This window comes from Serinicoccus chungangensis, from assembly GCF_001483745.1.
Taxonomy (GTDB): domain Bacteria; phylum Actinomycetota; class Actinomycetes; order Actinomycetales; family Dermatophilaceae; genus Ornithinicoccus; species Ornithinicoccus chungangensis_A.
Genome location: NZ_LQBL01000028.1, coordinates 226,417 through 283,491, shown reverse-complemented (window position 1 = coordinate 283,491; position 57,075 = coordinate 226,417). Strand labels below are relative to the sequence as shown.

The following is a 57,075-nucleotide window of genomic DNA, read 5'->3' as shown; positions in this document are numbered from 1 at the left end:
TCGGCATCATGCACGTCGACTCGGTCGCCACCAACGCCGCCCGCAACGTCATCCAGCCGCTGGACGACGTGGCCGCCGCACTGGAGCTGGCCGAGTCCGACTTCGCGGCGGTCCCCTGGCAGGCCGGGATCTACGACGGCCAGCGCTTCGCCATCCCGCTCGACGTGCACCCCCTGGGCTTCTACTACAACAAGGACGTCATGGAGCAGGCCGGTCTCGACCCGGAGGCCCCGCCGACCGACCGCGACAGCTACATGGCGGCCCTGGAGGACCTCAAGGCGGCCGGCATCGAGGGGCACTGGGCCAGCCCGTTCCCGTTCACCGGCGGGCTGACGCTGCAGGCGCTCATCTACCAGTTCGGCGGGAGCCTCTTCAACGAGGACGGCACCCAGGTCACCTGGGGCGAGGCACCGGCGGTCGAGGCCCTCACCTGGTGGGTCGACCTGGCCAAGAACGGCCACTCGCCAGCCAACGTGGACCAAGACTCCGACTACGTCGCGCTGAAGAACGGCACCACGGCGTTCAACTGGAACGGCATCTGGCAGATCAACGACCTCAAGCAGACCGACATCAGCTGGGGTGTCGCGCCGCTGCCCGACATCGGGGGTTCCGGCGGGGTCTGGGCGGGCTCGCACCAGTTCGTGCTGCCCCGCCAGCGCAACGCCGACGCCGACAAGGCGCAGGCCTCGCGGGTCTTCGTCAGCTGGATCTCCGAGCAGTCGCAGGCCTGGGCGGAGGCCGGTCAGGTGCCGGCCCGCAACTCGGCCCGCGAGACCCCCGAGTTCGAGGCGCTGACCGAGCAGGCGACCCTGGCCGAGCAGCTCGACGACCTCCGCTTCATCCCCACGGTCCCGGGCATCAGCGACTGCATGGCCGAGTTCGACCGCGCGCTCAACGAGGCCGTCCTCAGCGGCGCCGAGCCGGAGGCCATCCTCGCCGACACCGCGTCCCGGGCCCAGGCGATCCTCGACGAGAACGCCTCGCGCTACAGCGGCTGATGGCCACGCCCCGCACCCCGGTCAGGGGTGGGCGCACCGGCTCGCCCCTCACGCCCTACCTCTTCCTGGCGCCCTACCTGGCCCTGTTCGTCGCGTTCGTGGCCTTCCCGGCCGTCTACGGGCTGTGGATCAGCCTGCACGACTGGGACTACATGATGAGCTCGCAGCGCTTCCTCGGGCTGCAGAACTACACCGACCTCGTGGACCCCGCCTCGGTGGTCTTCCGGGACTTCTGGAACGGCATGGGCAACACCCTGCTCTTCACGGTGGTCAGCGTGCCCTTCCTGCTGGTCCTGCCGCTGCTGCTGGCCCTGCTGCTGCAGCAGAAGTTCCCGGGCCGGACCTTCTTCCGGGCCATGTTCTTCGCCCCCTACGTGCTGGGGGTCGCGGTGATCGGCCTCATGTGGCGCTACCTGCTGGACGGCAACTTCGGGCTGGTCAACGCCTACCTCGGCACCGACATCTCGTGGACCACCTCCCAGCCCTGGGCCTGGGTCAGCCTCGTCGGGGTCACGGTCTGGTGGACCCTGGGCTTCAACGCCGTCATCTTCCTGGCCGGGCTGGGCGACATCCCCGCCGAGCACTACGAGGCGGCCGCGCGGACCTGGCCCGGGCGTCCCGACGCCTACCACGCCTACCAGGCGTCGCTGGGCGCCGACGTCCCCGGGGCGGCCTCGTTCGTCGCCGGGGTGGCGGGGTGGGCGCGGTGACCGGTCCCTCCACGGGCCGACGGGTGCTGACCGAGGAGCGCTTCGCGGCCGTCCTGCTCGACAGCGACAGCACCCTCGTGGACTCGGCGGCGGCCGTGCGGCGCAGCTGGGCGGCCTGGGCCGACCGCTTCGGCGTCCCCGCCGAGCGGCTCGGGCAGACGCACGGGATGCCGAGGCGGCAGACGATCGCCCGCCTGGACCGGGAGCTCGACCTGGGGCTCGACCTCGAGAGGGCCGGTGCGGTCTTCGACGAGATCGAGCTCGACGACCTGCACGACGTGGTGGCGCTGCCGGGTGCCCTCGACGCGCTGGCCGCGCTCGGGGACCGGGCCGCGGTGGTGACCTCGGCCGACCGGACCCTCGCGTCGGCGCGGCTGCGGGCCGCCGGGCTGCTCGAGCCTGCGGTGCTGGTGTGCGCCGACGACGTCGAGCGCGGCAAGCCCGACCCGGCCCCCTACCGGGAGGCGGCCGCCAGGATGGGAGCGGACCCGGCCGCCTGCCTCGTGGTGGAGGACTCGCCGGCCGGCGTGCGCTCCGGCCGGGCGGCCGGCGCCTCGACCCTGGCGCTGCTCACCACCACCCCGCGGGAGCAGCTCGGGGAGGCGGACCTCGTTGTGCCCGACCTCTCCTGGGTGCGCTTCGGCGTCGACGCGCGCGGGGTGTGGGTGTCCGCCCGCGACTGAGCCGAGCCGCGGGTCGCGCGCGGACGGCCCTCACGGGCCGACAAGGGCGGCGCCCACCGCCTGGCCCACCGAGAGCGCGAGGAACAACCACGCGGTGGCCTGCCCGGCGTCCTGCGGTCGCAGCACACGGCCCCAGAGGATGAGGGTCCCGGTCAGCGCCATGTAGGCGGCGCCGAAGAGGGCCAGACCCAGCACCGCCACCCACGGCTGCGTGGCCGTCGAGACGAGGCCGGTGGCCAGCAGGACCCCCGCCGCGCAGGCGAGGAAGGCCCGGGACGGGCTGGTGAGGTCCACCAGCCGACCCGCGAGGACCCCCACCAGCCCCCCGGCGCCGACAGCCACCCAGAGCCAGCCGACCTGGTCGGTACCGAGGCCGGTGTCCCGCACCACCGCGGAGGGGCCGTAGGTCCAGACGTAGGCCGAGACGCCCCCCGCCGCGGCGGCCAGCAGTCAGGGGAGGGAGAGCCTGCGGACGGCGGCGGCCGTCCCCGAGACCCCGCCCGTCGGGGCGAGCCCGGGCCCGACGTCGGGCACGTCGGGGACGTCCGGCACGTCCGGCACGTCCGGCGCGAGTCGGCGCACGGCCCACCCGGCCCCCACGCACACGACGGCGACCATGAGCCACGGGGTGAGGACGGCGCTGGTCACGAGGACCACGGTGCCGACGACGACGAGACCCACGGCGGTCCCGGAGTTCACCGCGGCCTGCGTCAGCCCGGAGTGCTCGGCGGGCACCGCGCGGTCCAGGAGCGGGACCAGGGCCGGGGAGGCCAGGCCGGCCCCGGCCCCGGCGACGAAGGCGGCGGCGGTGAAGGCGACGACGTCCGGGGCGAGCATGAGGCCCACGGCGCCGGCACCGGAGACCAGGCCGGCGTCGAGCGCGAGCTGCCGCGCCCGCCTCCTGGCCAGCCGGCCACCCACGAGGACGGCCAGGCAGTAGGAGGTGAACTGAGCCGTGCCCGCCGGGCGCAGGGCCCCCTCCAGGTCCGGACGGGCGGCGACCATCTGGGGGTGCAGGAGGCCGACCCCGAACCGGGCCATGCCGTAGGTGCCGGCGATGAGCACCACCCCGGCGAGCACCAGGGCCAGCGGGGCGCGGACGGCGGGCGGGGACGGAGGGTGTAACGATCGTTTCAGCATGAAACGCACGTTACACTAGGGCGATGACGAAGGAGCAGACCCGCACCCGGATCCTCGACGCGGCCGAGTCGCTCTTCTTCACCGAGGGCATCGCCGCCACCGGTGTCGACCGGGTGGCGTCCGTCGCCGGGGTCTCGGTCGTCACGCTGTACGCCCACGCCGGCAGCAAGGACGGTCTGCTGGCCGACGTCCTGCAGCGTCGGCTCGACGGCTGGCGTGCCGTGTGGGACGAGCAGGTCGCGGCCGCCCCGGTGCCGCAGGAGCGCGTGCTCGCCGTCTTCGACGCGCTCGTGGCCTTCCGGGCCCGCTCGTCGTCGGCCCAGTGGTGCTCCTTCCTCGCGACGGCCTCCGAGCGCCCCGCGTCCTCGGGTGGGGCGGAGGGTGAGGACCGCGCCGGGGAGCTGGTCGACGCGGACACCGCCGGTCTCGTCGGTCGGCTGCGCGAGCTGGCCGCGGAGGTGGACCCGGAGCAGGCCGAGGTGATCGCCGACACCGTCCTGCTCCTCTACAACGGCGCCCTGGCCAGCCTCCTGCGGGGTGTCCCGCAGGACCCGGCCGAGCGGGCCGCGCAGGCGGCGCGGGCCGCGCTGGGCTGGCAGCGGCCGGGCTGACCGCAGGACGGGCGGGACGAGCGAGACGGGCGGCACGGGCGGCACGGGCGGCACGGGCGGACGGGTGACGGTGGGCGACCATGGTGGACATGGCACGCGACCTCGACATCGCCCTCTTCGGCGCCACCGGTTTCGTCGGCCGGCTGGTCGCCGAGCACCTCGCGCGGACCGCACCCGACGGGGTGGTCGTCGGGCTGGCCGGACGCTCGCGGGAGCGGCTCGCGCAGGTGCGGTCGGGTCTGGAGGCCCGCGCCGCGGACTGGCCGCTGCTCGTCGCCGACTCCGGCGACGCCGCCACCCTCCGGGCGCTGGCCGCGCGGTCCCGTGTCGTCGTCAGCACGGTCGGGCCCTACCAGCGGCACGGCATACCCCTGGTCGAGGCCTGTGCCGACGCCGGCACGGACTACGCCGACCTGACCGGCGAGGTGCTCTTCGTCCGCGAGGTGGTCGACCGCTTCCACGAGAGGGCCCGGGAGAGCGGCGCGCGGGTCGTCGTCTCCTGCGGCTTCGACTCGGTGCCCTCCGACCTGGGGGTGCACCTGCTCCACCACGCCGCGCGGACCGACGGTGCGGGCGGCCTCACCGACACCACCCTGTGGGTGCAGGAGGGCAGGGGCGGGGTCAGCGGCGGCACCGTCGACTCGCTGCGGGTCCAGCTGCAGCGGACCCGCGAGGACCCCGCGCTGCGCCGGGTCGTCCAGGACCCCTTCGCCCTCAGCGGCGGCCACCGCGGCGCACCCGGACAGCGCGAGCACTGGCGCCCGTTCGTGGAGGAGCGCACCGGCCGGTGGGCGGTGCCCTTCGTCATGGCGCCCTACAACACCCGGGTCGTGCGGCGCTCCGACGCGCTGCTCGGCGGCGCCTACGGACCCCGCTTCCGCTACCGCGAGCTGGTGGGCACCGGGCGGGGGGTGCGCGGTGCCCTGCAGGCCCGGGCCCTGCTCGCCGCGATGGGCGTGGTCCTGGGGGCGACGGCGGTGCCGGGGCTGCGCGCGGTGGTGGACCGCCTCCTCCCGTCCCCGGGGGAGGGCCCCGGCCCGGAGCGGCGCGCGGCCGGGTCCTTCCGCACCGAGACGACGACCACGACCGAGGACGGCTCGCGGTATGCCGCGACCGTCGGCGCCCAGGGCGACCCCGGGTATGCCGCCACGTCCGTGATGCTGGGCCGGTCGGCGCTCGTGCTGCTCGCGACCCGCGACGAGCCCGGGCGCGGGGGCGGGGTGCTGACCCCCGCCGTGGCGCTGGGGGACGACCTCGTGCAGGGGCTGCGCAGCGAGGGCTTCACGCTGGACGTGCGGCGCCTGGACGGCCCCACGACGTCCGGGGCCCGGGGTGGGCGCGGCGGTCTCCGGTAGTCTCCCACTCGTGCGCCGCGCGGCGCGGGACGTGGGACGTGGAGGCACGATGAGGATCTCTGGGGTGGTCGCGGTGGCGCTCGCCGGGGCGCTGCTGCTGGCCGGGTGCGAGGGGAGCGCCGGACCGCAGGAGAGCGACCCGGCGCAGGCCGAGGCGGGCGAGGTCACGAGCCCGCCCCCCGGCCCGGACGACGCGGTCGCCAGCACCGCGCCGTCCACCTCCTCGGGGGTGCCCGAGCTGGTGCCGGTCGCCTGGCCGGACGCCCCGCGCGAGCTGACCGAGGTCGAGCAGGAGTTCATGTACGCCCCCGGGCCCTACGCCGGCGAGGCCTACGACGAGGACGCGGCCTACCAGGCGGTGCTGGCGATGGAGCCGGGCAGCGCCGCGGAGTGGCAGCGGGCCATCCAGTCCCAGGTGCAGGGTGACTACGCCGAGGACGTCCAGGCCGCGATCCTCTTCGACCCGAGCCTGTCGGAGGTCTCGGCCGGACCGACGGAGGGGGACGCGCCGGAGGTCGAGGCCGTCGGCAGCAACCACTTCGCCGTCGTGCTGGACGCCAGCGGCTCGATGTCGGCGCAGGCCCGGGGTGGGACGCGGATGGCGGAGGCCACGTCCGCGATCGCCGACTTCGCCGACAGCCTGCCCGAGGGGTCGACCCTGAGCCTGCGGATCTTCGGCCACGAGGGCGACAACACCGACGCCGGCAAGGCCGACTCCTGCGCCTCCAGCGAGGTCGTGTTCGAGGGCGAGGCCGCCGGCCAGGGCCTCCAGCAGGCGCTGGGGCAGGTGCAGCCGGTCGGGTGGACCCCGCTCGCCCGCGCCGTCACCGACGCGGCCGAGGACATCCCCGAGGACGCCAGCGACGGGATCGTGTATGTCGTGACGGACGGTCTGGAGTCGTGCGGCGGCGACCCGGTCGAGGCGGCCGAGGACCTGGCCGACTCCGGCATCGAGCCGGTCGTCAACGTCATCGGCTTCGAGGTCGGCGACGCCGACCAGGAGGCGCTGCGGGCGATGGCCCGGGCGGGGGGCGGTGAGTTCACCGACGTCGGCTCGGGTGCCGACCTCGAGGAGTACTGGGCGCAGGAGTACTCCCGGATGATGGACGCCTGGAGCGAGTGGCGGCAGGCCGAGCTCGAGCGGGTCCAGGACGAGGGGCGGGCGTCGATGGCGGAGGCCAGCGAGGTCGGGCAGCGGCTCATGGACGGCGCGCAGGACGAGGGGGAGCGGGCGATGGACCTCGCCTCCCGTCTGCAGGACGAGGAGGCGGTCGACCGCGCCACGGGCAACGAGGTCTGGCGCTGGGCGCTGGACCGCAAGAACGAGATGTGGCGCTGGGCGCTGGACCGCAAGAACTCCAACTGGCGGGCGGCCTACCGCGAGCAGACCAGCAGCTGGCGGGAGGTCTACGACGAGGGCAGCGCCCGGTGGTCGGAGTACTACCGGCAGCAGCGCGGCGGCTGAGCGCGGACCGGTGGCGGACGGATGACGGAGGGCGGCGCGCCGGTCGACGACGAGCGCTGGCTCGTCGTGCGCGGCCGACGGTGGCGACGTCAGGATCCCGCGCTGCCCGAGGACGTGGCGCAGCGTCTGCTCTCGCACCTGGGTCGTGGCCGGTCGGGCGTGCGCGCGCTCCGGGGCGCCGGCGAGGACCCGGCCCCCGCGCGGCGGCGGGTCGACCTGGCCAAGCACGGGCTGGGGGAGCGCGGCGAGCCGTGGTGGGACCAGGGCGAGCAGGAGCGCCGCGAACGCTGGGAGACCGCGCTGCGCGAGCTGGACGCGCTGGACGAGGCCGGCTCCGGTGGCCGCGGGGAGGACCCCGCCTGAGGCCCGACGCGCCCGTCAGTGCCGGCCGCAGAGCCAGGCGAGGAAGCCGGGCCGTGGAGGCGCGGCCGACGCGACCGAGCCGTGCTGGGCGACCGCCATCGCGGCCTGCTCGGCCTCGCGCGCCGAGGTCGCGGCATGCTCCGCCTGGGCCCCGGCGACGTAGCCCTCCGGCGTCGCGAAGGGGATCTCGGCGGCGCTGACGTCCCCGCTGCGCAGGTCGACCTGCTCGCTGAGGTAGCGCAGGCCCACGACGAAGGTCGCCGCGAAGGGCACCGCCAGGAAGGCGCCGATGATGCCGAAGAGCGTGCTGCCGCCGGCGACGGCGAGCAGGACGATCCCGGGGTGCATCTGCATGCTGCGGCCCTGGAGCATCGGCTGCAGCACGTTGCCCTCGATCTGCTGCACGCCGATGACGATGGCGAGGACGATGAGGGCGCTCGTGAACCCCTGGGTGACGAGCGCGACGAGCACCGCGATGCCGCCGGCGACCACGGCCCCCACGATGGGGATGAACCCGCCGAGGAAGGTCAGGACCGCGAGGGTGAGGGCGAGGGGCACCTGCAGGATGAGCAGCCCGGCACCGATGAGGACCGCGTCGACCGCGCTGACGATGGCCTGGGTGCGGATGAACCCGCCCAGCGTCGTCCACATCCGCGTCAGCGCCTCGGTGAGGTGGCGGCCCACCGTGCGCCCGGTGACCCGTCGGACCCACGGGAGGAACTTGGGTCCGTCCTTGAGGAAGAAGAAGAGCAGCACGACCATGAGGCCCAGCGTCACGAGGGCCGACCCGACGGCACCGAGCCCCGAGGCGACGGCCCCCGCGGCCTCGCTGCTGCGCTCCTGGATCCAGCTGATGGCGCTGGTGAGGTACTCGTCGATCTGCGCGTCGTCGAGGTTGAGCGGAGGTCCGCTGATCCAGCGGCGGACCTGGTCGACCCCCTCACCGGCCTGGCCGAAGATCTCCCGGGACTGCGTGACGATGGAGGGGACGAGCCCGGCGAGGACGCCGACGAGCAGCGCGAACGACAGCACCAGCGTGAGGATGGTGGCGAGGCTGGCGGGCAGCCCGATGCGACGGCCCAGGGCCACGACCGGCGCCAGCAGCGTCGCGACGATGAGGGCGAGCAGGATGGGCAGGACCCCGAACCAGACCCTGCTGAGGACCCACCACACGAGCCAGAGCGCCGCCGCGATGATGACGGCCCGCAGGCACCAGGCCGTGACGAACCGGAGTCCGTCGCCGACCACCCGCATCCGGTCGATGCCCACGTTGGTGGTCGGGGCCGGTGGCCCCTCCGGCCGGGGCCTGCTCCCGGGCACGGGGGGCGGCCGGTGACCCGGCTCGTCGGCCGGCTCCTCGGCCCTGACGTCGAGCGAGGCGGCGGCGCGGGCCTCGTGGGGCAGGTCGTGGGTCGGCATGGCACGCAGCATAGGCGCCCCGCGCACCCCGGTCTCAGCGACGGGGCGCCAGCATGTTCGCGTCGAAGTAGGCGCCCAGCTCCTGCGTCGCGGTCAGCGGGAGGATCGCCGAGACGTACTGGTCCGGCCGCACGACGACGACCACCCCGTCCCGGGACAGCCCGCGCTCGACGAAGATGTCCGTGTCCGTCCAGGCGTTGGGCGCGGCGGCGAAGACCTTCTCCCAGTCGGTGAGGCCCAGCGGCCCGCTCCGGGGGAGGAACACCTCTGGGACCTGACCGAGGTCGACGTCCTCGTAGGCCTGCTGGTAGACGACCTTGACGTCGAAGACGGCGTCCGGGTCGGCCCCCTCCGGCGTGAACCGGGAGACCGGGGACTCCGGCGACGCCACCCATGCGGCCCAGTCGGAGAGCGCCGAGGCCTCGCCGGCGACGGGCGCGTCCGCGAAGGCGTAGATGCGCCACCGTCCGTCCGCCCGTGCGTGGTGCCCCAGGTGCACGGCGTTGCCGTCACAGACCCGGACCACCTCGGCGGACTTGAGGCGCTTGCCCAGCGGGAACCCCTCGGCCAGGTCCTGGTGGCCGGTGTCGGCCACGAGGGTGGAGGGGGCGTACTGGGTCATGAAGCCGGAGGGGAACTCGGCGGTGCCCAGGTAGAAGGTCGCCAGCTCGGAGGGGTCGGAGATGTCCTGCGGCTTGCGCGCCATGAGGGATGACCACTCACGGTCGAAGTCGATGAGCTCCTGGGCGACCGGCTGACGCTCGGCCGAGTAGGTCGAGAGCAACGAGGCGGGGCTGAGCCCGGTGAGCACGTGACCGAGCTTCCACCCGAGGTTGAAGCCGTCCTGCATCGAGACGTTCATGCCCTGGCCCGCCTTGGCGCTGTGCGTGTGGCAGGCGTCGCCGGTGAGGAAGACCCGCGGTGCCCGGTCCGAGCCCTCCGGGACGTCGTCGAACTTGTCGGTCACCCGGTGACCGACCTCGTAGACGCTGTGCCAGGCGACCTCCTTCACGTCGATGGAGTAGGGGTGCAGGATCTCGTTGGCCCGCCGGATGATGTCCGCGATGGGGGTGCGCCGGATCGCGTGGTCAGGGTCCTCCGGCGACTCGCCCAGGTCGATGTACATTCGGCTGAGGTAGCCCCCCTCGCGGGGGATGTGCAGGATGTTGCCGGCCGCGGCGTTGATCGCGCACTTCGTGCGCCAGTCGGGGAAGTCGGTGTTGACGAGCACGTCCATGACGCCCCAGGCGTGCGCGGCGGACTGCCCCGTGTGCCGCCGCCCGATGGCCTGGCGCACCCCGCTGCGCGCGCCGTCGCACCCCACGACATACCTCGCCCGGACCGTGCGCTCCTCGCCCTCCTGGTCGCCGGCGACGTGGCGGAGGCGGACCTCGACGGGGTGGTCGCCCTCCTCGTGGACGGTGAGCCCGACGAACTCCACGCCGTAGTCCGGGACGATCCGGCCGGGTCCGTGGCGCGCGGCCTCGGCGAAGTAGTCGAGCACCCGCGCCTGGTTGACGATGAGGTGGGGGAACTCGCTGATCTTCAGCCCGTAGTCCTCGGTCCGGGCGGTGCGGACGATGTTCTCCGGGTGCTCGGGGTCGGGGCCCCAGAAGTTCATGTAGGCGATGTTGTAGGCCTCCGCGACGATGCGCTCGGCGAACCCGAAGGCCTGGAACGTCTCGACGCTGCGCGGCTGGATGCCGTCCGCCTGACCCAGCGGCAGCCGGCCCTCCCGCCGCTCGATGATCCGGGTGGACACCTGGGGGAACTGCGACAGCTGCGCCGCCAGCAGCATGCCCGCCGGGCCCGACCCGACGAGCAGCACGTCGGTGGTGTCCGGGAGCTCGGTGGGGCGGTCCACCCCCGTGCCGGCGGCCTCCTGCACGCGCGGGTCGCCCGACACGTAGCCGTGGTGGTGGAACTGCATGGGTGGTGACTCCTTCGTCGACCGGGGACGGCGGGCTGCGCTGCACGGACCGGCTCAGCATCGCACGGCGGGCGGGGACGGGTCCGGACCCGTCGGACGAGCGGGCTGTGGTCCCCTTCGGCGCGACCACGGACTCCGGCTACGGTCTAGCCATGACGATGAGCGAGGGAGCTCCGATGCCGACCGGCCGCACCACCGACGGCGCCGCCGACACCGCACCGGAGGAGGAGGGCCCGGACCCGCGGTTCGCCGCGCTGCCGGGCCGGCCCGGCAAGATCATCGCCGTGCACCTCAGCTACCGCTCGCGGGCCGACCAGCGCGGGCGGCGGCCGGAGGCGCCGTCCTACTTCCTCAAGCCGTCGAGCTCGGTGGCGGCGTCCCCGAGCACGGTCGAGCGCCCCCCCGGGACCGAGCTGCTGGCCTTCGAGGGAGAGGTGGCCCTGGTCATCGGCAGACCGGCACGCCACGTCACCGAGCAGGACGCGTGGTCGCACGTCGGGTGGGTGACGGCTGCCGACGACCTCGGGCTCTACGACCTGCGCGCCAACGACAAGGGGTCCAACACCCGGTCCAAGGGGCGCGACGGGTACACCCCGGTCGGACCGGGGCTCGTGGACGCGAGCACCGTCGACCCGGCCGGGCTGCGGGTCCGCACCTGGGTGAACGGCGACCTCGTGCAGGAGGACACCACCGCGGACCTGCTCTTCACGCTCCCGCAGATCGTCGCCGACCTCGCGCAGCACCTCACCCTGGAGACCGGGGACGTCATCCTCACCGGCACCCCCGCCGGCTCCTCGGTCGTCGTCCCCGGTGACGTCGTCGAGGTCGAGGTGGACGCCCCCACGGCCGCGGGCACGCCCAGCAGCGGTCGGCTCGTCACCACCGTGGTCGAGGGGGAGGGCGGCTTCGACCCCGGCCTGGGGTCGCTGCCCTCGGTCGACGACACGCAACGGGCCGAGGCGTGGGGCTCCCGGGAGGCGGCCGGTCTGCCGGCCGAGGACCCCGGTGCCGAGGAGGCCCAGGGGGAGACCGCGGCTGGACCCGGCCTCGACCCGGACCTGCGGGAGCTGCTCCTGCAGGTGCCCGTCGCCGGGCTGTCGCAGCAGCTGCGCCAGCGCGGGCTCGACAACGTCACCATCGACGGGGTGCGCCCGCTGCACCCCGGGGCCAAGCTCGTGGGCGTGGCCCGCACCCTGCGCTTCGTGCCCAACCGCGAGGACCTCTTCCGCAGCCACGGCGGGGGCTACAACGCCCAGAAGCGGGTCTTCGACGCCGTGCGCGAGGGCGAGGTCGTCGTCATCGAGGCGCGCGGCGAGGCCGGCTCGGGGACCCTCGGCGACATCCTCGCGATCCGCGCCCACGCCAACGGCGCCGCCGGCATCGTCACCGACGGCGGGGTGCGGGACCACGACGCGGTCGCCGCCGTCGGCATCCCCGTCTACAGCGCGGGCGCCCACCCCGCGGTCCTGGGGCGCCGACACGTGCCGTGGGACCACGACCTCACCATCGCCTGCGGCGGCACGACGGTCCAGCCCGGCGACATCCTCGTCGGCGACGCGGACGGGGTCGTCGTCATCCCGCCCGGCCTGGCCCGCGAGGTCGCCGACGCCGCCCTCGCCAAGGAGTCCGAGGACGCCTGGATCGCCGAGCGGGTCGCCGAGGGCCACCCCGTCGACGGGCTCTTCCCCATGGACGCCGGGTGGCGGGCGAGGTACGACTCCTGGCGCCACGAGCAGGCCTGAGCCGATGACGCCGATCCCGACCACCCCAGGAGGAGCACGATGACCGACCCCACCGGACCCACGGGCGCGGGGCACCGCCCCGCGGACCTGCCCGAGCGCATCCAGCACTACATCGACGGCGAGCTCGTCGACTCCCTCGACGGGGCGACCTTCGAGGTGCTCGACCCCGTCTCGAACGAGACCTACCTGCACGCGGCGGCCGGCACGCAGGCCGACGTCGACCGAGCCGTCGCCGCCGCCCGTCGCGCCTTCACCGAGGGGCCCTGGCCGGGGATGCTGCCGCGCGAGCGCAGCCGCATCCTGCACCGGGTCGCCGACATCGTGGAGTCCCGGGACGCCCGGCTGGCCGAGCTGGAGTCCTTCGACTCCGGGCTGCCGATCACCCAGGCCCTCGGCCAGGCCCGCCGGGCCGCGGAGAACTTCCGGTTCTTCGCCGACCTGGTGGTGGCGCAGGCGGACGACACCTACAAGGTGCCCGGGCGCCAGGTGAACTACGTCAACCGCAAGCCCATCGGGGTGGCGGGGCTCATCACCCCCTGGAACACGCCGTTCATGCTGGAGTCCTGGAAGCTGGGCCCGGCGCTGGCCACCGGCAACACGGTGGTGCTCAAGCCGGCCGAGTTCACCCCGCTGTCGGCCTCGCTGTGGGCAGGGATCTTCGAGGAGGCGGGGGTGCCGCCGGGGGTCTTCAACCTGGTCAACGGGCTGGGGGAGGAGGCCGGTGACGCGCTGGTCAAGCACCCCGACGTCCCGCTCATCTCCTTCACGGGGGAGAGCAGCACCGGGCAGCTCATCTTCGCCAACGCCGCGCCCCACCTCAAGGGCCTCTCCATGGAGCTGGGCGGCAAGTCGCCGGCCGTCGTCTTCGCCGACGCCGACCTGGACGCGGCCATCGACGCGACGATCTTCGGGGTCTTCTCCCTCAACGGGGAGCGGTGCACCGCGGGCAGCCGCATCCTCGTGCAGCGCGAGGTCTACGACGAGTTCGTCGAGCGGTATGCCGCGCAGGCGCAGCGCGTCGTCGTGGGGCACCCGCACGACGAGCGGACCGAGGTCGGTGCCCTGGTCCACCCCGAGCACTTCGACAAGGTCATGGGCTACATCGAGCTGGGCAGGAGCGAGGGCCGTCTGGTCGCCGGCGGCGGCCGGCCCGAGGGCTTCGAGACGGGCAACTTCGTCGCGCCGACGGTCTTCGCGGACGTCCCCCGGGACGCCCGGATCTTCCAGGAGGAGATCTTCGGGCCGGTCGTCGCGATCACCCCCTTCGACACCGAGGCGGAGGCCCTCGAGCTGGCCAACGGGGTGAGGTACGGGCTCGCCGCCTACATCTGGACCAACGACCTCCGGCGGGCGCACACCTTCGCCCAGAGCGTGGAGGCGGGCATGGTGTGGCTCAACTCCAACAACGTCCGCGACCTGCGCACGCCCTTCGGGGGCGTCAAGGCCTCGGGCCTGGGCCACGAGGGCGGCTACCGGTCCATCGACTTCTACACCGACCAGCAGGCCGTGCACATCACCCTGGGCGCCGCCCACCACCCCACCTTCGGCAAGCAGGACCCGGCGGGCCGTTGACCGCCCGCCCCGGGCAGCCGCCCCGACCACCCCGACCTCGCAAGGACGCGACATGAGCGACAGGCATACCGACAAGACCCTCACCTCCTCGGGCTACTACGTGTCCCAGGAGGCGCCCATCCACACCGACGACCCGGTCCCGACCCCGTCGGTACCGGCGCCCGACATCCTGCGCTGCGCCTCCATGGAGATCGTCGTCACCGACCTGGCCGCCTCGCGGGCGTTCTACGTGGACGTCCTCGGGCTGACCGTGACCGAGGAGGACGAGTCGACCGTCTACCTGCGCTCGATCGAGGAGTTCATCCACCACAACCTCGTCCTGCGCCAGGGGCCGGTCGCCGCGGTGGCGGCCTTCTCCTACCGGGTCCGCACCCCGGAGGACCTGGACAGGGCGGTCGCGTTCTACACCGAGCTGGGGTGCCGCGTCGAGCGGCGGCCCGAGGGCTGGGTCCGGGGCGTCGGCGACTCGGTCCGCGTCACCGACCCGCTCGGCTTCCCCTACGAGTTCTTCCACGACGTCGAGCACGTGGAGCGCCTGGCCTGGCGCTACGACCTCTACACCCCCGGTGCGCTGGTGCGCCTGGACCACTTCAACCAGGTGACCCCCGACGTGCCCCGCGCCACGCGGTTCATGCAGGACCTCGGGTTCCGGGTCACCGAGGACATCCAGGACGACGCGGGCACGGTGTATGCCGCGTGGATGCGCCGCAAGCCGACCGTGCACGACACCGCCATGACCGGCGGTGACGGCCCGCGCATGCACCACGTCGCCTTCTCGACGCACGAGAAGCACAACATCCTGGCGATCTGCGACAAGCTCGGGGCGCTGCGCCGGTCGGACGCCATCGAGCGCGGCCCGGGCCGGCACGGCGTGTCCAACGCCTTCTACCTCTACCTGCGCGACCCGGACGGGCACCGCGTGGAGATCTACACCCAGGACTACTACACCGGCGACCCCGACAACCCGGTCATCACCTGGGACGTCCACGACAACCAGCGCCGCGACTGGTGGGGCAACCCGGTGGTGCCGTCGTGGTACACCGAGGCCTCGCTCGTGCTCGACCTCGACGGCGACCCGCAGCCGGTCGTGGCGAGGACGGACGACTCCGAGATGCAGGTGACCATCGGCGCGGACGGCTTCTCCTACACCCGGCGCGACGAGGACGAGGAGATGCCCGACTGGAAGAAGGGCGAGTACAAGCTGGGGCACCAGCTGTGACCGGGGAGGACCAGGGATGCTGACGCCCGAGCAGATCGCGACGATCGCCGAGGAGCTGGCCGAGGCCGACCGGACGCACTCGGTCGTCCCGCGCATCACGGCGCGCCACCCCGAGGCCACCATCGAGGACTCCTACGCCATCCAGGGCGTGTGGCGGGACCGGAACCTCGCCGCCGGCCGCCGGCTGGTGGGCCGCAAGATCGGGCTGACCTCCAAGGCCATGCAGCAGGCCACGGGGATCACCGAGCCGGACTACGGCGTCATGTTCGACGACACCGTCCACGCCTCCGGGGCCGAGATCCCGGTCGACGACTTCTCCAACGTGCGGGTCGAGGTCGAGCTGGCGTTCGTCCTCGCCGAGCCGCTGACCGGGCCGGACTGCACCCTGGAGGACGCGCTGGCGGCGATCGACCACGCCGTCCCGGCGCTGGAGGTCCTCAACTCCCACATCGAGCTCGAGGGCCGCACCATCGTCGACACCATCAGCGACAACGCGGCCTACGGGGCCATGGTGCTCGGCGACGTCCGCCGGCGCCCGGACGAGGTCGACCTGCGCTGGGTCCCCGGGGTGCTGTCCCGCAACGGGGAGGTCGAGGAGACCGGCGTCGCCGCCGGCGTCCTGGGCCACCCCGCCACCGGCGTGGCCTGGTTGGCCAACAAGGTCCACCAGCACGGGGACCGGCTCGAGGCCGGGGAGATCATCCTCGCGGGGTCCTTCACCCGCCCGGTCTGGGTCTCGAGGGGCGACACCATCCACTGCGACTACGCCGACATGGGGACCATCACGTGCCACTTCGTCTGACCTCCACCCTCCGCGAGGCGCTCGCCCGCGCCGACCGGCCGCTGGTCGGCATGTGGGTCTGCTCGGGCTCGCCGCTCGTGGCCGAGATCGCCGCGGGCTCGGGCCTGGACTGGCTGCTCATCGACATGGAGCACGCCCCCAACGGGCTGGAGTCGGTCCTCGCGCAGCTGCAGGCGGTGGCTGCATACCCCGTCGTCGCCGTCGTCCGCGTCCCCTCCGCCGACCCCGTGGTCATCAAGCAGGTCCTGGACCTGGGGGCGCAGACCATCCTCGTCCCCATGGTCGAGAGCGTGCAGGAGGCCGTCGCGGCGGTGTCGGCCGTGCGCTACCCGCCGCGGGGACGCCGCGGTGTCGGGTCGGCCCTCGGGCGCTCGGCCCGGTGGAACCGGGTCGAGGGCTATCTGGGCGACGCCGACGACCACGTGTCGCTGCTCGTGCAGGTCGAGTCCGACGCCGCGGTCGCGGCGGCCGGCGAGATCGCGGCCGTCGACGGCGTCGACGGGGTCTTCGTGGGGCCGAGCGACCTCGCGGCGTCGATGGGCCTGCTGGGGCAGCAGACCCATCCGGACGTGCGGGCGGCCGTGCGGCGGACCTTCGAGGCCACGCGGGCGGCCGGCACCCCCGTCGGGGTGAACGCCTTCGACCCGGCCGTGGCGGACGACTACCTCGGGCAGGGTGCCGCCTTCGTCCTCGTGGGTGCCGACGTCGCGCTGCTCGCCCGCGGCTCGGAGGCGCTGGCCGGCCGGTTCCTCCCGGACGGTGCCGGGCAGCAGGAGCGCTCCTGAGGCGGTCCGCGAGGGACGCGTATGATCGGGGCCGTCCGGCGCTTCGCCGTCGGTGCTCGAAAAAGGAGCACACAGCGGCGTGCCGCACCCGCGAGACACATACGGCCTGACCCCCCGTCCGTCTCTCGCGAAGGAGCACCTGCGTGCCCACCGTCTCCGCCCACGTCGCCCTCACCCTGGCCCGCCACGTCGACCACGTCTTCGGGGTCATGGGCAACGGCAACGCCCACGTCCTGGACGCCCTCGAGCGCTCGAGGGACGTGCAGTTCACCGCGGTCCGCCACGAGGCCGGGGGAGTGGTGGCGGCGGACGCCCACCACCGGGCCTGCGGGCGGATCGCCGCTGCCACCTCCACCTACGGCGCCGGCTTCACCAACACGCTCACCGCGCTGGCCGAGGCGGTGCAGGCCAAGGTGCCGCTCGTCCTCGTCGTCGGCGACGGCCCGACCTCCGGCCCGCGGCCCTGGGACGTCGACCAGATCGCCCTGGCGTCCGCGGTCGGCGCCCGCACCTACACCGTCGGGCGGACCGATGCCGCCGCCACGACCGTCATCGCCATCGAGCACGCCCTGACCTACCGGGTGCCGACCGTCCTGGCGGTGCCCTACGACGTGGCCCGGCTCGAGGTCGGGCCGGTGCCGGAGGTGCCCGCCCCGCTCACCCCGGCGCCCCGGGCGCCGGTCGGCGACTTCGCCGCCGGCGCCGTCGCGGACATCGCCACCGCGCTGGCCGGGGCGCAGCGGCCGCTGCTGCTCGCCGGTCGCGGTGCGTGGCTGGCCGGCGCGGGGGAGGCGTTGGGGGAGCTCGCGGACGCCACCGGTGCGGTCACCGCCACCACCTCGCTGGGGCGCAGCATCTTCCCGCGGGCGGAGTACGACCTGGGGGTGGTCGGCGGCTGGGGCGCCGAGGGCGCGATGGACCTCGTCCGCGAGGCCGACGTCGCGGTCGTCTTCGGCGCCTCGCTCAACCAGTTCACGATGCGCTTCGGCGAGCTGTTCGCGCCCGGCACCCGGATCCTCCAGGTCGACGTCGCGCCGGCCGCCACGCATCCCCACGTCGGGGGCTACGTCCAGGGGGACGCGGCCCTCGTGGCGCGTGCGGTCACCGAGCGGCTCACCGGGCTCGGCCACGCCCCCGGCGGGTGGCGCGAGAGCGTGCCCGTCGGCGACCTGCGCGCCTACCACCCGGGGCAGGACCTGGCGCCGGACGGTCGGCTGGACCCGCGGTCCGTGGCGGTCCGGATCGGGGAGCTGCTCCCGCAGGACCGGGTGGTGGTCTCCGACGGCGGGCACTTCATCGGGTGGGCGAACATGTACTGGCCGGTGGCCTCCCCGGACCGGATGATCATGGTGGGGACGGCCTTCCAGTCCATCGGGCTGGGGTGGCCCTCGGTGCTCGGGGCCGCGCTCGCGCGGCCGGAGGCGACCGTCGTGCTCACCACCGGGGACGGCGGTGGGCTCATGGCCCTGGCCGACCTGGAGTCGGCGGTCCGCGTCGCCGGCGGGTCGGGCCTGGCCGTGGTCTGGAACGACGGCGCCTACGGCGCCGAGGTCAACCTCTACGGGCTGCAGGGGCTGGCGCTCGAGCCGATGCTCATCCCGCAGGTCGACTTCGCCGCCCTGGCCGCCGGGGTCGGCGCCGAGGGGGTCGTGGTGCAGACCCTGGCCGACCTCGACCGGCTCGCCGACTGGGCGGCGCAGCCGGTCGACGATCGCCCGTTCCTCGTCCTCGACTGCCGGGTGTCCCGCGACGTCGTCGCGCCCTACCAGGAGGAGATCATCCGGGTGAACAACTGAGATGCCCGCGGCCGGCCCACCACGGCGGGCGGCCACCCCGGGCGGGCGGTAGCCCCCGGACAGCTCGAAGGGCCCGGTGCTTCGTGGCGCCGGGCCCTTCGTCGCGCCGTCAGCCGACCAGGCGCTGCATCTGGTCGATCTGCACGGCCTGGGTGACCATCATGTCGGTCGCCAGCTGCTGCACGGTGACGTCCGAGCCGTGGATGATCTCGTCCACGGCCATGTCGATGGCCCCCTCGTGGTGGGGCACCATGAGCTCGACGAAGAGGGTGTCGAAGGCCGCGCCCTCCGCCTCGGCGAGCTGCTGCATCTGCTCCGGCGACGCCATACCCATCTGCTCACGCATGGCGGGGTCGGCGACCATCTGCTCGTAGGCCGCCACCTCGTCGGTGACCGGGTGGCCGTGGGCGCCCTGCCAGCCCTGCATGACGTCGATCTCGAGCTCCTGCTCCAGGAGCATCCGGTCGGCCAGCGCCGCGAGCTGCGGGTCGGCCATCCGGTCCTCGGCGAGCTGCGACATGAGGATCGCCTGGTAGTGGTGCGGCACCATCATCGACATGAACATCGTGTCGGCCTCGCCGGACTGGTGCGCCAGGTCGTGACGGCTCTGCGCGACCAGGCGCTCGGCCTGCGGCGCCGGGACGACCTGAGCGCTGGCGCCCGGGGCGGCGGGGACGACCGCGGAGGTGACGTCCTTGCCGTCGAGACCGGGGGCGTTCCCCGGGCGGGAGCCGGAGCGTCCCGGGGTCGACTCGTACTGCGTCTGGGCGTTGAGGAAGTCCATCTTCACCCGGTTGTCACCCTTGGTGCCACGCACCTTGAGCACGTCCAGCCCCTGCGTGATGTCGCTGGAGTAGATGTGCCCGTTGTAGTAGTACGCCGACCAGGAGCCACCGAGGACGAGGTTGTCGTCGTCGATCGGACCGCGGTCGAAGTAGGCGATCTCCTCGGGGTTGTCGGAGTCGGTGAAGTCGAACACCGAGACGCCGCCCTGGTACCACGCCTGCACCATGACGTCACCCTTGACGACCGGGATGATCGAGCCGTTGTGCGCGACGCAGTTCTCCGTGTCCTCCTGGTAGCGGGGGATCTTGTAGTAGCTGCGGAAATCCAGCGACGCGGTGTCGTCGTAGGCGATGTCGAAGATCGCGTTGGCGCCGCGGTTCGGCCCGACCGCCTCGTTGCAGGTGGCCGCACCGCCGCCGCCCAGCTCGTCGGTGAAGACCACCTTGGAGCCGTCGTCGTTGAAGGTGGCCGAGTGCCAGAAGGCGAAGTTGGAGTCCTGCACCTGCTCGGTGACGACCGGGTTCACCGGGTCGGAGATGTCCATGAGGATGCCGTCGCCCATGCAGGCGCCGGCTGCCAGGTCACGCTCGGGGTATGCGGTGATGTCGTGGCAGCCGCTCGTGCCCGGTCCGCCGCCCTCGGGGAAGAGGACCGGCTCGGAGACCACCGCGGCCGACGCCGGGTCCTCCGTGGGCACCTCGACGACCGAGATGCCGTCGTGCGGCGGCTGGCAGTTGGGGAAGCGTGAGTTGGGACCGTAGGAGGAGACGTAGAGGTAGTTCGTGCCCTCGTCCTCACCCGGGACCAGGGTGTGGGTGTGCGAGCCGCAGTCGGTGCGCACGGCCTTGACGTAGTCCGGGCTCTCGAGGTCGGAGATGTCGAAGATCCGCATACCCTCCCAGGAGGTCGGGCTGAGGATGCTGCCGGACGTGCTGGAGCAGGTGTCGTCGGAGCGGGGGGAGTCCACCGACATGAAGAGCAGCGAGCCGTCCTCGGAGACGGACACGTCGCCCTGGCCGCCGGGGCACAGCACCTGGGTGACGAGCTCGGGGTCCCGGGGCTTGGAGATGTCCCAGATCCGGAATCCGTCGTAGTTGCCCTGGAAGGCGTAGTCGCCCCAGAAGGCGATGTCGGAGTTGAAGCCCTCCAGCGGCGCCTGCTTCGGGGTGTTGCTCAGCAGCGTCATGTTGTCGCTGGTCTCGATGTCGTCCGGGTCGGCCTGGACCGCTCCCGGGAGGTACGCGACGCTCAAGGTCGTCGCGAGGACCGCCGTCGCCGCCGTACGCAGCAGACGTCTGGTCCGGTTCGTGGTGTCGCCCATGACAGCCAACCTCCAGTGGTTCTCGGGGATCCTTCGACCCTAGGTAGGTGACCCGCGTCACCGGGCGGACTTGACCAAATCATGGGCCAAACTTTGCCCGCCCCTGGGGTTGGTCGGTGGTCCCAGGCGCGGCCGGCCGTGGCGGGGGAGATCGCCCGTCCGGCCCCCGGCCTTCTCTACCCACCGAGCGTCGTGAATGGTTGTCTCTGAACCGACCGGGCGTCGCGAATGGCTGCACCGGGTCGGCTCCGGCAACCATTCGCGACGCTCGGTGGGCGGTGGCGCAACCATTCGCGACGCTCGGTGGGGTGGTTGTCGCGGGTCATGCCCGGGTCGCCTGCGCGAGCAGCTCCAGCACGTGCCGGTACGGCTGGCCGGTGGCCCGGGTCATCCCGATCTCGCAGGTGCGGTTGGAGGAGACGAAGCCGAGCGCGCCGGCAGGGGTGGGGGCGCTGCTCGGGGAGGCGTGCTCGGCACGGGGAGGCATCACCCGCGCGACGATACCCGCGACCTCGGCGGCCTCGTCGGCGGTGGCCGAGGCGGTGAGCTCGGGGTGCAGCAGGCCGCGGTCCCCGGCGAAGGCGCAGCAGCCCCAGGACACGGGCACCACGACGTCGGTCGAGACCGCCTCGGCCAGCGCCACGAGCGCCTCGGTGCTCCCCGCCCGCTCGGAGGAGCACGTCGGGTGCACCACGAGGGTGCGGTCGGTGCGGCGGACGTCGAGGCGGGGGAGCACGGTGTCCCGGACGAAGTCGACGGCGTCCACCACCCGCACCTCGGGCGCGCGCTCGGCGAGCATGACCAGCAGCCCCTCCACGCAGGAGGACGCCTCGACCACCACGGGGAGCCGGCCACCCTCGGTGGCCTCCCGCAGGGCCGGGACCACGCGGTCGGCCATGACGGCATACCCGCTGGTCAGACCCTTGGACTTCCACGGCGTGCCGCAGCACAGGCCGCCGATCCCGGAGGGGGTGCGCAGCGGGACGCCGGCGCGCACGCACAGCTCGACGAGCGCCCCGCCCGCCCCGGGGCCGAGGTCGCCGGTGTGGCCGCCGGGCTCGGTCCCGAACATCTCGCCGATGCAGGTGCTGAAGAGCACGGCCACCGGGGAGGCGGTCGTCAGCTCGCGTCTCCGGCTGCCCCCACCGGGCAGCCGCGCGTCGTAGAGCGGCACGGTGTCGGCTCCCGCGACGGCGCGCACGACGCGGGTGGCGGCCACCGGCACCCCGGAGGGCACCAGCCGGGCCGCGCCGAGCGCGAGCCCGCCCAGGGGCGCCACCGCCCCCCAGGCGCGGGCGGCCCCCGCCCAGGCCGCCTCGGTCAGGCGGCCGGCCGACTCCCGGCGCAGCCGCCGGGTGAGGTCGCCGGTGTCGATGCGGACCGGGCACGCGCTCTGGCACATCCCGTCGACGGCGCAGGTCTGGGTGCCGTCGTAGTCGTAGTCGCGCTCGAGGGAGTCGGCGAGCGCGTGGTCACCGGCGGCGCGGGCGGTCTGGATGTCGCGGCGCACCACGATCCGCTGACGCGGGGTCAGGGTGAGGTCCTTGGACGGGCAGACCGGCTCGCAGTAGCCGCACTCGACGCACCGGTCGACCTCCTCCTCCACCGGCGGGGAGGGCTTGAGGTCCCGCAGGTATGACGTGGGCTCGTCGGAGAGCACGGCCGCCGGGTTGAGCAGCCCCCGGGGGTCGAGGAGCCGCTTGATCTCCCACATCACCGCGTAGAGCTCGTCGCCGTACTGCCGACGGACGAAGGGTGCCATGATGCGGCCGGTCCCGTGCTCGGCCTTGAGCGAGCCGCCCTGGCCCAGCACCAGGTCGACCATGTCCTCGGTGAAGGCGGCGTAGCGGCGCATCGCGTCCGGGTCGTCGAAGCGTTCGTTGAGCAGGAAGTGGACGTTGCCGTCGCGGGCGTGCCCGAAGATCACCGAGTCCTCGTAGCGGTGCGTGTCGAACAGCTCAGTCAGCGCGACGCAGGTCTCCCCGAGCACGTCGACGCCGACGACGACATCCTCGAGCAGCGCGTTGGTGCCGGCGGGGCGGGCCTCGGCGACGGCGGAGAACAGACCCTTGCGGACCCTCCACAGCGCGGCCCGCTCGCGGGCGTCCCGGGTGAGCCGGGCGGGCCTGGTCAGCGCCAGCCCCTCGAGGGTCGCGGCGGCCGACCCCAGCGTCGCGTCCAGCTCGGCGGGGCTGTCCCCCTGCCACTCGACCAGCAGCGCCGCGTGCTCGTCGACCTCCAGCTCGGCGATCTGCGACGGGCAGCGGGGGTCCTGCTGCGCCACCCGCAGCGACGCGGCGTCGAGCAGCTCGGCCGTGGCGACACCGGTCGCGGCGAGGTCGGGCACGGACCCGGTGGCCGCGCCGACGGTGTCGAGGACGAGCAGCCCGGTCGCGACCTCCGGGTGGACGGGCACGGTTGCCAGGACGGCCGAGGCGACGAAGCCGAGCGTGCCCTCGCTGCCCACCATGAGGTGCACGAGCATGTCCAGCGGTCGCTCGTAGTCGAGCAGGGCGTTGACGCCGTAGCCCATGGTGTTCTTCATCGCGAACAGCCTGCGGATCGTCGCCACCGACTCCGGGTCGGCGAGCACCCGTCGGCGCAGGGCCAGCAGGCCGGCGACCAGCTCAGGCTCGCGGGCCGCCAGCTCGGCCTCGGCATCCGGGGCGGCCGAGTCGATGACGGTGCCCGAGGGCAGCACGAAGGTCAGGGACTCGAGGGTGGCGTAGGTGTTGAGCTCGGTGCCACAGTGCATGCCGCTGGAGTTGTTGGCGATGACGCCGCCGAGCGTGCACGCTCCCTCGCTGGCCGGGTCGGGCCCGAGCTTGCGGTGGTACGGCGCGAGCCGGGCGTTGACCGCCCGGACCGTCACGCCGGGCTGGACGCGGACGCGGGCGCCCCCGTCCAGCACCTCGATGTCGGTGAAGTGCCGGCGGGTGTCGACCAGCACCGCGTCGGTGATCGCCTGCCCGGACAGGCTGGTGCCGCCGGAGCGGAAGGTGATCGGCGCGCCGGCCCGGTCGCAGGCCGCCATGACGGCGGCCACCTGCGCGGTGGAGGTCGGACGGACCAGCAGCTCGGGCGTCAGCAGGTAGTGCGACGCGTCGTGCGCCAGCGCGTGCAGGTCCAGCGGCCGCCGGCTGACCGCGCCGTCTCCCAGCTGCTCGCCGAGCGAGCTCGCGAGCCGGCTCCAGGGGATCTCCAGATTCGTCGACGGCACACCGGTCAGCCTAGTCCGGCAGCGTCTCGCCGCCTCACACGGTGCGCAGGAAGTCCAGGTGCGCCTCGTAGGCGTCGAGGCAGTCGTGGATGACCTGCGCGCGGGTGAACCCCATGACGTCGTAGTCCTGACCGCCATCCGCCAGGTGCACCTCGAGCCGGGCGTACCGGTCGCGGTTCCCGATCATCCGCCCGCCGTAGGTCGGGACGGGGTGCTGGGAGATCTTGACCCGGTAGAGGAAGGGGTGCTCGTCCTCGCCGGTCCGCAGCTCGACGAACCGGCCGCCCTCGTTGTCCTGGTCGTCGGGCGGGGCGGTGCCGCTGCTCGTCTCGGCCCTCACCCCGCGGCTGCGCAGCTCCTCGGCGACCTCGGTGAGCGCCGGGTCCACGACGCTCTCCAGGTATGCCTCGGCGTCCTCGGTGTCGACGAAGTTGGTCGCCCGGGCCACCCGCGCCTTCCACGTCTCCCGGTCCGCCGTCCCGTCACCCACGGCATACAGCACGGCGTGGGTGCCGTTGCCCGCGTCGACGCGGCGCAGCTCGGTGCGCAGGGCCGTGAAGAGCCCCCACATGACCAGCACCAGCACGACGGCGAAGGGGAGGCCCATGATGACCGTGGCGTACTGCAGCGCGTAGATGCCGCCGACGGCCAGCACCGCGATGGTCAGCAGGCCGGTGGCCGCCGCCCAGACGATGCGCAGCCAGGGCGCGCAGTCCTCCTGCACCTCCCGCAGCTGCGAGCACAGGTTGCCCATGACCAGGGCGCCGGAGTCGGCCGAGGTGACGTAGAACAGCAGCCCCACGGCGGTGGCCAGGAGCACGAGCAGCCCGGCTGCCGGGTAGTCCTGCAGCAGCATGAAGAAGCCCCGGCCGTCGTACTCCTGCGCCGCGGCCGCGAAGTCGGCGTCGCCGTCCCGCACCCGGGCCAGCGCCGCGTTGCCGAAGATCGAGACCCACATGACGATGTAGGCGAACGGGATGACCATGGTGCCGGCGACGAACTGCCGGATGGTGCGGCCGCGGGAGATGCGGGCCAGGAACATGCCGACGAAGGAGGCCCAGGCCACCCACCAGGCCCAGAAGAAGAGGGTCCAGAGGTTCATCCACTCGTTGGCCCCGTCGTAGGCCATGGTGTCCATCGTCATGGAGGGGAAACGGGCGACGAAGTCGCCGACGTTCATCACGACGCCCTCGATGAGCAGCTGGGTGCGGCCGGTGACGAGCACCCACGCCGCGAGGCCGAGGGCGAGCAGCACGTTGAGCTGGGAGAGGAACCGGATGCCCTTGTCGACACCGGTCGTGGCCGAGATCGCGGCCATGGTGATGGCCAGGACGATGAGGCCGATCTGGGCGGCCAGACCCTGCTGTATGCCGAACAGCTCGCCGAGGCCGAAGTTGAGGAAGACGACGCCGATCCCGAGGCTGGTGGCCACCCCGAAGATGGTGCCGAGCACCGCCGCGGTGTCCACGGCGTGGCCGAGCGGGCCGTCGATGCGGCGGCCGAAGACGGGCGCGAGGGCCGAGCGGACCGCGAGCGGCAGGTTGAGCCGGTAGGCGAAGAAGGCCAGCGCCATCCCCATGAGCGCGTACATGCCCCAGCCGGTGATGCCGTAGTGGAACAGCGTCCACACCGTGGCCTCCCGGGCCGCCTGCACCGTCTCGCCCTCGATGAGCGGGGGAGAGATGTACTGGGTCACCGGCTCCACGACGGAAAAGAACATGACGTCGGTGCCGATGCCGGCGGCGAAGAGCATCGAGGCCCAGGCGAAGGTGGAGAACTCGGGCCGGGAGTGCGCCGGGCCGAGGCGCAGCGTGCCGTAGCGGGAGAACCCCAGGAAGAGCACGAAGACGAGGATCGCCGTGCCGAGCAGGATGTAGAACCAGCCGAACGTGGCTCCGACCCACTCCGTCCAGGAGAAGATGGTCTCGTAGACGCGGTCGGGCATGAGGATGGCCCAGGTCGCGAAGACGACGACGCCCACGAGGGAGGCGACGAAGACGGGCAGGCGGACCGGGGGCGACCCGGGCGGCTTCTCGGCGGGGGAGGGGGCAGGGGCGGCTTGCTCGGTCTTGGCGGTCATCACGGGTTCCTCTCGCTGGTGGACCCAGCCTCCCGTCGGAGCCGCTCGGCCGATGGCGGGTCCTGCATCGCGTCCCACGCGTCGTTGCGCGGGTCGCCCGGCGGGTACAGGGGCTGCCCGGTCCCGTGGCGGTACCACGGGACGTCGGAGGCGGGCAGCGGGGTGTTGCCGGTGATGAGGTCGGCGGCCTTCTCGGCCACCATCATCACGGGGGCGTAGATGTTGCCGTTGGTGACGAAGGGGAAGACCGAGGCGTCCACGACCGACAGGCCCTCGGTGCCGTGCACCCGCATCGAGGTGGGGTCGACGACCGCCCGGTCGTCCTCGGCGCCGCCCATCTTGGCCGTGCACGAGGGGTGCAGCGCGGTCTCGGCGTCCCCGCGCACCCACTCCAGGATCTCCTCGTCGGTCTCGACCTCGGGTCCGGGGGAGATCTCGCCGCCGCTGAACGGGGCGAACGCGGGCTGGCCGAGGATGTCGCGCGCGGCCCGGACCACCTCGACCCACTCGCGCCGGTCGGTGTCCGTGGAGAGGTAGTTGAACAGGATCGAGGGGCGCTGGGCCGGGTCGGCGGAGCGGATGTGCACGTGGCCGCGGGTGTCGGCATACATCGGGCCGATGTGCACCTGGTAGCCGTGGATCCCGTGCTCGGTCTCGGCCGGCTTGCTGCCGTCGTAGCGGATGGCGATCGGCAGGAAGTGGAACATGAGGTTGGGCCACTCGACCTGGTCGTTGGAGCGGATGAAGCCGCCGGCCTCGAAGTGGTTGCTGGCGCCGACGCCGCGGCGCGCGAAGAGCCACTCGGCGCCGATCCGGGGCTTGTGGTGGTGCGCCAGCCAGGGCGCGATGGAGACCGGCTGGGTGGAGGAGTGCTGGAGGTAGACCTCGAGGTGGTCCTGCAGGTTGGACCCGACGCCGGGCAGGTCGACCCGCGTCTGCACCCCGGCCGCGCCCAGCACCTCGGGGTCGCCGATGCCGGCCAGCTGCAGCAGCTGCGGGGTGGCGAAGGCCCCGCCGCAGAGGATGACCTCGCCGGCCTCGACGCTGCGGCGCAGCCGCCCGCCGCGCACGTAGTCCACGCCGGTGCACCGGGTCCCCTGCATGCGCAGACCGGTGACCGTCGCGAGCGTCTCGATGCGCAGGTTGCGCCGGTGCTCCACCGGGTGCAGGTAGGCCCGGGCCGCCGACAGCCGGCGGCCGCGGTGGACGTTGCGGTCGAACTTGGCGAAGCCCTCCTGGCGGTAGCCGTTGACGTCGTCGGTGAGCGGGTAGCCCGCCTCCTGCGTCGCCTCGAAGAACGCGCCGAAGAGTGGTGAGCTGGCCGGTCCACGCTCCAGCACGAGGGGGCCCGAGCCGCCGCGCCAGGCGTCGGCGCCGGTGCGCCCGTCCTCGAGCAGCACCGTCTCCATCCGCTTGAAGTAGGGCAGGCAGTGCGCGTAGTCCCAGTCCTGCATCCCGGGTTCGGCGGCCCAGCGCTCGAAGTCCATGGGGTTTCCGCGCTGGAAGATCATCCCGTTGATCGAGCTGGACCCGCCGAGGACCTTGCCGCGGGCGTGGTAGATGCGGCGCCCGCCCATCGCGGGCTCGGGGTCGGACTCGTACTTCCAGTCGTAGAAGCGGCTGCCGATGGGGAAGGGCAGGGCGGCCGGCATGTGGATGAAGGGGTCGAAGCGGAAGTCGTTGCGGCCCGCCTCGAGCACGAGGACCCGCGTCGAGGGGTCGCTGCTGAGCCGGTTGCCCAGGGCCGACCCGGCGGAGCCGCCGCCGACGATGACGTAGTCGTAGCGTTCAGGCATCGGGGGCCTCCGTGGGGGTGTCGGTGCTGGTGCGGTCGGCGAACCACCCGGCCGGTGCCGGGCGGGTGTTGTGCCAGATGTGCTTGGTCTCGCGGTACTCCTCCAGCCCCGCCCGCCCCAGCTCGCGCCCGATGCCGGACTGCTTGTAGCCGCCCCACTCCGCCCCGGGGACGTAGGGGTGGTAGTCGTTGATCCAGATGGTGCCGTGCCGCAGCCGGCCGGCCACCCGCTCCGCGCGCCCGGCGTTCTGCGTCCACACCGCCCCGGCGAGGCCGTAGATGGTGTCGTTGGCGATGGCCACCGCGGCGTCCTCGGCGGAGTCGGGGTCCGGGCCGGAGAAGGTCTCGACGGTGAGGACCGGGCCGAAGGACTCGTCGTGCACGCAGCGCATGTCCTGCGCGCAGCCGTCCAGAACGGTGGGGGAGTAGAACCAGCCGTCGGCGAGGTCGGCGTCCTCCGGCGGACCGCCCCCGCAGCGCAGCACGGCGCCGTCCTCGAGCGCCTCGGCGACGTAGCGGGCGACCTTGTCGCGGTGTGCCTCGCTGATGAGCGGCCCGGTCTCCGCGTCCTCGTCGAAGGGGCCGCCGAGGCGGATCCGCCGGGCGCGCTCGACGAGGGTGTCGACGACCTCGTCGTGCACGGACTCCTCGACGATGAGCCGGGCGCCGGCGCTGCAGACCTGCCCGGAGTCGAGGAAGACGGCGGTGAGCGCGTTGTCGATGGCGGCGGGGAGGTCGGCGTCGGCGAAGACGACGTTGGGGTTCTTGCCGCCCAGCTCGAGGGCGACCCGCTTCACGGTCGGCGCGGCGGCGGCCATGATGGTCCGGCCGGTCTCGACACCGCCGGTGAAGGACACGAGGTCGACCGCGTCGTGCGTGGTCATGGTCGGACCGACGGTGGCGCCGGAGCCGAGGACGAGGTTGGCGACGCCGTCCGGCAGGCCGGCGTCGGTGAGCGCGTGCATGAGCCAGACCGAGGTGTGCGGGGTCAGCTCGCTGGGCTTGAGGACGAAGGTGTTGCCGGCCGCCAGCGCGGGGGCGACCTTCCAGCTGGTCTGCAGCAGCGGGAAGTTCCACGGGGTGATGAGGCTGCAGACCCCGACCGGCTCGTGGACCACCTTGCTGGCGACGTCCGGCATACCGGTGTCGACGACCCGGCCCGCCTCGCTCGCGGCGAGGTCGGCGAAGTGCCGGAACACGGCCTCGATGTCGTCGACGTCGATCTGGGACTCGACGAAGCGCTTGCCGGTGTCCAGCGACTCCAGCCGGGCGACCTCGTCGCGGTCGGCGGCGAGCCGGTCGGCGACCCGGCGCAGCAGCGCCGCCCGCTCGGGTGCCGGGGTATGCGGCCACTCGCCTTCGTCGAAGGCGCGACGGGCGGCCAGGACGGCCGCCTCGGCGTCGTCCGCGGTCGCCTCGGCGACCACACCGACCTCGGTCTGGTCGGCCGGGCAGAGGATCGTCCGCGTCCCCCCGTCCGAGGCGTCGCGCCAGGTGCCGTCGATCAGGAGTTGGCTCATCGCCCATGGATACCAGGAAACCGGCCCCCCGTCGACATCCCGTCCGGACGGGGGTGCGGGTTGGCCGTGCGGGCGGGACCGATCTGGTGTTCCGTGGGTCCGATCCCCTTTCCCCGATCAGGAGGTATGCATGAGCAACGTCACGGAGTCCGTGGACGTCGAGGTCCCGATCAAGGTCGCCTACGACCAGTGGACGCAGTTCGAGTCCTTCCCCCACTTCATGGAGGGCGTGGAGTCGGTCACCCAGGTCACCGACACCCGCAACCACTGGGTCGTCGAGGTCGGCGGCGCCACCCGCGAGTTCGACACCGAGATCAGCGAGCAGCACCCCGAGGAGCGGGTGGCCTGGGCCACCGTCGAGGGTGACACCAAGCACGCCGGCGTCGTGACCTTCCACAAGCTGAGCGACACCACCACCCGGGTGACCATCCAGATGGACTGGGACCCCGAGGGTCTGCTGGAGAAGGCCGGCGCCCTCGTGGGCGTCGACGACCGCCGGGTCAAGGGCGACGCCCAGCGCTTCAAGGAGTTCATCGAGGCGCGCGAGGTGCCGACCGGCGGCTGGGAGGGCGACGTCCCCCGCGACTGAGCCCCCTACCACGGCAGCGACCGGCGCCCGTCCCAGATCCCGTGGGGCGGGCGCCGGTCCGCGTGCTGCGTCCGCCGCCCGGTGGGGCTGTCGTCTCAGGCTGTCGCGAGCTCGGCGCTGCGGCGACGGGACAACGTCAGGTGCAGGGACAGGGCCGCGTAGTAGACGACGTAGGCCGCCGAGAGCGCGACCGCCCACCAGCTGGGCGAGGGGTACTGCGCCAGCACCACGGCATACAGGACGAACCACAGCGTCGTCAGCGTCATCGTGGGCCACCAGGCGGTCTCCGTGCGCGAGGGGTAGACGTAGCGGACGGGGACGAAGACGAGGACCGTGAGCACGAGCAGCGTGATGGTGGTGGCCGTCGGCCCGGCCCCGAGCACGACGAGGTAGAACGCCGCGATGTTCCAGTAGCTGGGGAAGCCGAGGAAGAAGTGATCGTCGGTCTTGGCGTCGCTGCGGCAGAACTGGAAGCACGAGGCCAGCAGCGGGACGGAGGCGACGACGCCGCCGAGCCAGCCGGCGGGCAGGAAGCCCGCGCTCCACAGCAGGATCATCGGCGCGAAGGCGTAGGTGATGTAGTCGACGATGTTGTCCAGCAGCGCGCCGTCGAAGCCGGGCACGAGCTCCTTGACCCGCCAGCGCCGGGCCGCGAAGCCGTCGGTGCCGTCGACGACCATGGCGGCGAGGAACAGCCAGAGCACCAGCTCCACCTCGCCGGCGTAGGAGAAGTGGACCATGAGCAGGGCCAGCACGACGCCGAGGGCGGTATACGCGTGGACGGCTGCTGCCGCCAGACGTGCGGTGGCGCTGGCGGCAGGTGAGGTCATGCCGAGACCCTAGTGGTCAGGTCGGCGGGGTGAGGGCGAGCAGCACCGAGGCGAGCTCACGCCACACCTCGGTGGGGGTGACCGGGACCAGGCGCAGGTCGGGGTCGGCCCCGACGATCCAGAGGCCGCTGTCGCGACCGTCGACGGCGGCGAGCATGAGGGGGGCGTCGTCCGAGCCCACGGCGGCCGCGACGAGGCGCCAGGCGCGGTCCGCGCCGAGATCGGCGCCCGCCCGTCCGACCGACGGCGTCCCGTGGGACTCGGCACCCTGCCCGACGTCCGCGGGACGCCGTGGCACACCTGCATCGGCGGGGGCCTCCTCACCCTGGGCGAACCACGCCTCCAGGTCGGCCTCGGAGACGGCCCGGGGCTCGCGGTCGGCGGGGGCGTGCGACCGGGGGGCCAGTCCGACCATCCGGGCCAGCGAGGCGGCCAGGTGGTCCGGCGGCAGGACGAGCAGCCGGCGGTCCTCACCGAGCCCCAGGTCGAGGAGCACGGCCAGGGCGTCCTCGCCCACCCACGCCTCGTGGGTGAAGACCCCGCCGGGGGTGGCGGTCTGCACCTGGACGACGGCTCGCGGGTCGCGCCCGGCCTCGAGGGCCTGCTCACCACCGGGGACGGTGGAGGCCACCTGGGCCAGCTCCGGGTCGACCTCCTCCGCTCCCGCCAGCCGTGCCCACGTGCCGGTGTCGACCAGCAGCGCGTCGCCCTCCACCCGCAGCGTCATCGGCTCGCTCCCCGGGGCAGGCGCAGGCTGGCGCAGCACGCCGACAGCTCCTCGGCCATCAGCGGGTAGCGCAGCACGTCGACGGTGGCGGTGAGGGTGAGGCCGAGGCCGTCGGCCTCGGTGAAGCGCTGCTCCAGGACCAGCGCCCGCCCCTCGGCGTCGACGTGGTGGGCCAGCCGGCTGCCGGCCGGTCGACCGTCGACCTCGTCGGCGTGCAGGTCGAGGACGAGGTAGTCGGACAGCTCCTGGGGCAGCAGGGCCTCGGTGCCGTTCTGCCAGTCGCGGAAGGAACGCCCGCCGGTGTCCACGGCGGTGAGCACCAGGTTGGCGCGCACGGTGCCGTCGGCCGGCTCGGGCTCGAGCACGACGAGCACCTCGGGACGCCCCGTGTCCTCGACCTGCCAGCCGTCGGGCGCCTCGAAGACCGCTCCCGACCCCTCGTGGGTCACCTTCACCTCGACCACCTCTTCTTGTCGAACCGCCGGGCGATGCGGCCGCGGGCCCAGGCGGGCACCGACCAGCGCGGGTAGGGGAGGGCCAGCGCCCCCCAGCCGAAGACCAGCCAGAGCCCCAGGGGCGCCAGGACCAGGGCCAGGAAGCCCAGGGCGGGCACGTCGGCGATCCAGGGGGACAGGCCCACGAGCAGGCTGAGCAGGCCCAGTCCGGGGAGGACGAACAGCGAGCCGCGGATGCTCGCCTCGCTCGGGCCGCGCAGCCAGGCGCGCGCCTGCTCGCCGCGGCCCAGGCGCTCCCAGACGGCGAGCCCGAGCAGCAGGACGCCCAGGGCCAGGCCGACGACGGACACCACGGTGGACACCACGGGGGTCACCAGGGCGTGATGTCGTCGATGAAGTCCCCGGCGCTGTCCAGGGCGTCCCCCACGCCGTCGGCGATGTCGCCACCGATGTCCTTGAGCTGGTCGCCGACCCAGGCGCCGGCCTGGGAGCCCACGAAACCGCCGATGAGCGCCCCCAGCCCGGCCCCGATGACGGTCCCCACCCCGGGCATGATCGCGGTCCCGATGGCCCCGCCCGCCCAGGCGCCCGCCTTCGCCCCGACGAGGGCGCCACCGGTCGTGGCCGCCGACACCGTGACGGTGCGGCCGACGCGCTCGTCGGTGGGGTAGTTCGCGCTCTCGTTCCACTCGTTCCACCCCGAGGTGGCGGCCGTGAGGACGGTGCCGCCGCGACCCAGCCAGCGACCGGCGGTGCTCCAGCGCGAGGCGTTCCCGCCGTGCCAGGGGCGTGCGCTGAAGTGCCCCCGCGGGTCGAAGCCGCGCACCCGCTGCCACGGGGAGAGTCCGCGGGCGGTGGGGAAGCGGCCGGCCCCGTGCCGCAGCCGCTGCCAGAAGCCCATGCGGGGGGAGACGACCCGGCCGGCGGCGTCGATGGGGCGGAAGTGGGAGTAGCGCTGGTCGGCCATCCAGCTGGCCACCGTCGAGGCACCGAACTGGACCTGCCCGAGGGTGAACAGCGTCATGCTCACCGAGCCCTCGCCGACCGGGGGCCGGAACCCCAACCAGGAGTCGAGGGCGGTCTCGCCGACGCTCGTCGCCGGCTGCGACACCGACTCCAGGGCCTCCCAGGCGCTCTGCGTGGTCAGGGTGCCGGTGGCCAGCGGGGCCCCGGTGCCGGAGACCCCCGTGGTGCCGTGCACGCGCAGCGCGACCTGGTCGGGGGTCAGCCGGGCGGCCCCGGGCACGAGGATCTCGGTGCCGGCGTCCAGGGCCGCGGCGGTCGCGGTGGCGTCCCGCTCCACCTCGTCGCGGATCTCCTGGGCCTGCTGGCGCAGCCGGGCGACCTCGCCGTCGACCTGGCCCTGCAGGGTGTCGTGCCCCTCGTCGTCGGTGCCCACCCCGTCCATCCGGTCCAGCTGCTGCTGCGCCCGCCGCTCGAGGTCCTCGATGTCCTCGATGGCGTTGCGCAGCCGGCGGGCATACCCGCTGACCTGCTCCTGGGCGGCGTCGACGACGCCCGAGGCGCCCCCGAGGGTGCCCGCGATGCCCCGACCGGCGTCCTCGAAGTCGCGGGAGCGGGTCGCGCGCCAGGTGCTCAGGGTCTGCTCGACCCCGCTCTCGACGTGGCCCTGCTCGGTGGTCAGGTCGCCGGACACCGTGGCCAGGGTGGTGGCGAGGGTGTCCAGGAGCGCGGGGTCGCCCTGGGGCGGCCCGAACCCGGCGACCATCAGCTCCCCCCGGCGGTGTCGATGTCCTGCGCGGCGGCGTCGGCGAGCGCGGCGGCGATCGTGGTCTGCGTGCCGGTGTCCTCGACCGCCGTGCCGACCGCCGACCCGAGGCGTCGTACGGCGGTGGAGAGGTCGGCATACCCGGCGCCGGAGCCCTGCACCTGCGCGAGCCCCCGCCCGATCTCCTCGACCCGTCCCCCGGTGCGGTGCAGCGCCCGCGCACCGGCGCCCATCTGCGCCGGATCTCCTCCTACGAAGCCACCCACGGTCTCCACGCCCTCCCTCCGTCATGAACCGACGTCGAGGATAGTGGCCGCTGCGACGGATCCCAAGCCGTGGCACCCTGGCGCCATGAGCGCCTCCACCCGCTGGGACGACGTCCGCACCCGCCTGGTCGACGAGCTCGCCACGCTCGACGACGGGGAGTCGCTGGTGCTGTCCGAGCCGGACCGGGCGGCCCCGCCGACCCGCCGCCGCTGGTTCGGCCTGGGTCGTCGCTCAGGGCCCGCCGCGACGGCGGGACGCTACGTGCAGGCATCGCGCCTCGGTGCCGACCTGCTCTGCGAGAGCGTCTCCGCCGCGTATGCCGACCTCACCCCCGAGCAGACCGCCGCGCTGCAGACGCAGGGGTGGTCGGACCCGGAGGAGCAGCCACGGGGGGTCACCTCGGAGAACCACGTCTACGTCGGCCGGGTCGAGGCCCCCGCCGAGAGCGCGGACATGCTCGTCGGTGCCCTGCGGGTCCTGGGGACCGGCGTGCCCGACGCGCGCTGGCGCTGGGACCGCGTCGCGTAGGGGAGATGCTGACCAAACCTTGACCTGAGACCGGCTGTGCGGTCGACGGGGCGCTGCTAGGTTGCTGCTGTAAGCGCTTTCGAAAGGACTCAGCGATGAAGCTGGCAACCGGCGCGGCCACCCTGGCTGCTCTCGCTATCACGGGCACGCAGGCGGCAGCCGCACCCCCCGACCCCAAGCCCTCCGGTCTGGAGGTGAGCACCGTCTCGAGCGCCCCCGACCTCGTCACCGCGGGGGACGCGCTGGTCGAGGTGTCGGTCCCTCGCACCGTCCCGCAGCACCGGGTGCGCGTCGACCTCGACGGCACCGACGTGACCGACGCCTTCGAGTGGGACGCGCAGCGGCGCGTGCTCGTCGGGGTGGTCGACGGGATGGAGCTCGGGGAGAACGTCATCACCGCCCGGCCACCGGGCCAGGGGCGTGCCGGTGACGCGCTCACCGTGGTGAACCACCCGGACGAGGGGCCGCTCTTCTCCGGGCCGCACGAGGAGCCGTTCGTCTGCGAGACCGACCTCTTCACGCTCCCGGTCGTCGGTGGCACCCTGGGCGAGCCGCTCGACGGCGACTGCTCGGTGCAGGACCGGGTCGACTACTTCTACCGGACCACCGCGGACGCCTACGAGGCGTGGCCGGCGGGCGCGACGGCATACCCGGCGGACCTCGCGACGACCACCACCACCGAGGGGGTCGAGGTGCCCTTCATCGTGCGGATGGAGACCGGCACCGCCAACCGCGGCATCTTCCAGCACACCACGCTGCACGACCCGCTGACCGAGGCCGAGCCGTCGCCGGTCGAGCGTGGCGAGGGGTGGAACGGCAAGGTCGTCTACACCCTGGGCGGTGGGTGCGCCGGCGGGTGGTTCCGCCAGGGCAACAGCACTGGCGGCGTCACCGATACGTGGATGCTCAGCCAGGGGTATGCGCTGGTCTCCTCCAGCCTCAACGTGTTCGGGCAGAACTGCTCGGACCTGCTGACCTCGGAGACCGCGCAGATGACCAAGGAGGAGTTCCTCCAGCGCTACGGCCGCGACGAGTTCACCATCGGCTTCGGCTGCTCCGGCGGCAGCTACCAGGCGCACCAGGCGGCCGACAACTACCCCGGGATCTTCGACGGCATCGTCGTCGGCTGCTCCTTCCCCGAGGTCGGCTTCGGCACGGTGAACTTCATCACCGACGCGCGGCTGCTGGACCACTACTTCGGGCAGACCGACCTCGCCTGGACCGACGAGGAGAAGCGGCAGGTCACCGGCTTCCAGACGCTGGCCACGATGAGCAACGTCGCGGGCGGCGCGCAGCGCATCGACCCGCGGGTGTTCTGCCCCTCGGTCCTGCCGGAGGAGCTGCGCTACGACCCGGAGACCAACCCCGACGGCGCCCGGTGCGACGTCTACGACCACACGGTCAACGTCTACGGCACCGACCCGGAGACCGGCTTCGCGCTGCGGCCGCTGGACAACGGCGGCATCCAGTACGGGCTCGCGGCCCTGCAGGACGGCACCATCACCGTCGACCAGTTCCTCGACCTCAACGAGCAGGTCGGCGGCTACGACCAGGACGGCGGCTTCCAGGACGCGCGGACCCAGGCCGACCTGCCCGCGGTCGCGGCGGCATACCGCACCGGGCGGCTGACGAACGGCGGCGGCGGGCTGGCGAGCACGCCGATCGTGGACTACCGCGCCTACTTCGACGAGCAGCCGAACGGCGACATCCACGTGCGCTACCACACGAACTCCATGCGGGAGCGGCTGCGCGCGGCCAACGGGTCGGTCGTCAACCACGTCAGCCTGCTCGAGGACGACCGCTATGGGCTGTTCAGCACCGGCAGCCCGCTGCTGCAGCACGGCCTCACGCAGATGGACGCGTGGCTGAGCGGGCTGGACCTCGAGGGCGAGCGGCCCACGCTGGCGGAGATCGGCGCGGCCCGGCCGGAGGCGCTCGTCGAGGGCTGCCAGACGCGGGACGAGGACCCGACCTTCGTCGCCGAGACGCTGGACCGGGACCCGGAGGGCACCTGCGAGCAGCTCTACCCCTCGGCGAGCTTCCCGCGCGAGGTCGCGGGGGAGTCGGTCAAGGCTGATGTCATCGACTGCCGGACGACCGAGCCGGCGCGTGGTGACTACCCGGAGATGAGCGACGAGCAGTGGGCGCGCCTGGGCGAGGTCTTCGCCGACGGCGTGTGCGACTACTCGGTGCCGGGTGTCGAGCAGCAGGGCCTGGCCGGGACCTGGCTGCGCTTCTGAGAGGTATGCGGTCTCGTGGCCGGTCGGAGACGTCTGCTCAGGATGTCTCCGGCCGGCCACGGTTGTGTCGATGAGGCAGGCCGGTGGACGCTCGCGACGTGCGGCCGGCCCTCAGGACCGGCTCAGGAGTTGCCAGGTCGGCCGCCGGCCTCGGCGATCTCCTTGATCCGACCCAGGGTCACCGGGATGCCCGCGTGCGCGGCGCGGGTGCGGACCTCGATCTCGTGCTCGGCCTGGTCGCCGTACTTCTCCCGGAACAGCTCGAGCCCGGCGGGCAGGAACTCCCACGACTCGGTGAGCCGGGTGCCGTCCTCGGACGGCTCCAGGGTGAAGCCCCAGCGGACGTAGGCCCCGCCGACGAGCCACGCGAACTCGCGGCCGCGCTCCGCGGCGACCACCTCGCTGCGGGTCTCCCAGGTGCGCTCGGCCGTCTCGTTGCGGCCGGTGAACCAGTCGCCGACCTCGCCGGTGGCGCCCTCGTCCCACCAGCAGCCGGTGCAGATCGGGCTCCACTCGCCGGTCCGGGTGACGTCGGAGACCAGGTCGTAGAGGTCCTCCGGGGTGGCGTGGACGGTGACCGACTCGGCGTGGGTGAGGGAGCTCATACCGCGATCGTCGCAGACCGGGGGCACCGGCCCGGGGCCGGCGGGCCCACCACGCCCAGCGCCTCCACCCCGTGTCGCCTCACCGCGCGAGCCTCCGGCCACGCTCCTAGCGTGGAGGGATGCGAGCACTCACATGGCAAGGACTCCAGGACGTCTCCGTCCAGGAGGTCCCCGACCCCGTCCTGCAGGACCCGACCGACGCGATCGTGCGCGTCACCTCGACCGCGATCTGCGGCTCCGACCTGCACCTCTACAACGTGCTGGCGGCCTACCTCCACCCCGGTGACATCCTCGGGCACGAGTTCATGGGCGTCGTCGAGCAGGTGGGCAGCGCCGTCGACACTCTGGAGGTCGGCGACAAGGTCATCGTCCCGTTCAACGTCAGCTGCGGGACGTGCTGGATGTGCGAGCGCGGCCTCTTCGCCCAGTGCGAGACCACGCAGAACGTCGACCAGGGCAAGGGCGCGAGCCTCTTCGGCTACACCGACCTCTACGGTGCGGTGCCCGGCGGGCAGGCCGAGCTGGTCCGCGTGCCGCACGCGGACTTCGGCCCGGTGCGCGTCGACCCCCAGCTCGCGGACGAGCGCGTGCTCTACCTCACCGACATCCTCCCCACGGCGTGGCAGGGGATCGAGTATGCCGACGTGCCCGAGGGCGGCACCCTCGCCGTCATGGGTCTCGGCCCGGTCGGGCAGCTGGCCGTCCGCGCGGCCCGGCACCGGGGCCTGCGGGTCATCGGCGTGGACCGGGTCCCGGAGCGCAACGCGCTGGCGGCCCAGTGGGGCGCCGAGGTCGTGGACCTGGACTCGACGAAGAACGTCGGCGACGCGATCCGGGACCTGACCGACGGGCGGGGCGCCGACGGCGTCCTCGAGGCGGTCGGCATGGAGGCGCACGGCAGCCCTGTGCTCGGCGCCGCGGTGTCGGCGGCCAAGCGGCTGCCCAAGCCCCTCGCCCGGGCCGCGATCGAGACGGCCGGGGTCGACCGGCTGGCGGCGCTGCACGCCTCCATCGACGCGGTGCGCCGCGGCGGGACGGTGTCGATCAGCGGCGTCTACGGCGGCATGGCCGACCCGATGCCGATGATGGAGCTCTTCGACAAGGGTGTGCAGATGCGCATGGGCCAGTGCCACGTGCGCCGGTGGACCGACGAGCTCTACGAGCTGGTCAGCGGCGCCGAGGACGTGCTCGGGCTGGAGGACCTGGCGACCCACCGGGTGCCGCTGGAGCAGGCGCCGGAGATGTACCAGACGTTCAACGACAAGCAGGACAACTGCCTGAAGGTCGTGCTCACGCCGTAGGGGCCGAGCCCGGGCCGCGCTGGTTGAAGCGCTTCGCGGCCCGGCGGCCCAGGGTGGTGAGCCGGCTCACCACGCCGGACCCCAGCTGCTGCGCCGCGGTCCGCCCGGTCACCGGGCGGGCCGCGTCGCGGTCTGCGGGGGTGCTCGGCAGCAACCGAGAGGTCAGGCCCATGACGCGGACGGTGGTGGCGGGCATGAGGCCGTGCACGCGCATGCCGATCTTGGCCAGCGGGGTGAGGACGACCATCGGGCGGCCGGCGAGGACGCCGTCGACCATCCGGCGCGCGGCACGCTCGGCGTCCATCGACAGCAGGGGGAGCGAGGCAGCGGGGGCGAACCAGGCATACTCCGCGGCGCGGTCGCCGGTGAACTGCGCGTTCTCGTGGGATCCGGTGCGCATGAGGCCGGGCACGATCGTCGTGGCGGTGACGCCGGTGCCGGCCAGCTCGCTCGCCAGGCCCTGGGTGAGGCCGGTGGCGCCGAACTTGGCGGTGGAGTAGGGGAGCAGGTGCGGCGGGGCGACGACGCCGCCGATGCTGGAGACCACGCCGAGCCGGCCGTGGCCGCGCTCGCGCATGCCGGGCAGCACCGACCAGAGGGTGTTGAGCGGGCCCATGAGCATCGTGCCGAGGGCCTGGTCGAAGTGGTGGAAGGTCATCGTCTCGGCTGGGCCGACCTGGATGATGCCGGCGACGTGGATGGCGACCTCGACCGGTCCGAGGTCGCTCTCGACCTGAGCGACCCACGCCTGCACGGCCTCCCGGTCGGCGACGTCGCACTCGTAGGCGTGGACGCGGCCGGCGTCCGCCCCGGCGTGCTCACGTGCCCGGGTCTCGGCGATCTCGGCGCCGCGCCGGGTCTCCTCGAGGTGGCGGGCGCAGACCGCGACGTCGTAGCCGCGCTCTGCGAGCTCCTCGGCGACCAGGAGCCCGAGGCCGCGGGAGCCTCCCGCGACCAGGGAGACGGGGCGGGGGGTGAGAGGGGTGCTCATGCCTCCACGCTAGGAGGCGGTGGGGTATGCCGCTTGCTGAGTCGGCGGGCTGCTCCTAGCGTGGGCGCACGATGTCCTGCCTGGGGACCGGGGAGGGAGATCACGTGCCCATCGAGCGCGCGGATGTTGGCTGCTGGGTGGTGCGCGGCAATGCCGGTGCACCCGATGCAGAGGTTCCGGTGACCGCCGGGTCGACCCCGACCCCCGGGACTGCGACCCAGGCCGTGCCTGAGCCCGCGCCCCAGGAGTGGTGCCTAGCGCGCACCTATCGAAGCCGCCTGGTCGAGCCGGGCGACCTCGTCGTGCGCTACCTCGGCGGCCAGAAGACGCCTGGCATCGTCGAGATCGGCCGGGTCACGCACGCGGTCGAGCCCCCGGCGGGTGACGAGAAACCGGTGGTGCACTACGCCGCTGTGACCCTGCGAGCGCCGGTCGCCCGGCAGGTGCTCAAGGACGACCCGGTCTTGGCTGGCTGCGAACTCATCAGACTCGGCCGGGCCGCCAACCCGCTGCACCTGACACCGGAGGAGACGCTGGCGCTCGCGACGCACGTGACGCCAGAGGATCTGGACCGCGCCGGGTGGCCCCAGGGTTGAACGACGACCCTCGCGCCCCTGATCAGCGCCCCCAGTCCGTCGACCCACTCAGCGCGTGGCCTCCCGGCGCGCGTCGAACGCTGCGCGCACCTCGCGCGGGATGCGCCCGCGGTCGGACACGGCATACCCGTGCTCGCGTGCCCACTGGCGCACCTCGCCGGGGCTTGCGGCGCGCGCGGAGGTGAGCGGGGTGGCCTCGGCCTCGACGTGGGTCTCCTCGCCGGCGTGGGCGAGCGCGGCGGCGAGGAAGCGGTAGGTCCACTCCTGGGCGAGCGCGCGGGTCTCGCAGAAGACGATGGGGACGGTGGGGAACCGGGCCTGGCACTCGCCGAGCGCGTCGGCGACGACCGCGGGGCGGACGCGGTCGAGCTTGAAGACGGCGGAGTAGCGGTCCTCGACGACGACGGCCGCGGTGGGGAGCGAGGAGAGGTCGGCGAGCAGGTAGCGCATCCGGCCGCTGGTCAGCGTCGAGACGAGGTCGACCAGGCTCTTGCGCTCGACCGAGGCGAGCACCCGACCGGCGACCTCGACCGCGTAGTCGCCGGCCGGGAGCCCCTCGCGGCGGGTGGTGACCTGCTGGTGGTCGAAGGACCAGGCATACCGCTCGTGGCTGTCGACGACGATCTCCAGGGTGGGGATGCCCGAACCCCGCGCCGTGGGGAGGCTCACCGCCGGCCGCGCCTGCCTGGCGGTGCGCGCGGTCTGCCAGAAGACCGCCTCCCGGCCGCGGGCGCGGGTCAGGACGAACTGTGAGCGGTTCTCCCGGCTGCGGTCGAGCACGAGGTCGATGCTCGCGCCGCGGCGCACGCACGAGCGGGTCGGCACGCGCTCCACGAGTTCGGGCTCGCTCGGCCAGCCGCTCGCGCGGTGGCAGTAGACCTTGCCGGTGCGCGGCCACGTCTCCTTGGCCTTGAGCACGATGCCGTCCGGCCCGAGCGGGATACGGAGCAGGTACGGCAGTCGCGAGCCGTCCTCGGGGTTGTGGGCGATGAGGAAGTCGTCCGGCACGAGGTCAGGGTATGCGGTCGCGCACCACATGGCGCGGCATCTGGACCGGCCCTTCGCCCGGCTCACGTCGCGGCTCCGGACCTGAGCCGGGCTCTCACCGCGGCTCACGCCATGTCCTTGGCCGGGCTCCCACAGCGGCTCACGCCGCCGCCTCGTCGGCGTCCCGCGTCATCGACCGGGCGCAGGCCGGTGGCCCGGCCCGCGTGGGGCCGGGTGTGGGGCGGGGTCATCGCAGTCTCCACCGGACACCGGTCTCGCTGACGTCGGCGGTGGTGTCGTGCTGGTGGACCCAGGTGTGGTGCCGGGGGCAGAGGAGGGCGTAGTTGCCCAGGTCTGATCGGCCGCCGAGGGCCCAGTGGACGACGTGGTGGGCGTCGCACCAGGTCGCGGGCACGTGGCACCCGGGGAAGGTGCACCCGCCGTCCCGGTGGGCCAGGGCCCGCCGCTGGCCCGGGGTGACCAACCGTTTGGCGCGTCCGAGGTCCAGGATCTGCCCGGTCTCGCCGAGCACGGCGGGGATGATGTCGGCCTCGCACGCCAGCTGGCGCACCTGGTGGGCCGGGATCGCCCCGTCGTGCATCGTGTGCCCGGCACCGCCCAGGGCACCACGCAGCTCCTGCAGCCCGATCGTCACCATGACCTGCGCCTTGGGTGTCGTGGGCTGCCCCTGCGTGCCGGCGACACCGCGCCGGAAGACCGTCATGAACGCGTCGTAGCGCCGCTGACCCGCCGTGCGGGTGTCCAGCTCAGCCAGTGTCAGCCCCTCACCCGGCGCGTCCTCGCGCCGCACCGGCGCGGCCAGAGGTGACATCAGCACGGCCCGGATGGCTTCGTAGTCGGCGTCGTTGCCCACGGTCACCACGAACCGGCGCAGCGACCCGTCCGCCAACGACGACTCGTGCACGTCCCGCAACTCATGCCTGGCCTGGGCGCGGGCGACCTGCTCCTTCTCAGACAGGCAGGTCGCGACCAGCTTGGACGTGATCCTGCCCAGGTCCTTCTCGTCGAACTCCTCCCGGCCCGCNNGCGGTCCGCGACGCCAGCCCCGGGCATACGCCCCGGACCCAGTCGACGTCGGAGAACCCGGCCTCCTGGTGCAGCCCCCGCCCCAGACCCTCCCGGGCCACCGCCACCAGCAGCGCGTGCGTCCGAGCCGCCACCCCGTCGAGGGCCCCCAGCACCTCACCCAGCTCACGCTCCTGCAACAACGCAGGCGACGCCAACGCCGACGCAGACCGCTCGACCGCGTCGACCAGACCACCCATGACGGCTACCGCGCCGTCGGCCTGACCGCCGGTCGCCTCGCTACCCCAGCTACCCCTCATGCGAACAAGTGTACGAGTGGGGTCTGACAGACCCTCTCCCTGCGACAGTGCACTTCGCTGAGAACCTGGAGCGGCCCGACCGCGTCATCCCCGCGCCGTCGAGTCGGCGGCGAGGACGTCGGACCGACCCCCCGAGGCCACGCTCGTCAGCTTCTACGCCGCGTCCCGACCCTGCCACGCGATGCGTTCCGACCCCGCAAAGCGCCGGGCCGGCAGCCTGGTCAGGACCTGAGCCCGGCCGGGACGTCCAGCAGCCCGCGGATGTCCTCGGCGCTCAGGGGCGCGCCCAGGGCGCCGCCGGCGTCGACGACCTTGTCGAAGAGCTCGCGCTTGTGCTCCTGCAGCTCGACGACCTTCTCCTCGATGGTGCCCTCGGCGACCAACCGGTAGACCATGACGGTCTTGTCCTGACCGATGCGGTGGGTGCGATCGACGGCCTGAGCCTCGACGGCAGGGTTCCACCACGGGTCGAGCACGAAGACGTAGTCGGCCTCGGTGAGCGTCAAGCCCGAACCCCCGGCCTTGAGGCTGATGAGGAAGACGGGGGCGTCCCCGTCGGTGAACTGCGCGATGCGCCGCGGCCGGTCCCGGGTGCGCCCGTCGAGGTAGACGTGCTCGATGCCCTCGGCCTGCAGGCGGTCCCGGACCACCCGCAGGAAGCGGGTGAACTGGCTGAAGACCAGGCACCGGTGCCCCTCGGCGGCGAGCTCGACCACCTGCTCCAGCAGGGCGTCGACCTTGCTGGGTCGGGCGGAGGCCGGGGCGTCGGGCACCACGAGGTGGACGTCGAGGCTGAGCTGGCGCAGCTTCGTGAGCGCGGCGAGGATCGCGATCCGGTGCCGGTCGACGTCGTCCAGCAGGCCGAGGATGCGCTGCCGCTCGCGCTGCAGGTGGGTGTCGTAGATGCGCCGGTGGGCGGGGTTCAGCGGCACCGAGACGACCTGCTCGATCTTCGGGGGCAGGTCGGCCGCCACCGACTCCTTGGTCCGGCGCAGCACGAGGGGGCGGATGCGGCGGCGCAGCGTGTCCAGCAGCTCGGGGGCGGCCCCCGACTCGATGGGTCGGCGGAAGACGGTGCCGAAGCGCTCCGGTGAGCTGAACAGCCCTGGAGCCACGATGGACAGCAGCGCCCACAGGTCCATGAGCGAGTTCTCGAGCGGCGTGCCGGTGACCGCGATCTTCACCGGCGCGCGCAGCCGACGCGCCACCTGGTAGGTCCGGGACCGGTGGTTCTTGACCGCCTGGGCTTCGTCGAGCACGACCCCGGCCCAGGCGCGCCCCACCAGCTGCTTCTCCTCGATCCGCAGCAGGGTGTATGACGTCACCACCACGTGCGCGCCCGCCATCACGTCGGTCAGCGGCTGGCCCGTGCGGCGCGTGGTCTGGGTGAGCGCCATCACGTCCAGGTGCGGGGTGAACCGCGCCGCCTCGCGCTGCCACGTGGCGAGGACGCTTGTCGGCGCGACGACGAGCAGCGGCTTCTCCGGGCTCAGCCGGCCCTCGGCCCGCAGCCGCTCGGCGGCGGTGAGGACCTGCAGGGTCTTGCCGAGCCCCATGTCGTCGGCGAGGATCCCGCCCAGGTCGTGGTCGAGCAGGAAGGACAGCCACCGGTAGCCGTCGAGCTGGTAGTCGCGCAGGGTCGCCTCGACGGTGCCAGGCGGGTCCGGGTGCGGCAGCTCCTCGAGGGCCAGCAGGGCTCCCACGGTGCGCTGCCAGCCCTCGCTCTGCTCGGTGACCACGCCGAGGGCGACGAGCTCCTCCCAGAGCCCGGCCTGGTAGCGGTTGATCCGCAGGTCGTCACCGTCGCCGTCGCCGTCGTCCAGGGCCAGGGCCTCCTGGACCAGCCGGTGCAGGGCGCGCAGCTCGTCGGTGTCCAGCCGGAACCACGACCCGTCCGGGAGCAGCAGCACCTCCTCGTCGCGGGTCAGGGCGGTGAGCAGGTCGCGCAGCGGCACCTCCTGGTCACCTGCCCGGACGCTGACACCCAGACCGAACCAGTCGCGGTCAGTGTTGTCGCCGGCCTCTCCCGTCCCGGCGGCGTCCGCGCCGTCCGCCGGCCCGAGGTCCCGGGTGGACACCTGCACGACCGGGCCGTCCTCGACCTCGGCGTAGGGCAGGGGCTCTCCGACGAGGGTGACGTCGATGTCGTCCCGCTCCTGCAGCGCCGGGAGGACGTCGCGGGCGAACTGCACGGTGGCCCAGCCGGTGAGCTCGGGCTCCAGGACCACCCCGAGGCGCGCCTTGCCGGGCAGGGGGATGCGCAGCCCGGGCGCCCTGTCCAGCACGTCGAGGCTGGAGAGCAGCGCCTCCTCGCGGTCGGTGTCGCGGACCACGGGCTGCTGGGTGGTGGGACGGGCGTCCTGCGGGTTGCGCGACGGACGCAGGGGGACGTCGTGGGTGACCTGGCCGACGGCATACCTGAACGTCCAGCGGAGCCGGGTGACGTGCCCGGGCTCGAAGGTGACCGTCAGCCCGAGGTGCGGCGGGCGTACCTCGGGGATGAGGACGCTGCCGTCGCTGGAGGTGAGGGTGGTGTGGCGGCGCAGGGCGGGGGAGTATGCCGTGAGGAAGCGCTCGGTGTCCGTCGCCGGCACCCGTAGCCGCCCGGCCTGGCCGAGCAGGGTGGTGACCGCCTTGCTGAGCGGACGGGTCAGCGGTGCGAGCACCATCCCGTGCTCGTCCCCGGCGGCCAGCCCGTGGCCGGGGTCACCGACCAGCTGCGGTGGCGCGGTGGCGCCGGGCAGGTCCACGACCGGGGCCAGGGTGATGGCCGCGTCGGAGTCCCTCGTGAGGTCGAGCGAGAGCTCGACCGGGTCGGCCAGCCGGACGGACCGTCGACCACGCCCGGTCACCAGGGCGACGCCGGCGTGGGCCGCGTCGCGCAGCAGCGGCCAGACGGCCGGCCCCAGAGCGGTGGCCTCGACCCACTCCCCGGGGTGGTACCAGTGCGGCGAGCGGGCCGCCTGTGCCTGCACGACGGCGGCCAGCGCGGCCCGGTGCCGGTCGTCGGTGCGGGCAGAGGCGTAGCCCCGGTGCAGGTCGGCCCAGGAGATCCCGGTCTGGATCCAGGCGCCCGAGGCTCCCCGGACCAACGGCTTCAGGCGTAGCCGGGTGGGGTGCGCGGTGGTGGCCTGGGCCAGCTCGACCTGCAGGGCGAGCGGCGTGCCACTGCGGTCCTCGGAGGCGGAGTCGAGCTCGGCCAGGACGGGCGCGAGCAGGTTCTCCCAGGCCGCGGAGGCTGGGGTATGCGGTGTGCCCGAGGCGGGGGTCGCGGCCCCTGCGGTGCGCTGCGCGTGCAGGATCACCGCCGCCGCGTGCTTGCACAGCGTGCCGACGGGGCAGGAACACGAGGTGGCCAGCCCCGCGGGCCGGCGGGCTCCGGCCTGCGACCAGACCGTGGTGGAGTATCGGCGGTTGCCGTAGACCGTGGCCCTCAGCACCCCGTCTCGGTCCTCCCGCAGATCGTGGACCGCACCCCGCCGCTGGTAGGTGACGGCCCGTTTCACCGTGGTCGTGCCGAAGACCCTGCTGAGGTCGTCGCGGCCCAGCTGCCGGATCCAGTCCGGTGCGACGAAGGCGGGCGGCGGGCCAGCCATGTGTGACTCCTCGAAGGTGTGCGGGTGGGACGCCGGGCACGAGAATATGGTGCCTGCCCAGGACGCCGAAGCCGCCCGCATTCCGCCACGTCGTCCGGCGGCTGCTGCCGAGCCCGCGCCAGAGCCGTCGTGCTGGCGGCATGTCCCGACGCTGTCAGGGGATTGGGCCACCCCACCAGGTGGGCGCCTCGTAGGCGTCCAGGGTCCGGTCGGCGGTGACGAGTGTGCAGGCCTCGACCAGGGACTGGGCGAGGAGGATCCGGTCGAAGGGGTCCCGGTGGTGCCAGGGGAGGTCTTGCACACCGTGGGCGTGTTCGGCGGAGACGGGAAGATGCTCGAGATCGAGGCCCATCAGTGCGCGGTACCAGTCGCCGTCGATGCGCAGCTTGCCCAGCGAGCGCTTGATGGCGATCTCCCACACGGACGCGGCGCTCACGATCACCGAAGACGAGGGTGAAGCCAGGGTGTCCGCGACGTCCTGGGGCACGGACCGCCGTTCGCCGAGCAAGAGCCAGATGACGACGTTGGTGTCGAGGAGCAGCCTCATGGCGTGTATGGCGCGAGGTCGTCCAGGGGCTCGTCGAACATCGGCGTCAGCTCACCGGGCAGGTCGCCCCAGATCTTCCGCTGCTTCGTCGTCATCGGCGCGGGGCTGAGCACGGCGACGCGAGTGCGGCCACGACGGATCACGACGGTCTCACCGGCCTCCACCTTGCGGAGCAGCCGAGAGAGGTGGGTCTTCGCCTCCTGGACCGTGACCTCCATTCGTGCAGGATAAGTCGACCAACCTGACCTGGTCAACCGCGGACCCTGCTGTCGTCTAGGCCGCGACGGATCGCCGTCGACCGGGGATGACCTCGGCGACACGTCAGCGGGACGCCGGGTCCGCGGTACCGCGCCCTCCCTGTCCCTCGCGGGGGTGCGGCGCGGTGGCGTGCCGGGCGGACAGGATGTGGGCGCGCATGACCGCCTCGGCCCACTCGCCGTCGCGGGCGCCGGCCGCCTCGACGAGCTCGGCATGGTGCTGCAGGCTGCGCTCCAGCGCCCTCCGGTCGTAGGTCCGGAAGGTCCGGGTGACGACGGCCGGGCGGAAGAGCGCCTGCAGCGCGATCGACAGGTGCCGGTTGCCCGCGCCGTCGACGAAGACGGCGTGGAAGGCGTTGTTGAGCGCGGTCAGCCCACCGGCGTCGTCGCCGTCGGCGACGATCTGCTCCATCTGACCGGCGAGGTCGCCCAGGTGCGCCACGTCGTCATCGGTCATGGTGGGGACGGCGAGGCGGGCGGCCACCGGCTCGAACTCCGCGCGCATCGCGTACAGCGCGGCGACGTCCTCGGGGGTCAGGGAGACGACCTGGGCGCCTCGGTGCGGCTCGATGTCGACGAGCCCCTCGGCCGCCAGGCGCTTGAGGGCGTCCCGCACCGGCGTGCGGCTCACGCCCAGGTCCTGTGCCAGGGACTGCTCGAAGAGCCGGTCGCCGGCCCGGATCTGCCCGTCGGAGATGCGGGCGAAGAGGGCGGCGTAGGCGCGCTCGGAGGAGTCGGCCCGGGAGGGCCGGCCGGCATCGGGCTCAGCGGTCACGACTCGCGACCCTACGCCCCACCCCAGCGACGCCTCGTCCAGCCACCACGCCCGCGCCAGGTCGTCCGGTCCCCGGCCCTGTCACGACTCGTCCGGCCACGATGCCCGCGCCAGGTCGTCCCGGGTGCCGCCGCGCGTGACGAACGAGGTGGACGGTATGCCGGTGAGGGCCTCCGCGCGGCGCACCACCTCGAGGTAGGCCGGGAGGTCGATCCCGGTGCGCACCCCGAGCCCGTCGCACAGGTGGACCAGGTCCTCCATAGGCGCGTTGCCGAGCACGGTGGGGTCACCGGGGAACCACATGTCACCGCCGAGCCCGGCGAAGGACGCCTCCAGCCAGGCGGCGCCCGCCTGGAGCGCGGCCAGGGCGTTGGCCGGGGCGAAGCCGTTGCGGTTGTGCAGGTGGACCCCCACGGGCAGGTCCGGGTGGCGGCGCCGCGTGGCGATGAGGCCCTCGTGCATCTCCCGCGGCGTCTCCTCGCCGGAGGTCGCGGCCAGGTAGACGCCGGAGGCACCGACGTCGACGGCCGCGTCGACGACCAGGTCGCGCTCCGCGGCGGGGACCGGCCCGCGGGCGGGGGCGAAAAAGGCGCAGGCCACCGCCACGACCAGGCGCGACCCGGCCGCCTCGGCCACCCTGGCGATCTCGGGCAGCTCGGCGAGGACCTCCTCGGTGGTGCGGCGCTGGTTCTTCAGGCTGACGGTGTCGTCGGCGGAGACCACCACGACCATCTCGTCCAGCCCGCAGTCGGCCGCCCGCTGGGCGCCGCGCAGGTTGGGCACCAGGCCCCGGTAGGTGACGTCGGCCCGGCGGGGGACGGCCGCCATGACCTCGGCGGCGTCGGCGAGCTGGGGGAGCACCCTGGGGTGGGCGAAGGAGACCGCCTCGATCTCGCGTACCCCGGCCTCGAGCAGCAGGTGGACGAGCTCGACCTTGTCCTGCGTCCGCAGCACCCGGCTCACCGCCTGCAGCCCGTCGCGCAGCCCGACCTCGACGAGCCGGACCGACGTGGGGAGGGTGAGCGCGCCGGCCCCGGGCGGGAGCGACGTCATGCCAGCCCCCGCTCGCGCAGGGCGGCCACCTCCTCCGGCGCCATCCCGAGCTCGGCGAGCACCTCCTCGGTGTGCTCGCCCAGGGCGGGCCCGGGCCAGCGGATCATGCCGGAGGTGCGGGACAGGCGGGGAAAGACGTTCTGCATCTGGACGCCGCCCAGGACCGGGTGCTCGACCTCGGTGATCGTCCGCCGCGCCCGGAAGTGCGGGTCGGCGAGCATCTCCACGGGGCGGAAGATCTTCCCGACCGGCACGGCGTGCTCGACGAGCAGGGCCTCGAGGTCGTCGGCGTCCAGGGTGCTCGTCCACGCGGCGATGAGGTCGTCGAGCTCCTTCTGACGCTCGCCCCGGGCGACGTGCGTGGCATACCGCTCGTCGGTGGCCAGCTCCGGGCGGCCCATGGCCGCGGCCAGCCGGGCGAAGACCGTGTCCTGGTTGGCGGCGATGAGCATCCAGATGCCGTCGCGGGTGGGGTAGACGTTGCTCGGCGCGATGTTGGGCAGCACGGCCCCGGTCCGCTCCCGCTGGTAGCCGGTCAGCTGCCACTCCGGCACCAGCGACTCCATGACGCCGAGCACGGCCTCGTAGATCGCCGAGTCGACGACCTGGCCGCGGCCGCTGGCGTCCCGCTCGCGCAGCGCCGCCAGCGCGCCGATGGTCGCGAACATCGCGGCCAGCGTGTCGCCGATCGAGATGCCCATCCGAGACGGCGGGGTCGAGGGGTCGCCGACGACGTAGCGCAGCCCGCCCATCGCCTCCCCGATCGCCCCGTAGCCGGGGCGCTGGGCGTAGGGGCCGTCCTGCCCGAAGCCGGAGACCCGCACCATGACCAGCCCCGGGTTGAGCTCGCGCAGGGCCTCGTAGCCCAACCCCCATCGCTCCATCGTGCCGGGGCGGAAGTTCTCGACCACGATGTCCGCGTCCGCGATGAGGCGACGGGCGATGTCCTGCCCCTCGGGGGAGCGGAGGTTGACGGTGACCGACCGCTTGTTGCGCCCGACGATCGACCACCACACCGACTGCCCCTGCGGCCGCTCGCGTCCCCACTGCCGCAGCGGGTCGCCCCGGCCGGGGTCCTCGAGCTTGACGATGTCGGCGCCCAGGTCGCCGAGCAGCTGCCCGCAGAACGGGCCGGCGAGCAGCTGGCCGACCTCGACGACCCGCAGGCCGTGCAGCGGGCCGGTGCGGTCGGTGGTGGTCTCGTCGTCCGAGGTGCTCACGGGTGGCCTCCGGTGCGCGGATAGGGAAGGAGTTGTATGCAATCTTGCAGATCTCCCGCCCCGAGACAAGCCCTGACGAACTATAGTCGACCAATTGCATGCAAACCCTTGACGTGCCGCACTCTCCCTCCCTAGCGTGACCGTCAGCGCGCGGGTCGAGGACGACCGCGCTTCCCGTGAGGAGAAGACATGACCTATCGGCTCGGCGTGGATGTCGGTGGCACGTTCACCGACATCCTGCTCATCAACGAGGACACCGGGGAGACCTACCGGGGGAAAACCTCCTCCACGCCCCAGGACCAGTCCGTGGGTGTGCTGCGCGGCATCGAGCAGGTATGCCGTGCCGCCGGGGTGAGCCTGGCCGAGGTGGAGGAGGTCCTGCACGGGACGACCGTGGCGACCAACGCGATCCTGGAGAAGAAAGGCGCGCGGGTCGGGCTGGTCACCACCCGGGGCTTCCGCCAGGTGCTGCAGATCGCGCGCTCCTTCGTGCCCGGCGGTCTGGCCGGGTGGATCATCTGGCCCAAGCCGGAGCCGCTGGCCGCGCTGGAGGACACCGTCGAGGTGACCGAGCGGATGGCCGCCGACGGCTCCGTGGTCACCGAGCTCGACGAGGACGACGTCCGCGCCCAGCTCCGCACCCTCAAGGACCAGGGGGTCGAGGCGCTGAGCATCAGCTTCATCAACGCCTACGCCAACGACGCCCACGAGCGCCGGGTCGAGGAGATCGCCGCGGAGGAGCTGCCGGGCCTGCCGATCTCGCGCTCCTCGGCCGTGCTCCCCGAGCTGCGGGAGTACGAGCGCACCCTCACGACCGTCGCCAACGCCTACGTCCAAGGTCAGGTGTCGCGCTACGTCAACAACCTGCAGAGCCAGCTGGGCTCCTCCGGTCTGGACTCGACGCTGTCGATCCTGCGCAGCGACGGCGGGCTGGTCTCGGCGCAGGTCGCGGCGGAGAACCCGGTCTCCCTGCTGCTGTCCGGCCCCGCCGGCGGCGTGACCGGGGCCGTCTGGGTCGCCGAGCAGGCGGGCTTCTCCGACCTGCTCACCTTCGACATGGGAGGCACCTCCACCGACGTCGCGCTCGTCCAGGGGCTGAGTCCGCGGGTCGGCCGGGAGACGACGGTCGGGGACCTGACCGTCCGCGCCACCTCGGTCGACGTCCGCACGGTCGGTGCGGGCGGCGGCTCGATCGCCCACGTCCCGCCGCTGACCCAGGCGCTGCGCGTCGGCCCGCAGTCGGCCGGGGCGGTCCCCGGCCCGGCGGCCTACGGTGCCGGTGGTGCCGAGCCGACCGTCACCGACGCCGACGTCGTCCTTGGCTACCTTCCCACCCAGCTCGCCGGTGGTGAGATCACCCTCGACGAGGAGGCCGCGCGCGCCGCGGTGCAGACCATTGCCGACGCGACCGGGCTGCCGTCCGCGGAGGCCGCGGCGGCCGGCATCTACGACATCGTCAACGAGAACATCTTCGGCGCCCTCAAACTGGTCTCCACCCAGCAGGGCTTCGACCCCCGCGACTTCGCGCTCATCGCCTTCGGCGGGGCCGGGCCGCTGCACGCCAACGCCCTGGGCGTCCTGACCGGCGCCTGGCCGGTCATCATCCCGCCCTCGCCCGGTGTGCTCTGCGCCTACGGCGACGCCACCACGAGCCACCGCGACGAGTCGGTGCGCACCCTGATCCGCCGCTTCAGCGAGATCACCGACGCCGAGCTGAGCGGCATGCTCGAGGAGCTCGCGAGCTCGGCGAAGCGCTCGCTGCTGGAGTCCGGGCTCGCCGAGGAGGACCTGACCCTCACGTATGCCGTGGACCTGCGCTACCACGGCCAGGGCTTCGAGATCCCGGTCGCCGTGGAGGCCGGCTCGCTGGGGGAGGGGGTGCTGGGCACGCTCCGCTCCGCCTTCAACGCCGAGCACGAGCGGCTCTTCAGCTTCCTCCTCGACAACGAGCACGAGCTGGTCACCGCCCGGGCCACCGCCAGCGGGCCCCGGCCCAACCTCGCCGCGACGACCCTCGAGGAGGGCGGCCCCGACCCCTCGGGCGCCGCCCGGGAGGAGGCCCACCGGTTGTGGGTGGGCGGCTCGCAGGTGGAGGCGGTGGTCTACGACCGCGACAAGCTCAAGGCCGGCAACGTCATACCCGGTCCGGCGGTCATCGCCGAGATGGACTCGACCACGCTCGTCCTGCCCGACCACGCCGCCACGGTGCACCCGAGCGGCAGCCTCCTCATCCGTCCCCTCGAGCACACCGACACCCCGGAGGCCTGAGCCATGGCACAGCTGATCCAGACCACCACCGAGCCGCTGCAGCGGGTCGACGTGGACGTCGTCACCCTGGACCTCATCGAGAACGGCCTGCGCAGCGCCCGCTACGAGATGGACGAGGTGCTCTTCCGGACGGCGCTGTCGCCGGGCATCCGCGAGCAGCACGACGAGTTCCCGCTCATCGGCGACCCCGAGGGCAAGATGGTCGTCGGCCAGTTCGGCCTGTCGATCCCGGACTTCCTCGACAACTTCGACGGCACCATCGAGGAGGGCGACGTCCTCATGACGTCCGACCCCTACTCGTGCGGCGCCGCGATCAGTCACGCCAACGACTGGCTCGTAGTCATGCCGATCTTCTACGAGGGCCGGATCGTGGGCTGGGCCTCGCAGTTCGGCCACATGTCGGACGTCGGCGGCAAGACCCCGGCCTCGATGCCGACCGACGCCCGGACGATCTTCGAGGAGGGCGTGGTCATCCCGCCCTTCAAGCTCTACAAGAAGGGCGTGCTCGACGACGACGCGCTGCGGATCATCCTCAACCAGGTCCGCAAGCCGGACTGGAACCGCGCCGACCTCAACGGCATCGTCGCCGCGTGCCGGACCGCTTCGCGCCGGGTGCAGGAGATGTGCGCCCGCTTCGGCGTCGACACCTACACCTCGGCGCTGGAGGCCCTGCTCGACCGCAACTACCGGGCGATGAAGACGCTGCTGGCCCTGGTCTTCGAGGAGGGCAAGCCGCTGTCGTTCACCGACTACATCGACGACGACGGGCGCGGCCACGGCCCCTACGAGCTGAAGATGACGATCACCCGCACCGGCGACAAGGTGCTCATCGACCTCACCGGGTCCAGCCCGCAGGCCGAGGGGCCGATCAACTACTACATCAACGAGAACCTCATCCGGATGTTCTTCGGGATCTACATGATCACCGTGGCCGACCCGCAGATCCTCTGGAACGACGGCTACTACCCGCTGGTCGACGTGGAGATCCCGGAGGACTCGTTCTGGAAGCCGCGCTACCCGGCCGCCCTCAACGGCCGCAACCACGGCATCGGCCGGCTCTTCGACCTCTTCGGCGGGCTGCTCGGCCAGTCCAACCCGGACCTGCTCAACGGGGCCGGCTTCTCCTCCTCGCCGCACTTCATGTACTCCGGCAACTACAGCGGGGGAGACCGCAAGGGCGAGTGGTTCCAGCTCTACTCCATCGGCTTCGGCGGCATCCCGGGCCGGCCGGTCGGCGACGGCCCCGACGGCCACTCGCTGTGGCCCTCCTTCGTCAACATCCCCTGCGAGTACCTCGAGTCCTACTACCCGCTGCGGATCGACCGGTGGGAGACGGTCACCGACACCGGCGGCGCCGGGCTGCACCGGGGCGGCAACGGGGTCGACGTGTCCTACCGGTTCCTCGAGCCGGGCACCATCGCGATCCACGACGACCGCTGGCTCACCTACCCGTGGGGCGTGCGCGGCGGCGAGCCCGGCGCGCGCGGCCGCAAGTGGGTGGACCGGGCCGACGGCACCATCGAGGTGCTGCCGAGCAAGGTCCACGACGTCGAGGTCGGCAAGGACGACGTGCTCCACTTCGTCACCTGGGGCGGCGGCGGGTGGGGCGACCCGCTCGAGCGCGACCCCGAGCTGGTGGCCCTGGAGGTGCGCCGCGGCCTGGTCAGCGCCGAGGGCGCCCGCCGGTATGGCGTCGTCTGCAGCGAGGCGGGCGAGCTCGACCCGGGTGCCACCGAGCAGCTGCGCACCGAGCTGCGCGGCGCCCGCGGTGAGGGCGACCTGCCCCTCTTCGACAAGGGCCCTGACCTGGAGACCATCCTGGACCGTGCCGAGGAGGAGACCGGCCTACGACCCCCGACCCCGCCGCGAGCACTGTGACCAGTCCCGAGCGCGCCTTCGACGACGGCTTCGCGGGGACCCTGACCCCGGGGCCTCGTCCGGCGCTGCTCGTGGTCGACCTCATGCGGGCCTACTTCGACCAGGCGTCCCCCCTGTGCCTGCCGTCGGACGACGGCCTCGCCGAGGCGGCCGCAGTGCTCGCGGCGGCCCGCGCCGCCGGCATCCCGGTGGTGCACACCCGCGTCAGCTACGGCGAGGACGGGCTCGACGGCGGGATCTTCCTGCAGAAGGTGCCGGCGCTGCGGCAGCTGATCGGCGACGCCCCGATGGGCGAGCTGATGCCTCAGGTGGCGCCGCGGCCGCACGAGGTGGTGGTCGTCAAGCAGTATGCGAGCAGCTTCTTCGGCACCTCGCTCGCCTCGATGCTGCAGGCCCGGCGGGTCGACACGGTGGTCATCGTCGGGGCCAGCACGAGCGGGTGCGTGCGGGCCACCGCCGTGGACGCCCTGCAGCACGGCTTCGTCCCGCTCGTCGTGCGGGAGGCGTCGCTGGACCGGGACGAGACCGCCCACCGGGCCGCGCTCTACGACCTGCAGGCGAAGTATGCCGAGGTGGGCAGTGTGCAGGAGGCGCTCGACTACCTCGCGGGTGTGGATCGCCTCGGGGCAACGCAGGCCTGAACGCAGGATGCGTCAGCGGGACGAGCCCCACTCCTGCGCCTGACGCTGCCGCCTGGCCCGGTCCCGCGCCAAGGCCCCGGATGCCTGCGCGAGCAGGAGACTCTCCTCGAGCCACTCGAGTCGTTGCGCCGGCGTCGTCGCCGCGCGCGCCCGGATGGCAGGCCCCGCGTCCGAGGTGCCGCACCAGAGGTCCTCAGCCTTGGTCGTGCTCATCCCTCACCACCCTAGGTGCGCTCGTCAGCTGCGACAACGCCTCGATGTCAGCCAGGTCCTGCGCGCGCCCGGAATGGCGTTTCATGGTCACCAGGTGCTCGACCGACGCCACGCGCACGGGGACACCGTCGACGTCGACGAGGTCCGAGGATGTGCGGAGGGCGGCGAAGGGCAGGGGGATGTCCGCCAGCAGATCCACCTCGCGCAGCGCGTCGGAGGGGTCGTGCAGCGTGAAGGCCACCAGGTTGCGCTCCTCCACCCAGGCGCGTCGGGTGTCCGGGTCGGCGAACTGTTCGGGTGCGACCGGGAGCCTGGGCACGAGCCCCTGCGCCTTGAGGACGTCGAGGGCGGCGGTGAGGTTGTCGGTCGTGAGGTCGAGCGCAAGGTCCAGGTCGACCGTCATGCGAGCGTGACCGCGCAGCACGACCGCGACGCCGCCGACGACCACGTAGTCGACGCCCGCGTCGTTGAGAGCGTCCAGGAGATCCAGGATGCGGCGCACGTCAGCACCCTATCGGCGACACGTCGCGGTATGAGGTCGTCCGAGCGGTCGGCGGACGTGGGTCAGGCCGGAGGGAAGGCGGCGGCCAGTCGCTGGTGGATGGCGGTGATGCGCTCCTCGGACAACGGACCCGGCCGCGTGATGATCGTCGCCAGCTTCTTCGGCCAGGTCACCGTGACGTCGCGGATGACGAAGTCACCGCCGAAGAGAGGCCAGTCGGCCTCGACGAAGCAGAGCATGCTGCGCACCTCGACGGTGTCGTCGTCCAGTGCTCTGCGCACGAGGTCCGCCTGCTTCAGGCCGGCGTCCACGAGCCGGGTGCAGTCGCGCCGGCCGACGACCAGCTTGTCGACGCGGGGCGTGAAGAAGCCGCCCTCGACGACGTGATGCGGTCGACCCTGGTAGCGCTTCGCATCCACGACGAAGACCCCGCCGGCGCACACCACCAGGTGGTCGAGGTTGGCGCGACTCCTCGGGATGCCGCGGTCGTGCAGCACGCGCACCAGGGGACCGGCGGTGGCGTCGAGCCGTCGACCCAGCCGTTCCTCGCCCACCGCGCCGGTCGCCCACGCCTTGGTGCTCTGCGGCTCGTCAGAGAGGGCGAGCAGGAGCCCGCCCAGCCTGGGATGCCTGCTCCGGACCCGTTCCTCGCGCTGGGCGACGCGACGCTCGTGCTCTCGGCGGGCCGACGAGCCCGCAACGCCCGGCGAGGTGTCGGCTGCAACCGGCGCCTCTACTGGTGGGGGTGTCGGTGCGGGCGCCCGTGGGGGTGTCGCTGCGGGCGGCTGCCAGGTCTCCCCGTGCCCCGTGTCACCGACTATGGTCTCCTCGCCCGGTGACCCTGCGTCGTCGGTGGCCGGGACCTGGCAGGTCAGGCAGCAGACCGTCTTCGTCCCCGGGTCGTAGACCGCACGCGTCCCGCGGGGAAGCTCGGTGGCGCACCCGCGGCACCGACCGGCATACCTCAGTCGCATCTCGCGAGGGGCGACACTGGGGGAGTCTGTCGCTGTCATGGTGCTCCGCCTCTCAGAAGGCTTGCCGACGGGTGGTGGACATGGACCTGCTCGGCCGCGCCCGGCACGGGCAGGGTGTTGCACGTGTACGTGCAGGCCGGGAAAGTGCTGCGGCCCCAAAAGTGGCCGGTGCGGCCGGACCGTGGGCGGAGCACGCTGACCCTGCACCCGGGGCAGGGGGTGGCGACCGGGCGGGGGCCGACGTCTCGCACGAGTCCGTCCTGGATGAGCTCGGTCACGAAGGGGGAGGGGTGGTACTCCGGGCTGATGAGCAGCACTCCGCGGCGTGCCCGGGTAAGCGCCACGTAGAAGAGCCGGCGCTCCTCGGCGTGCGGGTAGGTGTCACCACCGGTCATGGCCAGCGCCAGGACCGGGTCGTCCGCGATCCGGCTCGGGAAGGCGTAGGAGCCTGCCGACAGGTTCGGGATGACGACGTAGTCGGCCTCAAGCCCCTTGGCGGAGTGGATGGTGCGGAACGCCAGCCGAATCTCCGGCGGGGCTGCGTGCGGCATGAGGCCGCGGTCCTGCTGATAGCGCCCGAGGACGTCGACGCTCACCGAGTCCGCCCCGAGGGCGCCCCCGTGTATGGCGTCACGCAGCCGGGTGAGG

50 protein-coding genes (2 of these 50 cut by a window edge) are annotated in these 57,075 nt (G+C 73.1%); 21 read left to right on the top strand and 29 right to left on the bottom strand.

Translation table 11 applies throughout. The features are described from left to right. The 3 genes in view from AVL62_RS09860 to AVL62_RS09850 are tightly spaced (each overlapping or abutting the next) and all read left to right on the top strand, a layout consistent with a single transcriptional unit that may run on beyond the window. A protein-coding gene (locus AVL62_RS09860) for an ABC transporter substrate-binding protein (RefSeq protein ID WP_235585647.1) crosses the window boundary here: on the top strand, positions 1 to 998 show its 3' portion. Its footprint begins 259 nt before the window's first position; only the last 998 of its 1,257 coding nucleotides appear in the window; its start codon lies beyond the left edge, outside the window; it ends in the stop codon at positions 996 to 998. Then, entirely contained in the window at positions 998 to 1,708 is a 711-nt protein-coding gene (locus tag AVL62_RS09855; protein ID WP_201023243.1) for a carbohydrate ABC transporter permease, read from the top strand. Before AVL62_RS09860 ends, AVL62_RS09855 begins: the two co-directional genes overlap by 1 nt. Next, a complete protein-coding gene (locus AVL62_RS09850; RefSeq protein WP_058891792.1) occupies positions 1,705 to 2,391 on the top strand; it encodes an HAD family hydrolase in 687 nt (228 codons plus the stop codon). The genes AVL62_RS09855 and AVL62_RS09850 overlap by 4 nt, the downstream gene beginning before the upstream one ends. Before the next feature lie 30 nt (positions 2,392 to 2,421). Here the strand turns inward: AVL62_RS09850 and AVL62_RS09845 are convergent, their stop codons facing one another. Both AVL62_RS09845 and AVL62_RS09840 read right to left on the bottom strand, forming a co-directional pair. Beyond that, entirely contained in the window at positions 2,422 to 2,733 is a 312-nt protein-coding gene (locus AVL62_RS09845; protein ID WP_153011748.1) for a hypothetical protein, read from the bottom strand. Between the two features lie 108 nt (positions 2,734 to 2,841). Continuing rightward, entirely contained in the window at positions 2,842 to 3,531 is a 690-nt protein-coding gene (locus tag AVL62_RS09840) for an MFS transporter (protein WP_153011747.1), read from the bottom strand. 23 nt (positions 3,532 to 3,554) lie between these two features. Between AVL62_RS09840 and AVL62_RS09835 the strand changes: the two genes are divergently transcribed. From AVL62_RS09835 to AVL62_RS09820, 4 genes are all read left to right on the top strand, one after another. Beyond that, positions 3,555 to 4,142, top strand: a complete 588-nt coding sequence (locus tag AVL62_RS09835) for a TetR/AcrR family transcriptional regulator (RefSeq protein WP_058891460.1) — start codon at positions 3,555 to 3,557, stop codon at positions 4,140 to 4,142. Between the two features lie 89 nt (positions 4,143 to 4,231). After that, entirely contained in the window at positions 4,232 to 5,497 is a 1,266-nt protein-coding gene (locus AVL62_RS09830) for a saccharopine dehydrogenase family protein (RefSeq protein WP_201023242.1), read from the top strand. A 49-nt stretch (positions 5,498 to 5,546) separates the two neighbouring features. Continuing rightward, a complete protein-coding gene (locus tag AVL62_RS09825) occupies positions 5,547 to 6,962 on the top strand; it encodes a VWA domain-containing protein (protein ID WP_153011746.1) in 1,416 nt (471 codons plus the stop codon). Between the two features lie 21 nt (positions 6,963 to 6,983). Then, on the top strand, positions 6,984 to 7,325 hold the full coding sequence (locus AVL62_RS09820) for a hypothetical protein (protein ID WP_058891457.1): 342 nt from the start codon (positions 6,984 to 6,986) through the stop codon (positions 7,323 to 7,325). Positions 7,326 to 7,340: 15 nt separating this feature from the next. Here the strand turns inward: AVL62_RS09820 and AVL62_RS09815 are convergent, their stop codons facing one another. After that, positions 7,341 to 8,744, bottom strand: coding sequence for an AI-2E family transporter (locus tag AVL62_RS09815; RefSeq protein WP_058891791.1), 1,404 nt, complete (start codon positions 8,742 to 8,744; stop codon positions 7,341 to 7,343). A 34-nt stretch (positions 8,745 to 8,778) separates the two neighbouring features. After that, a complete protein-coding gene (locus tag AVL62_RS09810; protein WP_058891456.1) occupies positions 8,779 to 10,674 on the bottom strand; it encodes an FAD-binding monooxygenase in 1,896 nt (631 codons plus the stop codon). A 176-nt stretch (positions 10,675 to 10,850) separates the two neighbouring features. On the opposite strand from AVL62_RS09810, the gene AVL62_RS09805 reads away from it, so the two are divergent. The 6 genes from AVL62_RS09805 (at position 10,851) to AVL62_RS09780 (ending at position 18,590) form a co-directional block, all read left to right on the top strand. Then, positions 10,851 to 12,416: a fumarylacetoacetate hydrolase family protein gene (locus AVL62_RS09805; RefSeq protein ID WP_058891790.1), complete on the top strand. Its 1,566-nt coding sequence runs from the start codon at positions 10,851 to 10,853 to the stop codon at positions 12,414 to 12,416. A gap of 39 nt (positions 12,417 to 12,455) precedes the next feature. After that, entirely contained in the window at positions 12,456 to 13,988 is a 1,533-nt protein-coding gene (hpaE, locus tag AVL62_RS09800) for a 5-carboxymethyl-2-hydroxymuconate semialdehyde dehydrogenase (RefSeq protein ID WP_058891455.1), read from the top strand. A 52-nt stretch (positions 13,989 to 14,040) separates the two neighbouring features. After that, positions 14,041 to 15,207, top strand: coding sequence for a 3,4-dihydroxyphenylacetate 2,3-dioxygenase (gene hpaD, locus AVL62_RS09795; protein WP_058891454.1), 1,167 nt, complete (start codon positions 14,041 to 14,043; stop codon positions 15,205 to 15,207). Between the two features lie 16 nt (positions 15,208 to 15,223). Next, a complete protein-coding gene (locus AVL62_RS09790; protein WP_058891453.1) occupies positions 15,224 to 16,009 on the top strand; it encodes a 2-keto-4-pentenoate hydratase in 786 nt (261 codons plus the stop codon). Further along, positions 15,994 to 16,794 (top strand): HpcH/HpaI aldolase family protein, encoded by an 801-nt coding sequence (locus tag AVL62_RS09785; protein ID WP_058891452.1) that lies wholly within the window; start codon positions 15,994 to 15,996, stop codon positions 16,792 to 16,794. Before AVL62_RS09790 ends, AVL62_RS09785 begins: the two co-directional genes overlap by 16 nt. Before the next feature lie 143 nt (positions 16,795 to 16,937). Further along, entirely contained in the window at positions 16,938 to 18,590 is a 1,653-nt protein-coding gene (locus AVL62_RS09780; protein WP_058891451.1) for a thiamine pyrophosphate-binding protein, read from the top strand. Between the two features lie 109 nt (positions 18,591 to 18,699). Here AVL62_RS09780 and AVL62_RS09775 read toward each other — a convergent pair whose 3' ends face one another. The 5 genes from AVL62_RS09775 to AVL62_RS09755 all read right to left on the bottom strand — a co-directional run bounded on the left by AVL62_RS09775 (position 18,700) and on the right by AVL62_RS09755 (position 29,312). Continuing rightward, complete coding sequence (locus tag AVL62_RS09775) at positions 18,700 to 20,697, bottom strand: DUF305 domain-containing protein (protein WP_083518853.1); 1,998 nt, start codon at positions 20,695 to 20,697, stop codon at positions 18,700 to 18,702. Positions 20,698 to 21,019: 322 nt separating this feature from the next. Beyond that, positions 21,020 to 23,917: an FAD-binding and (Fe-S)-binding domain-containing protein gene (locus tag AVL62_RS09770; RefSeq protein WP_058891450.1), complete on the bottom strand. Its 2,898-nt coding sequence runs from the start codon at positions 23,915 to 23,917 to the stop codon at positions 21,020 to 21,022. Positions 23,918 to 23,951: 34 nt separating this feature from the next. Beyond that, on the bottom strand, positions 23,952 to 25,997 hold the full coding sequence (gene betT, locus AVL62_RS09765; RefSeq protein WP_058891449.1) for a choline BCCT transporter BetT: 2,046 nt from the start codon (positions 25,995 to 25,997) through the stop codon (positions 23,952 to 23,954). After that, positions 25,997 to 27,793, bottom strand: a complete 1,797-nt coding sequence (betA, locus tag AVL62_RS09760; RefSeq protein ID WP_058891448.1) for a choline dehydrogenase — start codon at positions 27,791 to 27,793, stop codon at positions 25,997 to 25,999. Before betA ends, betT begins: the two co-directional genes overlap by 1 nt. Beyond that, entirely contained in the window at positions 27,786 to 29,312 is a 1,527-nt protein-coding gene (locus AVL62_RS09755; protein ID WP_058891447.1) for an aldehyde dehydrogenase family protein, read from the bottom strand. The genes betA and AVL62_RS09755 overlap by 8 nt, the downstream gene beginning before the upstream one ends. Before the next feature lie 130 nt (positions 29,313 to 29,442). Between AVL62_RS09755 and AVL62_RS09750 the strand changes: the two genes are divergently transcribed. After that, positions 29,443 to 29,901, top strand: coding sequence for an SRPBCC family protein (locus AVL62_RS09750; RefSeq protein WP_058891446.1), 459 nt, complete (start codon positions 29,443 to 29,445; stop codon positions 29,899 to 29,901). 95 nt (positions 29,902 to 29,996) lie between these two features. On the opposite strand, the gene AVL62_RS09745 is transcribed toward AVL62_RS09750, so the two are convergent. From AVL62_RS09745 to AVL62_RS09720, 6 genes are read right to left on the bottom strand one after another with little or no spacing between them, the layout of a single operon-like run. After that, entirely contained in the window at positions 29,997 to 30,731 is a 735-nt protein-coding gene (locus AVL62_RS09745; protein ID WP_058891445.1) for a CDP-alcohol phosphatidyltransferase family protein, read from the bottom strand. 16 nt (positions 30,732 to 30,747) lie between these two features. Then, a complete protein-coding gene (locus tag AVL62_RS09740) occupies positions 30,748 to 31,458 on the bottom strand; it encodes a hypothetical protein (protein ID WP_161937874.1) in 711 nt (236 codons plus the stop codon). Continuing rightward, positions 31,455 to 31,913 (bottom strand): hypothetical protein, encoded by a 459-nt coding sequence (locus tag AVL62_RS09735; protein ID WP_153011745.1) that lies wholly within the window; start codon positions 31,911 to 31,913, stop codon positions 31,455 to 31,457. The genes AVL62_RS09740 and AVL62_RS09735 overlap by 4 nt, the downstream gene beginning before the upstream one ends. Beyond that, a complete protein-coding gene (locus AVL62_RS17085) occupies positions 31,910 to 32,287 on the bottom strand; it encodes a hypothetical protein (RefSeq protein ID WP_058891442.1) in 378 nt (125 codons plus the stop codon). The genes AVL62_RS09735 and AVL62_RS17085 overlap by 4 nt, the downstream gene beginning before the upstream one ends. After that, the gene (locus AVL62_RS09725; RefSeq protein WP_058891441.1) at positions 32,284 to 33,642 is read right to left on the bottom strand and encodes a hypothetical protein; all 1,359 of its coding nucleotides are present in this window, start codon (positions 33,640 to 33,642) and stop codon (positions 32,284 to 32,286) included. The genes AVL62_RS17085 and AVL62_RS09725 overlap by 4 nt, the downstream gene beginning before the upstream one ends. Next, positions 33,642 to 33,917, bottom strand: coding sequence for a hypothetical protein (locus AVL62_RS09720; protein WP_153011744.1), 276 nt, complete (start codon positions 33,915 to 33,917; stop codon positions 33,642 to 33,644). The genes AVL62_RS09725 and AVL62_RS09720 overlap by 1 nt, the downstream gene beginning before the upstream one ends. A 76-nt stretch (positions 33,918 to 33,993) precedes the next feature. Here AVL62_RS09720 and AVL62_RS09715 point away from each other — a divergent pair, with 76 nt between their 5' ends. Beyond that, positions 33,994 to 34,437: a TY-Chap domain-containing protein gene (locus AVL62_RS09715; RefSeq protein ID WP_058891439.1), complete on the top strand. Its 444-nt coding sequence runs from the start codon at positions 33,994 to 33,996 to the stop codon at positions 34,435 to 34,437. Positions 34,438 to 34,532: 95 nt separating this feature from the next. Further along, entirely contained in the window at positions 34,533 to 36,677 is a 2,145-nt protein-coding gene (locus AVL62_RS09710) for a DUF6351 family protein (protein ID WP_058891438.1), read from the top strand. A 122-nt stretch (positions 36,678 to 36,799) separates the two neighbouring features. Here AVL62_RS09710 and AVL62_RS09705 read toward each other — a convergent pair whose 3' ends face one another. After that, positions 36,800 to 37,282, bottom strand: coding sequence for an SRPBCC family protein (locus tag AVL62_RS09705; protein WP_058891437.1), 483 nt, complete (start codon positions 37,280 to 37,282; stop codon positions 36,800 to 36,802). A 119-nt stretch (positions 37,283 to 37,401) separates the two neighbouring features. Here AVL62_RS09705 and AVL62_RS09700 point away from each other — a divergent pair, with 119 nt between their 5' ends. Next, positions 37,402 to 38,583, top strand: coding sequence for a zinc-dependent alcohol dehydrogenase (locus tag AVL62_RS09700; RefSeq protein ID WP_058891436.1), 1,182 nt, complete (start codon positions 37,402 to 37,404; stop codon positions 38,581 to 38,583). On the opposite strand, the gene AVL62_RS09695 is transcribed toward AVL62_RS09700, so the two are convergent. Beyond that, a complete protein-coding gene (locus AVL62_RS09695; protein WP_058891435.1) occupies positions 38,573 to 39,574 on the bottom strand; it encodes an SDR family NAD(P)-dependent oxidoreductase in 1,002 nt (333 codons plus the stop codon). The genes AVL62_RS09700 and AVL62_RS09695 overlap by 11 nt on opposite strands. A gap of 104 nt (positions 39,575 to 39,678) precedes the next feature. On the opposite strand from AVL62_RS09695, the gene AVL62_RS09690 reads away from it, so the two are divergent. After that, on the top strand, positions 39,679 to 40,170 hold the full coding sequence (locus AVL62_RS09690) for an EVE domain-containing protein (RefSeq protein WP_161937873.1): 492 nt from the start codon (positions 39,679 to 39,681) through the stop codon (positions 40,168 to 40,170). Between the two features lie 48 nt (positions 40,171 to 40,218). Here the strand turns inward: AVL62_RS09690 and AVL62_RS09685 are convergent, their stop codons facing one another. From AVL62_RS09685 to AVL62_RS09645, 8 genes are all read right to left on the bottom strand, one after another. Beyond that, positions 40,219 to 41,178, bottom strand: coding sequence for an ERCC4 domain-containing protein (locus AVL62_RS09685; RefSeq protein WP_058891789.1), 960 nt, complete (start codon positions 41,176 to 41,178; stop codon positions 40,219 to 40,221). A 226-nt stretch (positions 41,179 to 41,404) separates the two neighbouring features. Continuing rightward, positions 41,405 to 42,364 (bottom strand): HNH endonuclease signature motif containing protein, encoded by a 960-nt coding sequence (locus tag AVL62_RS16625; RefSeq protein WP_235585646.1) that lies wholly within the window; start codon positions 42,362 to 42,364, stop codon positions 41,405 to 41,407. Positions 42,365 to 42,724: 360 nt separating this feature from the next. Further along, positions 42,725 to 46,099 carry a DEAD/DEAH box helicase gene (locus tag AVL62_RS09670; RefSeq protein ID WP_058891431.1) on the bottom strand — a complete coding sequence of 1,125 codons (3,375 nt, stop codon included), beginning with the start codon at positions 46,097 to 46,099 and terminating at the stop codon, positions 42,725 to 42,727. 154 nt (positions 46,100 to 46,253) lie between these two features. Beyond that, entirely contained in the window at positions 46,254 to 46,646 is a 393-nt protein-coding gene (locus AVL62_RS09665) for a type II toxin-antitoxin system VapC family toxin (protein WP_058891430.1), read from the bottom strand. Then, a complete protein-coding gene (locus AVL62_RS09660; RefSeq protein ID WP_058891429.1) occupies positions 46,643 to 46,864 on the bottom strand; it encodes a type II toxin-antitoxin system Phd/YefM family antitoxin in 222 nt (73 codons plus the stop codon). Before AVL62_RS09660 ends, AVL62_RS09665 begins: the two co-directional genes overlap by 4 nt. A 103-nt stretch (positions 46,865 to 46,967) precedes the next feature. Beyond that, positions 46,968 to 47,678 (bottom strand): GntR family transcriptional regulator, encoded by a 711-nt coding sequence (locus AVL62_RS09655; RefSeq protein ID WP_058891428.1) that lies wholly within the window; start codon positions 47,676 to 47,678, stop codon positions 46,968 to 46,970. Positions 47,679 to 47,759: 81 nt separating this feature from the next. Continuing rightward, a complete protein-coding gene (locus tag AVL62_RS09650) occupies positions 47,760 to 48,731 on the bottom strand; it encodes a pyruvate carboxyltransferase (protein WP_058891427.1) in 972 nt (323 codons plus the stop codon). Continuing rightward, positions 48,728 to 49,951, bottom strand: a complete 1,224-nt coding sequence (locus tag AVL62_RS09645) for a CaiB/BaiF CoA transferase family protein (protein WP_058891426.1) — start codon at positions 49,949 to 49,951, stop codon at positions 48,728 to 48,730. The genes AVL62_RS09650 and AVL62_RS09645 overlap by 4 nt, the downstream gene beginning before the upstream one ends. Before the next feature lie 189 nt (positions 49,952 to 50,140). Between AVL62_RS09645 and AVL62_RS09640 the strand changes: the two genes are divergently transcribed. From AVL62_RS09640 to AVL62_RS09630, 3 genes are read left to right on the top strand one after another with little or no spacing between them, the layout of a single operon-like run. Beyond that, the gene (locus AVL62_RS09640) at positions 50,141 to 52,219 is read left to right on the top strand and encodes a hydantoinase/oxoprolinase family protein (RefSeq protein ID WP_058891425.1); all 2,079 of its coding nucleotides are present in this window, start codon (positions 50,141 to 50,143) and stop codon (positions 52,217 to 52,219) included. 3 nt (positions 52,220 to 52,222) lie between these two features. After that, positions 52,223 to 54,097, top strand: a complete 1,875-nt coding sequence (locus AVL62_RS09635; protein WP_058891424.1) for a hydantoinase B/oxoprolinase family protein — start codon at positions 52,223 to 52,225, stop codon at positions 54,095 to 54,097. Further along, on the top strand, positions 54,094 to 54,738 hold the full coding sequence (locus AVL62_RS09630) for an isochorismatase family protein (RefSeq protein WP_058891423.1): 645 nt from the start codon (positions 54,094 to 54,096) through the stop codon (positions 54,736 to 54,738). Before AVL62_RS09635 ends, AVL62_RS09630 begins: the two co-directional genes overlap by 4 nt. 12 nt (positions 54,739 to 54,750) lie before the next feature. Here AVL62_RS09630 and AVL62_RS09625 read toward each other — a convergent pair whose 3' ends face one another. From AVL62_RS09625 to AVL62_RS09610, 4 genes are all read right to left on the bottom strand, one after another. Next, positions 54,751 to 54,951, bottom strand: coding sequence for a hypothetical protein (locus AVL62_RS09625; RefSeq protein WP_058891422.1), 201 nt, complete (start codon positions 54,949 to 54,951; stop codon positions 54,751 to 54,753). Continuing rightward, the gene (locus tag AVL62_RS09620; RefSeq protein ID WP_058891421.1) at positions 54,932 to 55,453 is read right to left on the bottom strand and encodes a hypothetical protein; all 522 of its coding nucleotides are present in this window, start codon (positions 55,451 to 55,453) and stop codon (positions 54,932 to 54,934) included. The genes AVL62_RS09625 and AVL62_RS09620 overlap by 20 nt, the downstream gene beginning before the upstream one ends. Positions 55,454 to 55,515: 62 nt before the next feature. Further along, the gene (locus AVL62_RS17855; RefSeq protein ID WP_235585645.1) at positions 55,516 to 56,007 is read right to left on the bottom strand and encodes a nuclease-related domain-containing protein; all 492 of its coding nucleotides are present in this window, start codon (positions 56,005 to 56,007) and stop codon (positions 55,516 to 55,518) included. A 455-nt stretch (positions 56,008 to 56,462) separates the two neighbouring features. Next, positions 56,463 to 57,075, bottom strand: the 3' end of a protein-coding gene (locus AVL62_RS09610; RefSeq protein WP_161937872.1) for a UvrD-helicase domain-containing protein. The gene runs 2,102 nt beyond the window's last position; only the last 613 of its 2,715 coding nucleotides appear in the window; its start codon lies beyond the right edge, outside the window; its stop codon occupies positions 56,463 to 56,465.

Excerpts from the sequence above, each read along its gene's own strand:
- hpaE (WP_058891455.1), top strand. The coding sequence starts at position 12,456 with ATGACCGACCCCACCGGACCCACGGGCGCGGGGCACCGCCCCGCGGAC.
- AVL62_RS09695 (WP_058891435.1), bottom strand. The coding sequence starts at position 39,574 with ATGAGCACCCCTCTCACCCCCCGCCCCGTCTCCCTGGTCGCGGGAGGC.
- AVL62_RS09660 (WP_058891429.1), bottom strand. The coding sequence starts at position 46,864 with ATGGAGGTCACGGTCCAGGAGGCGAAGACCCACCTCTCTCGGCTGCTC.
- AVL62_RS09805 (WP_058891790.1), top strand. The coding sequence starts at position 10,851 with ATGCCGACCGGCCGCACCACCGACGGCGCCGCCGACACCGCACCGGAG.
- AVL62_RS09855 (WP_201023243.1), top strand. The coding sequence starts at position 998 with ATGGCCACGCCCCGCACCCCGGTCAGGGGTGGGCGCACCGGCTCGCCC.
- AVL62_RS09740 (WP_161937874.1), bottom strand. The coding sequence starts at position 31,458 with ATGACGCTGCGGGTGGAGGGCGACGCGCTGCTGGTCGACACCGGCACG.
- AVL62_RS09840 (WP_153011747.1), bottom strand. The coding sequence starts at position 3,531 with ATGCTGAAACGATCGTTACACCCTCCGTCCCCGCCCGCCGTCCGCGCC.
- AVL62_RS09710 (WP_058891438.1), top strand. The coding sequence starts at position 34,533 with ATGAAGCTGGCAACCGGCGCGGCCACCCTGGCTGCTCTCGCTATCACG.
- AVL62_RS09820 (WP_058891457.1), top strand. The coding sequence starts at position 6,984 with ATGACGGAGGGCGGCGCGCCGGTCGACGACGAGCGCTGGCTCGTCGTG.
- betA (WP_058891448.1), bottom strand. The coding sequence starts at position 27,793 with ATGCCTGAACGCTACGACTACGTCATCGTCGGCGGCGGCTCCGCCGGG.
- AVL62_RS09650 (WP_058891427.1), bottom strand. The coding sequence starts at position 48,731 with ATGACGTCGCTCCCGCCCGGGGCCGGCGCGCTCACCCTCCCCACGTCG.
- AVL62_RS09670 (WP_058891431.1), bottom strand. The coding sequence starts at position 46,099 with ATGGCTGGCCCGCCGCCCGCCTTCGTCGCACCGGACTGGATCCGGCAG.
- betT (WP_058891449.1), bottom strand. The coding sequence starts at position 25,997 with ATGACCGCCAAGACCGAGCAAGCCGCCCCTGCCCCCTCCCCCGCCGAG.
- AVL62_RS09830 (WP_201023242.1), top strand. The coding sequence starts at position 4,232 with ATGGCACGCGACCTCGACATCGCCCTCTTCGGCGCCACCGGTTTCGTC.
- AVL62_RS09635 (WP_058891424.1), top strand. The coding sequence starts at position 52,223 with ATGGCACAGCTGATCCAGACCACCACCGAGCCGCTGCAGCGGGTCGAC.
- AVL62_RS09715 (WP_058891439.1), top strand. The coding sequence starts at position 33,994 with ATGAGCGCCTCCACCCGCTGGGACGACGTCCGCACCCGCCTGGTCGAC.
- AVL62_RS09625 (WP_058891422.1), bottom strand. The coding sequence starts at position 54,951 with ATGAGCACGACCAAGGCTGAGGACCTCTGGTGCGGCACCTCGGACGCG.
- AVL62_RS09705 (WP_058891437.1), bottom strand. The coding sequence starts at position 37,282 with ATGAGCTCCCTCACCCACGCCGAGTCGGTCACCGTCCACGCCACCCCG.
- AVL62_RS09790 (WP_058891453.1), top strand. The coding sequence starts at position 15,224 with ATGCTGACGCCCGAGCAGATCGCGACGATCGCCGAGGAGCTGGCCGAG.
- AVL62_RS09640 (WP_058891425.1), top strand. The coding sequence starts at position 50,141 with ATGACCTATCGGCTCGGCGTGGATGTCGGTGGCACGTTCACCGACATC.
- AVL62_RS09665 (WP_058891430.1), bottom strand. The coding sequence starts at position 46,646 with ATGAGGCTGCTCCTCGACACCAACGTCGTCATCTGGCTCTTGCTCGGC.
- AVL62_RS09725 (WP_058891441.1), bottom strand. The coding sequence starts at position 33,642 with ATGGTCGCCGGGTTCGGGCCGCCCCAGGGCGACCCCGCGCTCCTGGAC.
- AVL62_RS09755 (WP_058891447.1), bottom strand. The coding sequence starts at position 29,312 with ATGAGCCAACTCCTGATCGACGGCACCTGGCGCGACGCCTCGGACGGG.
- AVL62_RS09775 (WP_083518853.1), bottom strand. The coding sequence starts at position 20,697 with ATGGGCGACACCACGAACCGGACCAGACGTCTGCTGCGTACGGCGGCG.
- AVL62_RS09825 (WP_153011746.1), top strand. The coding sequence starts at position 5,547 with ATGAGGATCTCTGGGGTGGTCGCGGTGGCGCTCGCCGGGGCGCTGCTG.
- AVL62_RS09750 (WP_058891446.1), top strand. The coding sequence starts at position 29,443 with ATGAGCAACGTCACGGAGTCCGTGGACGTCGAGGTCCCGATCAAGGTC.
- AVL62_RS09745 (WP_058891445.1), bottom strand. The coding sequence starts at position 30,731 with ATGACCTCACCTGCCGCCAGCGCCACCGCACGTCTGGCGGCAGCAGCC.
- AVL62_RS09815 (WP_058891791.1), bottom strand. The coding sequence starts at position 8,744 with ATGCCGACCCACGACCTGCCCCACGAGGCCCGCGCCGCCGCCTCGCTC.
- AVL62_RS09700 (WP_058891436.1), top strand. The coding sequence starts at position 37,402 with ATGCGAGCACTCACATGGCAAGGACTCCAGGACGTCTCCGTCCAGGAG.
- hpaD (WP_058891454.1), top strand. The coding sequence starts at position 14,041 with ATGAGCGACAGGCATACCGACAAGACCCTCACCTCCTCGGGCTACTAC.
- AVL62_RS09810 (WP_058891456.1), bottom strand. The coding sequence starts at position 10,674 with ATGCAGTTCCACCACCACGGCTACGTGTCGGGCGACCCGCGCGTGCAG.
- AVL62_RS09835 (WP_058891460.1), top strand. The coding sequence starts at position 3,555 with ATGACGAAGGAGCAGACCCGCACCCGGATCCTCGACGCGGCCGAGTCG.